We start from the raw sequence: 55,259 nt of genomic DNA on the forward strand, positions 1-55,259 counted from the left end.
GCTGCGCATTGCGCAGATCCTCTTCCGACAGGCCTTTGACGCCGGTGGTCACGGTGGTGCCGGAACTGCCTGTCTTGAACAGATTGACCGCCGACAGGAACCCGCCTCCCGCACTCCCCGCCTTGGTGGCGCCGCCGGTACGGACATTCAGCATCTTGACCCAACCCTGCTGTCCGCCCGATTTCACCTGCATCCAGGCGCCCTGCCGCAGCACGATCTCCAGCGGCGCCTGGCTGGCCAGATCGGCCACCTTTGCCGCATCGATAAACGGCTTCTGCTTCAGTTCCGCCGCCCGCATCAGGGTGCCGGTTTCGGCGGCATGGGCCGCCGTGGCGAACAGCAGCAACAACAGTGCTGGTTTCCATGGTTTCATCGTTGTGACTCCCTTTATTATTCCCGGAGACTGGGCTCGAACAGGCGCACATCCTGCTCGCGGCCCTTGACGTGGTGCAAACCGCAATCGCGGTAGTCAAAGACCGGGCCGGCCGCCTGCATGGTGGACTCGGCCACCAACACGCGCGCCACGCCCTTGGTCTGCCCTTCGATCCGGCTGGCCAGATTCACCGTATCACCTATCGCAGTGTAGTCCAGCCGGTCTTGCGAACCGATAAAGCCGACAACCGCGAGCCCGCTATTGAGACCGATGCCGATCTCGAAGTCATGGCCGAGGTCCGTCAGCTCCGCCTTGAAGCGAACCAGCGCCTGCGACATCTCCATGGCGGCCAGAATCGCATGGCGGGCATGGTCGGGGTCATTCACCGGCGCGCCCCAGAAGGCCATGATGGCATCGCCGATAAATTTATCCAGCGTCCCCCCGTGGCGAAATATGATTTCGACCTGCGTGGAGAAATAACGATTCAGCAGCGAGACGATGGCTTCCGGCGAACGGGTCTCCGACAAGGTCGTAAAACCGCGAATATCGGAAAACAGTACGGTGATCTGTCGGCTTTCCGCATTCGCACCGGTGTCGATCTCACCACGGGCAAGCAGATCGCCCACCACCCTGGGATCGAGAAAACGTCCGAACATGCCGATAGCCTGCTCGCGCCGCTGCCGCTCCTGCAAATACGCCAGCAGCGCGCACAGCCAGTAGAAAAGCCAACCGAACAGCAAAGGCGTAAAGGCCGGCAGCCATACCCCGCGTCCCAGCTGCCACCAAGCCAGGCTGACCACCGCCAGATTCAGCCCCAGCAAGCCATAGGCGATCCGGGTAGGACTGATCCCGCGCGCGAATACATAGGCGATGCCCGCCAGCAACAAGACGGCGAAAGGCAGGGCGGCGGGCCGCGGCACCTCACGCAGCCAATCGCCCGCCCGCAGATTGTCGATGGCCGTGGCCAGGATATCGACGCCCGGGTAGGTACTCCCCAGGGAGGTCACCCGCAGATCCTGCAAACCTGGCGCCGCCGTTCCCACCACGACGATCTTGTCGCGGAATTCGTCAGCGGCACGCAGCGGCTTCTCCCGCTGGGCATCGGCATAGACATCGGCATAAGGCACGTGCCGCCAGGCGCTACGCCAGTTCAGCAGGATGCGGTCTCCCGCCGGTATCGGCCAGCCATTGTCCTTGGCCAGGCGGGCCGGCATGGAGGGGAAGCGCCAATGCTGGCGCTCACGGTATAGATAGTAGTGGCGGGCGACCCGGTCGCTATCTTCGGAGAAATTGATCAGCCCGCCGCGCATCGCTTCCGGATGGCCGTGCTGGGCCATGACCAGGGGCAGCAGAAGCGGGATATGGCTACGCGGGTCGGCACCAGGGGTAGGCTGCATACCCACCGCGGCGGGCATATCCGCCACGGCGGCGCCCAAGCCGCTATCGCTCAGCGCCATCGAGAGATAGACATTGGTCTGGGCGGCCACAGCATCGACAAAGGCCTGGTCGTGCTCGGGACGGAAAATATCGGGTTCGTTGAAATGGAAATCGAATACCACCGCCCGTGGCTGCTGCCGCGCCAGGTAGCCGACCAGCTCGCCATGTACCGAACGGGGCCAGGGCCAGCTGCCCGCCTGCCCGTTCATTTCCTCCAGCGAGCGCTGGTCGATATCGATCACCACCACCTCGCTGGACGGCGGCCTGCTCAGCGCATGCTGCCGCACCAGGATATCCATGCCGCGCTGGTCGACGATTTGCCCGGCGTCGAGCACGCCATAATCCAGCGACGCCAACAGGGCGAACACGGCGAACCAGTGCCACCAGGAAAAGCGGCGCAACAGCTTGCGAAGGACGGGCATCATGGGTGGGCGACGTCGAGCCAAGGACCGGGCCGAAGCTGGAACCGCCTGGATGGCGAGCCCAGGACCCTTGCTTGCGTTGTAGCAGCCGGGAACACCGGGCGCCAGCTCAGCCTGGACATGGGGTTCCCTGCCAAGCCAGCGGCCCCTAGCGGGGCGCGCCCATTATGGTATCGGCGGCGCGATGCTGCCGCAGCAGCTGGAGCATGATGGCATCGCGCTGGTCGGTTTCCGCCCGGGCGAATCGGCGGAAGCTTTCGCTCGGCAGCCGGCGATATTGGCGCCGGTCGCGGGCGGGATAGACCTGCCGCCAACGCACGAACACCAACCAGGACCAGAGGTCTTCCGCTACCGGCTCGCTGATCTTCATGATCAAGTCGCGATAGGCAATATAGTCGCCGATATTGGGGCGAGGCCCCGGCTCGGGCAGCTGGCGCTTGACCCGCTTGCCCAGCATGCCGCGCAGCTGGTCAACCCAGCGGCGCGTGCCTCGATGGCGATAATTAGGCGTGTGATACATAGGTGCCTTTCCGGGCGTACCGCCGTGCTGCTGATTTATTCATCCATGATGGCAGTGGTATAGACCTCTTGCACATCATCCAGGCTCTCCAGCGCATCGATCAGCTTCTGCATCTTCAACGCATCATCCCCCTCCAGCGGGGTTTCGGCCTGCGCCTTCATGGTCGCCTCGCCCATCTCGGCCTTGAAACCGGCGGCTTCCAGCGTTTCCTTGATGGTCACGAAGTCGTAGGGAGGGGTAATCACTTCGATCGAACCATCCTCGTTGCTCACCACATCGTCCGCGCCCGCTTCCAGCGCGGCTTCCATCAATGCGTCCTCATTGGTGCCGGGCGCGAAGATCAGATAGCCGCAATGCTTGAACTGGAAGGATACGCAGCCGTCGGTACCCATATTGCCGCCGTACTTGCTAAAGGCATGCCGTACATCAGCCACGGTGCGGGTCTTGTTGTCGGTCAGGCAATCCACCATCACCGCAGCGCCACCAATGCCATATCCTTCATAGCGGGTTTCCAGGTAATCCACCCCTTCCAGATTACCGGCGCCCCGATCGATAGCACGCTGGATATTATCCTTGGGCATATTGGCGCCAAGCGCCTTGTCCACGGCCAGGCGCAGGCGCGGATTGGTCGCCGGATCGGGATCGCCCATTTTAGCGGCAACGGTGATTTCCTTGATCAGACGGGTAAAAAGCTGCCCCCGCTTCGCGTCTTGACGACCCTTGCGGTGTTGAATATTTGCCCACTTGGAATGGCCTGCCATGATTTAAACCTCACGTATCAGGAAATACTGAATAAACCCGAAATGACGCCGGCGCGAAGATAGGCCGCTTTAGCGCGCATTGATGATTTTTTGCAGCAGTCCCTGGCAATTCATCGGAAGTCGACGATTTTAGCACAGCGTCCGCGCGGGCTGATTTGCCGCAATTCAAACGCTCTTCTACACTGCAACTCCCCTTATCCTTACACCGGAGTTCGCCATGAAACATCTTACGCTTCTCGCCTTCGCGCTTTGCACCCTCGGAATGGCGCATGCGGCCGACGAGCCCAACAAGCAGCAGAGCAAGATGGGTCAGTGCAACAAGGATGCCGGCGACAAGAAAGGCGACGAGCGCAAAAAATTCATGAGCGAATGCCTGAAGACCAAGGTGGTCACCCAGCAAAGCAAAATGAAAACCTGCAACCAGGAAGCCACCGGCAAGAAGGGCGACGAGCGCAAGAAATTCATGAGCGAATGCTTGAAAAAGCCGGCCGAGGCAGCGGAAAAGACTTCCTGAGCCGCCCTCTTCACGAATCAGCGTGAGCCGCCGCGCGGATGATGCGCGGCATGCAGGCTGGCCAGCCTCGCCTTGGCGACATGGGTATAGATTTGCGTGGTGGTGATATCGGCGTGGCCCAGCAGCAATTGCACCACCCGCAAATCGGCGCCGTGATTGACCAGATGGGTGGCGAAGGCATGGCGCAAGACATGCGGGCTCAAGCGGGAAGCAGGGATATCCGCGCCGAGGGCATGCTGTTTGACGATGTACCAAAAGCCTTGCCGGGTCATCGGCTCGCCGTGGGCATTGAGGAAGGCGATGGGATGGGCTCGCCCGCCAAGCAACTCGGGCCTGGCCTGCGCCAGATAGAGGCGAAACGCCTGCTGTGCCGGCTGGCCCATGGGAACCAGGCGGGTCTTGTTGCCCTTGCCCTGCTCGATCCGGATCGAACCCTCATTCAAGTTCACGGCGGCCAAGGACAGCGCCACCAATTCGGACACCCGTAGGCCGCTCGCATACATCAACTCCAGCATGGCACGGTCGCGCACGCCTAGCGGCGTATCCGGCCTGGGCGCCGCCAGGATGGCCTCCACTTCGCGCTCGGACAGCGTCTTGGGCAGCGGTCGCGTCAGTCGCGGCCCTTCCAGCTCGGCGGTCGGATCCAATGCCAGCTGTTCCAGCTCCAGCCAATAGCGGTAATAGCGACGTAAAGCCGACAGCAAGCGCGCGCGCGAAGCGGGATTCTTACCTCTCGCCATCGTCGCCAGCTTGCGCTTGTCCGGCTCGGACAGGGATTTGCAGGCCTCATGGTTGGCCGCCATGGTGGCAAGAAAATCCCGCAAGTGCTCAGCTGTCGCGGTGAAGCTGTCCCGCTCGCACGCCGCCAGCCAGCCCGCCCATTGCAACAGGTCACGCCGGTAATTGCTGGCAGTATGTTGGGACCAGCCGTCGGACAGCCAGGTAGCATCCAGAAACGTATCGATACGCCCCAGATCCGCGGGAGAAGGGTGAGACATCATCGCTCCAGCCGAACATGAAAAAACGCGAGCATCTTGCGATACTCGCGTTTTCCAGGACAAGCGCTAAACCGCTTACTTCGCGGCAGCCACGACCTTGCGGGCCGGCAGCTTTTCCTTGATACGTGCGGACTTGCCCGAACGATCGCGCAGATAGTAAAGCTTGGCACGGCGAACATCGCCGCGACGCTTCACTTCGATAGCGGCAACCAGTGGCGAGTAAGTCTGGAAGGTACGCTCGACGCCTTCGCCCGAAGAAATCTTGCGGACGATAAAGGCGCTGTTCAGACCGCGGTTACGCTTGGCGATAACGACGCCTTCGTAAGCCTGCAGACGTTCGCGGGTGCCTTCCTTGACCTTCACTTGCACGATGACGGTGTCACCGGGAGCGAAATCGGGGATGGTCTTGCCCAGACGGGCGATTTCTTCTTGTTCCAGGATCTGGATCAGATTCATTTGCACTACTCCGTGTGCGAAGCTTGTTCCTTCTCATCGCGGCCAGCCCGATATTCGGCCTGGAACTCGCGGAGAAGCCGAGCTTCCTCTTTTGTCAGCTGGCGCTTTTCCAGCAGCTCGGGCCGACGCAACCACGTCCGCCCCAGCGACTGCTTCAATCGCCAGCACCTGATCGCCGCATGGTTGCCGGACAGCAAAACCGCCGGTACGTCCATGCCACGATATACCTCGGGACGGGTGTAATGCGGGCAATCGAGCAACCCGTCCACAAAACTGTCTTCCTGTGCCGAGGCGATGTCATTCAACACGCCCGGCAATTGCCGCACCAAGGAATCGATCAACACCATGGCCGGCAACTCGCCGCCCGAAAGCACGTAATCGCCGATGGAGATTTCTTCATCCACCTGTCGCGCGATCACCCGCTCGTCGACCCCTTCGTACCGGCCCGCCAGTACGATCAGGCCAGGCTCGGCCAATAGGCGCATCACCACCTCGTGCTGCAGCGGCGCGCCCTGCGGCGACATATAGACCAAGCGCGGCCGCGCCACGCCGGCAGCCATCTGCGCTGCCCTGGCTGCCTCGATGGCCGATTCCAGCGGCTCCGGCAACATCACCATGCCGGGACCGCCGCCATAGGGGCGGTCGTCCACGCGGCGATAGTTACCGGTGCTGTAGTCGCGCGGATTCCAGCAGTGCAGATCAAAAATGGCTTGATCGCGTGCCCGCTGGGTTACGCCATGTTGCGCGATAGCGTCGAACATGGCGGGAAAAATCGTGATGACGTCGAACCGCACGTCAGTAGTCCAGGCCCCAATCGACCTTGATCACCCGGGCCGTTTGATCGATATCGAGCACAACCGGCCCGATAAACGGAATCAAACGCTCGGTCTTGCCATCCTTCACCACCAGCACATCGTTCGCGCCGGTACTGAGGAGTTCATCCACCGCGCCCAGCGACTCTCCCTGCAGATTGACCACCGCCAGGCCGATCAGATCGGCCCAGTAGTATTCACCTTCTTCCGCCGGAGGCATCTCGGAGCGAGGCACAGCGACCGTCATACCCTTGAGTGCAAAGGCAATATCACGATCAGCCACACCCGTCAGCTTGGCCGACAGGCTTTTAGGTTGGCTATTGCCCTCTTCAACCTGGTAGGCGCGCCAATTACCGTCGCGGCCCAACCACCAGGTCTTGTAGTCGAACAGGCTATCGGCGTACTGGGTGTCGGCAACAACCTTGACCCAGCCACGTATGCCGAAGGCGCCCGCGACAAATCCCATCGGCACCAGGTCGGCCGGTACACCGGCCTGCGGCGCAACGATGGGTTGCTGGCTTAGCGGCGTCATAGCAGCGCTAGCGACTTTCGGCACTTAAGCCGGCAGACGCTTGACGAGTTTCTTGACGCTGTCGGCCATTTGGGCGCCATTGGCGATCCAGTGGTTCAGACGGTCGGCGGCGATGCGCGTACCTTCTTCACCTTCCTTGGCGCCTGGGTTATGGAAGCCGAGACGTTCGATAAAGCGGCCGTCGCGGCGGCAGCGCTTGTCGGCCACGACCACATTGAAGAACGGACGATCCTTGGCGCCACCACGGGCAAGACGAATCACAACCATTGTTTGTTCCTAAATCGGTTAGGCGGAAAAAGGCGCGGATTTTACATCCGACACCATGAAACTAGCAAGAACATCTTGCAACTCAAGGCATTACATGCCGGGCAGCATGCCCTTCATGCCCTTCATCAGCTTGAACATATTCTTGCCGGAAAACTGCTTCATCATCTTTTGCATGTCTTCGAACTGCTTCAGCAGCCGATTGACTTCCTGCACGCTGACGCCGGAACCCACGGCGATCCGGCGCTTGCGGCTGGCCTTGAGCAATTCGGGCTTGCGGCGCTCCTGCGGCGTCATGGCATTGATGATGCCCTCCACCCTGCGCATCGCCTTGTCGGCATCCGGCCCCTGCATGGCCTGGCTCATCTGGCCCATGCCGGGCAACTTGTCGATCAGGCCGGCCATGCCGCCCATCTTCTTCATCTGCTGAATCTGCGACTTGAAGTCTTCCAGATCGAAACCCTTGCCGGTCTTCATCTTCTTGGCGAGCTTCTCGGCCTCTTCCACATCGACGTTCTGCTGCACCTGCTCGATCAAGCTCAGTACGTCGCCCATACCGAGAATGCGCGAAGCCATCCGCTCGGGATGGAAGGGCTCCAGGCCACCGACCTTTTCGCCCACGCCGACAAATTTGATCGGTTTGCCGGTGACATGGCGCACCGACAGCGCGGCGCCACCGCGCGAATCGCCGTCCAGCTTGGTCAGGATAATGCCGGTCAGCGGCAAGGCCTCGCCAAACGCCTTGGCGGTATTGACCGCGTCCTGGCCCTGCATGGCATCCACCACGAACAGGGTTTCGACCGGATTGAGCGCCGCATGCAGCTGCTTGATCTCGGCCATCATCGCTTCATCGATGGCCAAACGGCCGGCGGTATCGACAATCAGCACATCGAAGAAATGGCGCTTGGCATGGTCGAGCGCCGCCCGCGCGATATCGATAGGCAGCTGCCCCGGATCGGACGGGAACCATTCCGCCCCCACCTGCCCGGCCAGCAATTTGAGCTGTTCGATGGCAGCCGGCCGATAAACGTCGGCCGACACCACCAGCACCTTCTTCTTTGATTCATCCTTGAGTTTCTTGGCCAGCTTGCCGGTGGTGGTGGTCTTGCCGGCCCCCTGCAGGCCGGCCATCAGCACGATGGCCGGCGGCACCGCCGCCAGGTTGAGCGCGTCGTTATGCTCGCCCATCAGCTTCTTCAGCTCGTCGTGTACCACGCCGATAACCGCCTGGCCGGGGGTCAGGCTACCCATCACCTCATGGCCCAGCGCGCGCTCCTTTACCTGCGCCACGAAGGTCTTCACCACCGGCAGCGCCACGTCCGCCTCCAGCAATGCCATGCGGACCTCGCGCATGGCGTCCGAGATATTGTCCTCGCTGAGCCGCGCGTGACCGCGCAGGTTTTTCACAACAGATGACAGGCGGCTTTGCAGGTTGTCGAACATAGGAGCAATTCTCAATAGGCGCCGGGCGGCGCTCTGTTAAACTCGAACACGTAAGTTTACCTGACTTGCTCACGCTTCTATCAAGCCTTCATGCCTATACTTCATCCGCATTTCGCCACATTGATCTGGCTCGGCTATGTCGCACTGGCTGCCTGGGCCTGGTACAACCACCGCAACCCCGCCAACAGCGGCCGGCCCTATCGCCACACCCCGGCGCACTGGCTGCTGGGTGGGTTGCTGCTTATCCACGCTCCCTTGGCATTTTTCCCGCTGGCCAGCACCCTGCCGCATTTTGGCGCCCGCGAAGCCTTGGCGCTGCTGACCTGGGTTGCCGTGCTGATTTTTTGGGTGGCGGCCTGGCCCATCCGGCTGGACGGCTTGCAAACCATCCTGCTGCCGGTCGCGGCCTTCTCCCTGGGCATCGGCCTGCTGGTTCCCGCCGGCCACGCCACGCCCTGGCTGATCTCGCCACTGATGCAGGCGCATTTCGCCATCGCCATGCTGGCCTACGGCTTCCTGGCGGTTGCCGCCGGCCTTGCCGTACTGATGCGCCTGGCCGACCACGAACTGCACCACCCCTCGCGCGGCCTGCTGCACCAGCTCCCGCCCCTGCTCGCGCTGGAGCGTTTATTGTTTTCCACCCTCAGCCTGGGCTTCACCCTGCTTACCGCCACCCTGGCGACGGGGGCCATATTCGCCGAGGAGCTGTTCGGCCACTCGCTGATCCTCAATCACAAGATCGTCTTTTCCTTGGCTGCCTGGACGGTTTTCGGCGCCCTGCTGTGGGGACGCCAAACACGCGGCTGGCGCGGCCGCATCGCGGTGAACTGGACCCTGGCCGGCTTTACCTTGCTCTTGCTAGCCTATATTGGCAGCCGCTTCGTCCTGGACGCAGTACTACACCGTTAAGAAGGTGAAGCAAAAAGACAGCACGGGGAGGGGTTTGCGCACGACCGATTCAAATAGTCAGTGCAACTTCCCCTCGTTCAATAATCCCCACCGCCCCCGCATCACCAAGTCCGAATATAGCCACGCCTCGCAACATTCTGAAAACCGCGTGCGCATCGCTTTTTATCGCTTTCCATCGCCGAATCGCTTCGCAAAAACGGCGTACCCGGCCGCGTGCCATTTGCACGGTAAAGGATTTGTAAGCCTTATATCCAGCATTGCAACATAAGGATTTACTGTCATCCACATCGTTTTTCGGCTATAAAAACCAGGCGGAATAAGGCTTTCTCGCTTTACAGACGAACTTGACAAAGGCATTATTTGTGCCAGCCTCCATAAACGGCGTAGTTCGCGCCAGGAATGCTCCGAACGGGTATTCATACTGAACGTGGCCCGACACCCGGCATAGCCAGGTGCAAGCAAGATGATGAATAAACAACGTATTCTTCATCCATGCCCGTTTGGTACTTGTTCGGAATTTCAGCCTTAAATCAGCAAGGACGCATGACACATGGCGCAAGCCCCTTCCCCACTCTCCGGCATCGCCCGCGCGCTCGTCCAGCAAGGCCGCCTGCAAGAGGCCGATGCGGAAGCGATTCAGATTCAGGCGCAAAACGGCAATAACCATTTCGTACAGGCCCTGGTAGCCAGTAAAAAATTATCGGCCCTGGAAGTTGCGGAGTTCGCTTCCAACACGTTTGGCTATCCCATGCTGGACCTGGCGCAAATGGACGCCGCCTATATTCCCTCCGGCGTACTCGATGTCAAGCTGATGCAGAGCCGACGTATCGCGCCGCTCTACAAACGCGGCACCAAGCTATTCGTCGCCATTTCCGACCCGACCTTCCTGCAGGCATTGGAAGATGCCAAGTTCCAGACCGGCACCGTGATCGAGCCGGTGGTAGTGGAGGATCAAAAACTCGGCCAGTTGATCGAGAAGCTGGTGGAAGCGACCGGCTCCAACCTTAAAGACATGGTGGTCGATCAGGAAGACCTCAATCTGGCGGGCGGCGAAGAAGCCGCGGCGGAACCCGACGTCGGCTCGGCCGAGGTGGATGACGCACCGGTCGTGAAATACATCCAGAAGATCCTGCTGGACGCCATCAACGGCGGCGCCTCCGACATCCATTTCGAACCCTACGAGAAGTTCTACCGCATCCGCTACCGGATCGACGGGGTGCTGCGCGAAATCGCCACACCGCCGCTGGCCATCAAGGACAAGATGTCCTCGCGGATCAAGGTGATCTCCAAGCTCGACATCTCGGAAAAGCGCGTCCCGCAGGATGGCCGCATGCGGTTGGTACTGTCCAAGACGCGGGCGATCGACTTCCGGGTGTCCACGCTGCCCACCCTGTTCGGCGAGAAGATTTGTATGCGTATCCTGGACCCCAGCTCCGCCACGCTGGGGATCGATGCGCTGGGTTACGAGCCGGACCAGAAGGCCGCCTTGCTGGAGGCCGTGCACCGCCCCTACGGCATGGTGCTGGTGACCGGCCCGACCGGTTCGGGCAAGACCGTTTCGCTATATACCTGCCTCAATATCCTGAATGAGCCGGGTATCAATATTTCCACGGCGGAAGACCCGGCCGAAATCAACCTGCCGGGGATCAACCAGGTCAACGTGAACGACAAGGCCGGCCTGACCTTTGCCGCCGCCTTGAAGTCGTTCCTGCGCCAGGATCCGGACATCATCATGGTGGGTGAAATCCGCGACCTGGAAACGGCCGACATCTCCATCAAGGCCGCCCAAACCGGCCACATGGTGTTCTCCACCCTGCATACCAATGACGCCCCGGCGACCTTGTCGCGGATGTTGAATATGGGTATCGCGCCATTCAATATCGCTTCTTCGGTCATCCTGATTACCGGCCAACGGCTGGCGCGCAAGCTATGCACCGCCTGCAAGAAGCCGCTGGACATCCCGCCCGAAGCCTTGCTGAGCGCGGGCTTTTCCGAAGAAGACCTCGATGGCAGCTGGCAACCTTATGGCCCGGTGGGCTGCGATATCTGCAAAGGCACCGGCTACAAGGGACGAGTTGGCATCTATCAGGTCATGCCGATTTCGGAAGAAATGCAGCGCATCATCATGGCGCAAGGAAATTCCATCGACATTGCCGACCAGGCCAAGCGCGAAGGTGTTCGCGACCTGCGCCAGTCGGGCCTGTTGAAGGTCAAACAAGGCATGACCTCGCTGACGGAAGTCGAAGCGGTAACCAACGAATAAGGCCCACGGGTCAAGGAGCAATGGCATGGCGGTGGACAAAAAATCCCAGGTAAAGGAACAGACGTTTTCCTGGGAAGGCAAGGACAGGACCGGCAAGACGCTCAAGGGCGAAATGCGCGCCGTGGGCGATGCGGTGGTGCGCTCCAATTTGCGCCGGCAAGGCATAACCGTCTTCAAGATCAAGAAACAGTCGCGCTCGCGCGGCAAGAAGATCACGGAAAAGGACATCACCTTCTTCACCCGCCAGATGGCCGTGATGATGAAGTCGGGCGTCCCCCTGCTGCAGGCATTCGACATCGTCGCCAAAGGCCACGCCAACCCCAGCGTCTCCCGCCTCTTGTACGATATCAAGAACGATGTGGAAACCGGCTCCAGCTTGACGCAGGCATTCCGCAAGCACCCGCTGTATTTCGACCAGCTGTTCTGCAATCTGGTACAGGCCGGTGAGCAGGCCGGTATTCTGGATGCCCTGCTCGACCGCTTGGCAACCTATAAGGAAAAGATCCTGGCCATCAAGGGCAAGATCAAATCCGCGCTGTTCTATCCGACGGCGATTGTCGTGGCGGCCTTTATCGTGATCTCCGTGATCATGATTTTCGTGATTCCCGCCTTCAAGGACCTGTTCTCCGGTTTCGGCGCGGATCTACCCGGCCCGACCCAATTCGTGATCGACGTATCCGAAATCTTCCTGGGTTACTGGTGGGCCATTTTCGGCGCCATCGGTGGCGGGATATACGGCATCCTGGAACTGAAGAAGCGTTCGATTCCCTTCCAGCACCTGATCGACCGAACCCTGCTGAGGCTACCCATCCTGGGTGAAATCATGCGCAAGGCCACGATCGCGCGCTGGACCCGTACCATGTCCACCATGTTCGCCGCCGGCGTACCGCTGGTGGAGGCATTGGATTCGGTGGGCGGCGCCGCCGGCAACATCATCTATTCCGACGCCACCAAGCGGATTCAAAATGAAGTCAGCACCGGTACCAGCTTGACCGTGGCCATGCAGAACACCGAGGTATTTCCCTCCATGGTGCTGCAGATGGTCGCCATCGGCGAAGAATCCGGCGCGCTGGATGCCATGCTGGGCAAGATCGCCGACTTTTTCGAACAGGAAGTGGATGAGGCGGTCGAGGCACTGACCAGCCTGATGGAACCGCTGATCATGATGGTGCTCGGCCCTATCATCGGCGGCATCATCATCGCCATGTACCTGCCGATCTTCAAGATGGGTGCAGCGGTCGGTGGCTGATTCCATGTCGCTTTTGGAGGCCTTGGCTGCTTTTCCGGCGTTGTTTATCCTTGCGTCCTTGATGTTTGGCTTGCTGGTCGGCAGTTTTCTCAATGTCGCTATCCATCGCCTACCCAAGATGATGGAAACGGAATTCCGGCACGAATGCGCCATCATCGATCTGCCGATCGAGACGGAGCCGCCGGCGCGGCCCGTCTACAACCTGGTCAAGCCGCGCTCGGCCTGTCCAGGCTGCGGACGGCAGATCGCCGGCTACGACAATATCCCGGTACTGTCCTGGCTTGTTCTGCGCGGCCGCTGCCGGCATTGCAAGACAGCCATTTCGGTCCGCTACCCCGTCGTCGAATTGGCTACCGGCCTGATTTCCGCCGGCCTGGCCTGGCATTTCGGCTGGGGCCCCGCCGCCTTCGGCGCCATCGTGTTCAGCTGGGTCCTGATGGCGCTGTTCTGGATCGATGTCGATACCTACCTGCTGCCGGACAGCCTGACGTTACCCTTGCTATGGCTGGGTTTGCTAATCAACCTGGATGCCACCTTCGTCCCCTTGAGCCATGCCGTGGTTGGCGCCGCCGCCGGCTACCTCTGCCTCTGGCTGGTATATTGGCTATTCAAGCTGACCACCGGCAAGGAAGGCATGGGGTATGGCGACTTTAAACTACTGGCGGCCATCGGCGCATGGCTGGGCTGGCAAGCCCTGCCCATCGTCATCCTGCTGTCCTCGCTCGTCGGCGCGGTGATCGGCATCGCCCTGCATTTGCTGGCCAACCGTGGTTGGAGCAAGCCGCTGCCTTTCGGCCCCTATCTGGCCATGGCCGGGCTGATCGCCCTGATCTGGGGGCCGGCACTGAACCAGCTGATCTGGGCCGGCGCGCTCTAGGCAGCGCTCATACGGCCTCCCTTGCCGGGAGGCCGCTTGTTCCCCCAAGTGGCAATTCGAATTTCTTATCCATGCATATCATTGGACTTACCGGCGGAATCGGATCAGGCAAAAGCACCGTGGCCGACCTGTTTCAAACGCTAGGCGTGCCGCTGGTCGATACCGATCAAATCGCCCATCAGATCAGCCAGCCCGGACAAGCCGGCGCGCTGGCGGTAGGCGAGCTATTCGGCGATGGCTTCCTCACCCCCGCCGGGGCCATCGATCGCCCCAAATTGCGCACCAAGGTGTTCGGGCAGGCCGCCGCGCTAAAACAACTTGAAGCCGCCTTGCACCCCTTGATCCAGCAGGAAGCCATGCGGCAACTGGCCGCCTTGCCGCAAGACCAGCCCTACTGCTTGCTGGCCGTTCCCCTGCTGTTGGAAACCGGAAGCTATCGGCACGTCATCGATCGAACACTTGTCGTGGATTGTCCCGAGGACGTGCAGATCAGCCGCGTGATGCGGCGCAGCCAACTGAGCGAAGCTGAAATCCGGGCCATCATGGCCAAACAAGTTACGCGAGAACAAAGACTTAGCCAGGCCGACGACATCGTCCTGAACGCGGGCGATTTGCCGCAACTCACGGATACAGTTAAGGAATTACATAGGAAATATCTGCAAGCATATGAATAAGAACAAATTTCGTCTTATTTAATTTGTCAAAACAAAGCTTATCTTGCACAATTGGCCGCTAATACAGCGCAAGCAGCCTCGGCCAAAGTGATTAGCTACGAATTCCCTGTTAACGAACGCATCCGCACGCTCCTGCGACTTGAGGATTTGTACGATCGCGCCGCCTTCTTTGCCGGTCGCGACCATGCATTGGAGCACCACGTTGCTCTGTTATGCCTGTTCGAGATCATGGAGGTGGCCGGTCGCGCCGACTTGAAATCCGACCTGCTACAGGAACTGGAACGACAACGGCAGTCGCTGGAAGCACTACGCGACAATCCTCAGATTTCGGAAGAAGCACTCGATATGGTCCTGGCCGATATCGAGCATACGCACGGCCGTCTGCTGGAGCCGACCGGCAAGTTCGCCCAGCACCTGCGCGAAAACGAGTGGTTGATGGCGATCAAGCAGCGTTCCGGCATTCCCGGCGGCGTGTGCGAATTCGACCTGCCCTCCTACCACTACTGGCAGCAACGGCCGGCCGAAGAGCGCCGGCACGAACTCAATGGCTGGCTGGCGCCCATGCTGTCCATCAAGGACGGCATCGATATCGTGCTGCGCATCCTGCGCAATAGTGCGAAGGTCGTGCCACTGACCGCCAAGGCGGGTGCCTTTCAGCAGATGTCGGGCGGCAAGCTGGTGCAGCTGCTCAAGCTGTCCGTCTCCGCCGAACTTCCCTACGTCCCCGAACTTTCAGCCAACAAGTACGCTATCAATATCCGCTTCGTCACGCCTGCGGTCGGTTCCGACCGGCCAAAGCAATGCGAACATGATGTCGATTTCGTGCTGGCCTTCTGCAATCTCTGATGACTACCGCCACACCTCGTAAAGTGCCCTGCCCCACTTGCGGCACGCTGCTAGCATGGTCAATCGACAATGCCTGGCGCCCCTTTTGTTCCGAACGCTGCAAACTGATGGACCTGGGTCAGTGGGCCAACGAGCAGTATCGTGTTGCTGGCGAACCCTTGCCCGATCCGGATGAACCGGTGAATTAAGCGCTGTAAAAAATCCTTCATCCGGCGGTCACCCTGTCGTCATCGCAGCTCTCTAATTTTGCTTCCTGATTCATCACCCAGGAGGCAAGCCCATGCTGCAACTCGACAGCCAGCCGGCACGCGGCAGACACCGCAAACTTTCCGTTTCCCTGGCAACGACCAAGGAGACCATCCGCGCCGCCCAGGCCCTGCGCTACAAGGTATTCGCCGAGGAACTGGGCGCCCGCCTGAGCACCCGCGAACCTGGCCTGGATATCGACCTATACGATGCCTGGTGCGATCACCTGGTAGTGCGCGACGACGCCAGCAATGAGGTGGTGGGCACCTACCGCATCCTGCCCCCCTCGCAAGCACTGCGCCTGGGTAGCTACTACTCCGAGTCCGAGTTCGATTTGACGCGGCTGCAACACCTGCGTGCGGGCATGGTGGAGCTGGGCCGCTCCTGCGTACACGCCGATTACCGCAATGGCGCAACCATCGCACTGCTGTGGGCAGGCTTGGCGGAGTATATGCAGCGCAATCGCTGCGATTACCTGGTCGGCTGCGCCAGCATCAGCATGGCCGACGGTGGCCATATGGCAGCCAGCATCTATCGGGAGCTGCAGCAGAAATCGATGTCGCCGGTCGAGTGGCGCGTCTTCCCCCGCTGTCCGCTGCCACTGGATGCGCTGGACGGTAAGCAGATCGTTGACATCCCGCCCCTGCTGAAGGGCTATCTGCGCCTCGGTGCCTACGTATGCGGCGACCCGGCCTGGGATCCCGATTTCAATACCGCCGATGTGCTGGTGCTGCTGCCCCTAAGCCGCATGAATCAACGCTACGCCCGCCACTTTATGCACGCGGAAGCATGAAGGCCCGGGTAAACGCCTTGCCGCCACCCTTCCGGAGGCAGTCGGCTTGACGTTTTCCGATGCAGGTTTCGCAGACAAGTCGTCACCGGAAAAGTTAAACTGGCGGCTTGTCGCTATGAAAACATCCCGCCTTATTCAAGCGTGGCGCTTTGCCCGCCTTACCCTGCATCTGCTCACCGGACTGTTGGAAGCTACCGTGTTCTTCCCCCGGCGTAATGCCATGGGCCGCGCCCGCGCGATCGTGCGCTGGTCCAGCCGCCTGTGCCGCATTCTCGGCGTGGAAGTCCGTGTCCACGGTAGTCCGCCCGGCCTTATGCCGCACAATACGATCTTGGTGGCCAACCATATTTCCTGGCTCGATATTTTCGTTATGAACAGTTCGACGCCTTCGCGCTTTGTCGCCAAAGCCGAGGTGCGCGACTGGCCGGTGGCCGGATGGATTGCCCATCGCACCGGGACCCTGTTCGTTACCCGCGAACGCCGCCATGACACGGTTCGGGTAAACCGCCTGATCAGCGCCGCCCTGACTGGCGGCGATTGCATCGCGGTCTTTCCCGAGGGGAGCACCACCGAGGGCGACGATGTCGCCAATTTCAACGCTTCCCTGTTGCAACCCGCCATCGAAGCCGCCGCGCAGGTAATACCCGTCGCGCTATGTTATTACGACCGGGATGGACACCGCAGCAAGGCGGCCGCCTATGTGGGCGAAATGAGTCTGTTGGAATCGCTATTGCTGCTGGTGGCGGAACCCGGCCTGACAGCCGAGCTGAGCTATTGCCCCAGCCTGGCGGCAGGCGAATGGAACCGCCGCGAACTGGCCACCCAGGCGCACTTGCACATCCGCGAGGTGGTGCGTCGCCGCGAGCTTATTGCCAATCATCCGTCCTTGCTTGACGAGAGGGCTCCTGAAATATCCGGCCATCCTCCAGCCTGATGGCGGTCAGGCTGCCGCCCCAGACGCAGCCGGTATCCAGCGCAACCACATCGTCTCGTACCAACAAGCCCAATGCGGACCAGTGACCGCAAACAATGGTGTTGTCGCGACTCGCCCGCTCGCTCGCATCGAACCAGGGCCGCAAGGCATCCGGCGCCTGGGCCGGCTCGCCTTTGAATTCCATGGCAAGCCCACCGTCTTCATCCACCATGCGCATGCGCGTGCAGGCATTGACGACCAAGCGTAGCCTGTCCCACCCCGCCAAATCGTCCTGCCAATGGCTGGGTACATTGCCGTACATATGCTGCAGAAAGAGCCGATAGCTATCGCCGGAAAGCTGCAACTCAACCTCGCCGGATAGCGAGCGGGCCTGCGCAACCGTCCAGGCCGGCAGCAGACCGGCGTGGACAAACACATGCCGGCCCTCCTGCCGCACCAAGGGCTGCTCGCGCAACCAGCCCATCAACAATGGCGCATCAGGGGCTTCCAGTACGGCTGCGAGGGTATCCTTGCCCTTGGTCTTGGCCAGGCCCTCGTGGACCGCCAGCAAGTGCAGATCATGGTTACCCAGGACCACCCGGGCACAGTGGCGGTTCGTATACAGCCAGCGCAACACCGATAGCGAGTCCGGGCCGCGATTGACCAGATCCCCCACCAGATAGAGCCGGTCCGAAGTCGGCCGGAATGCCACGCGGTGCAGCAAGGCCATGAATTCCTGGTAACACCCCTGCACATCACCGATCGCGTAGCTTGCCATATACTTGATTTTCCATTGAAGCCGCATCGATTATAACCGCAGCCTGGCGACCTTAGCCTTCTGCCGCTAGACTGAAAGCGGGAGATTCGCATGATCGAACAAGCACTTGCAAGCATCGATGCCTGGATACGCCTGTTCGAGGCAAGCGCCCTCCCCATCCTCGCGCATACCCGTAATGCGCTGCGACAGTTGGGCGAAAAAGGGGACGATGCCACCGTCCACGACTTGGCCGCCATCGTACGGCACGATACCTTGTTGGCCTTACAAGTCTTGCGTTATTTACAGCAGCATCGTTCGGCCCACCAACTCACCGATGTCACCACCGTGGATCGCGCCATTCTGATGATTGGGGTGAACCCCTTGTTGCGCGCTTTTACCGACGCCGAGACAGTGGAGAATCTATTGCATGGGCAACCGCATGCGCTCGACACGGTCAGGGCAGTATTGCAGCGCGCCTACCATGCCGCCGTTTGCGCCGACACCTGGGGCGGCTTTCGTCATGATATCGACAGCAGTGAAGTAATGACTGCCGCGCTGCTGCGGGACAGCGCCGAGGTGCTGGTAGCCAGCTTTGCGCCCAAGCTGATGCTGCGGATTCGCGCCATGCAACAGCGCGACCACCGCTTGCGCAGTTCGCTGGTGCAAAAGACGGTGCTGGGATTTCCGCTTATCGAACTGCAAATGGCCTTGATCGATGCCTGGAAGTTGCCACCTATCCTGAAAATGCTGATGGATGAACGTCACGCCGAACATCCACGGGTACGCACCGTCGCAACCGCTGTCGCCTATGCGAGGCACTCCGCCTCCGGTTGGGACAATACGGCGCTACCGGACGACTACCAGTCCGTCGCGGCACTGATTGGGCTTGGCTTCGAAAAGGCGACCCATATCAGCCACGAGGCTACCAAAAAAGCCCAGAAAGATTGGCAATGGTATGGCGCCCATCCGCCCGCTCCGCCTCCGGAGCAGGTATTACCCAGCGGTAATGCGAGCGATGCCTGAATACAAAAAGGCCAACCCTGGGGTTGGCCTTTTTGCTAGCTGAACCCGCTTTACGCGGCTTCAACCACTTCAGCGGTCTCTGGACGATCAACCAGTTCGACCAACGCCATCGGCGCATTATCGCCCTGGCGGAAACCGTACTTGAGGATACGCAGATAGCCGCCGTTACGACTCTTGTAGCGTGGGCCGAGAACGTCGAACAGCTTGAGGGTCAGCTCGCGGTCGCGGGTGCGATCGAAAGCCAGACGCAGGTTGGCGACCGAACGCTCCTGCTTGCCCAAGGTGATCAAAGGCTCAGCTACGCGACGCAATTCCTTGGCCTTAGGCAATGTGGTCTTGATGACCTCATGCTTCAGTAGTGCGTTGGCCAGGTTGCGCAGCATCGCGAGACGATGGCTCGTCGTGCGATTGAGTTTGCGATTACTTTGACGATGACGCATGGTTTTTATCCCTTGTCTTTCCAGCCTGGATTAAGGCTTTTCCAGGCCGACCGGCGGCCAGTTTTCCAGCTTCATCCCGAGCGTCAGACCCTTGGAGGCAAGCACTTCCTTGATTTCGTTCAAAGACTTGCGGCCCAGGTTCGGGGTCTTCAACAGTTCGGTTTCAGTGCGCTGGATCAGGTCACCGATGTAATAAATGTTTTCAGCCTTGAGGCAATTTGCCGAACGTACGGTCAGCTCAAGATCGTCAACCGGGCGGAGCAGAATTGGATCGACCTGCGGAGCGCGAGGCGCCTCAGGTTCGACTTCCGTACTCTGCAGATCAGCAAAGACAGCCAATTGCTCGACCAAGACGCGAGCGGCGAAACGCACCGCTTCTTCCGGCTCGATTGCGCCGTTAGTCTCGATTTCCATAACGAGCTTGTCGAGGTCGGTGCGCTGCTCGACGCGAGCGCTCTCGACCGCGTAGCTGACACGGCGAATTGGGCTGAACGAAGCATCCAGCAGGATGGAACCGATATTACGGCCCTCTTCCTTGTCCAGACGCACCACCGCGGGTTGGTACCCACGGCCTTTTTCGACCTTGATCTCCATGGCAAGCTTGCCGCCCGCGGAGAGATTGGCGATCACATGGTCAGGATTGACGATTTCGACGTCGTGAGGGACTTCGATATCGCTGGCCTTGACTACGCCTTCGCCATCTTTCTTCAGGGTCAACAATGCTTCGCCACGACCATGCAGCTTCAACACCACGCCCTTGAGGTTCAGAAGGATATCGACGACATCCTCCTGAACACCGTCAAGCGCGGAGTACTCGTGCAGCACGCCCTCGATCTTTACCTCGGTAGGAGCGTAACCAGGCATGGACGACAGCAGGATACGGCGCAATGCATTGCCGAGCGTATGACCGTAGCCACGCTCGAATGGCTCCATCACGACACGCGCCTGGGTAGGCGACGATGCCTGCACATCAATATTGCGTGGTTTCAGCAAGTCATTCGCATTGCTCATAAACAATCAATCCCTTTATCGAAACGAGCGGCTATCCGCATCAAAACGGCTCTATTACTTCGAGTAGAACTCGACGACGAGCTGCTCGTTGATGTCGCTGGACAGGTCGCTGCGTTCTGGAGCGCTCTTGTAGACGCCTTCCATCTTCTTGCCATCGACACTGACCCAACCCGGGAAACCGATTTGCTCAGCAAGCGCGAGCGCTTCCATGATACGAACCTGCTTCTTGGATTTATCACGCACACACACCACATCACCGGCCTTGACCTGGTAAGACGCGATATTGACCACTACGCCATTGACGGTGATCGACTTGTGGCTGACCAGCTGCCGAGCTTCGGAGCGGGTAGAGCCAAAGCCCATGCGATACACGACGTTATCGAGACGCGCTTCAAGGATCTTCAGCAGGTTTTCACCCGTGGAGCCCTTACGGCGGGATGCCTCTTCAAAGTAACGGCGGAATTGACGCTCAAGAACGCCGTAAATACGGCGGATCTTTTGCTTTTCACGCAGTTGTACACCAAAGCCGGAAAGACGGGGCTGTTTGGCACCGTGTTGACCAGGCTTACTATCCAGCTTGCACTTGCTATCCAAAGCGCGACGAGCGCTCTTCAGAAATAGATCAGTGCCTTCGCGGCGCGAAAGTTTACATTTCGGTCCGATATAACGTGCCATCTCGGGTCTCCGGAATTAAATACGACGTTTTTTCGGCGGACGACAGCCGTTGTGCGGTACGGGGGTAACGTCGGAAATGCTGGTAATCTTGAAGCCCAGCGCATTCAACGCACGCACAGCGGAATCGCGGCCGGGGCCGGGTCCCTTGATACGCACTTCGAGGTTCTTTACACCGTATTCTTGGGCAACTTTACCAGCATGCTCCGCAGCTACCTGAGCCGCGAACGGTGTACTCTTCCGAGAGCCTTTAAACCCAGCACCGCCCGAGGTAGCCCAAGAAAGTGCATTCCCTTGACGATCGGTGATGGTTACGATCGTATTGTTGAACGAAGCGTGAACATGCACGATCCCTTCAGATACGACCTTTTTGACTTTCTTCCGTACACGCACTGTGTTTGCTTTAGCCATTGCTATTCCTTAAGTGCTTACTTCTTCCCAGCTATCGACTTACGCGGGCCCTTACGGGTACGCGCGTTCGTCCTAGTGCGCTGACCACGCGCGGGCAAGCCCTTGCGATGGCGCAGACCGCGATAACACCCTAGGTCCATCAGACGCTTAATGCTCATAGTGATCTCACGGCGCAGGTCGCCCTCTACCGTGAACTTGCCGACTTCTTCGCGCAGTTTGTCCATCTCCGCATCCGTCAGGTCCTTGATCTTACGATCGGCAGGAACAGCGGAGATAGCGCAGATAGCCTTGGCGCGAGTCTGTCCGATTCCGTAAATGGCCTGAAGGCCAATGACGGTATGCTGATGATTGGGAATGTTTACCCCAGCAATACGGGCCATGATTCTCGTTACCCCAAAATTTAAAAGTTGCGGATTCTAGCACCAAGACTAGCCGACGACAACTGTCGCGCAGCTTAACCCTGACGTTGCTTGTGCCGTGGATCAGTACAGATCACGCGCACAACACGATTGCGACGAATGACCTTACAGTTACGGCAGATTTTCTTGACCGAAGCTTGAACTCGCATCGCTCTATCCTTTTCAATAAAAGACGCGCCATTTCGAATAGAAAAAATCTAAGCGTTACAACGCCGATCTTCTACATGACTCGTACGGGTTACCTATCGTTAGCCGCAAGCCTGTTGTTTAGCCAGCCTTGAAGTTCGCCTTCTTCAGCAAACTCTCGTACTGGTGGGACAACAAGTAAGACTGAACTTGCGCCATGAAATCCATCGTCACCACTACCACGATCAGGAGAGACGTACCGCCAAAGTAGAAGGGAAGCTTCGACTGCAGCAACAAGAATTCCGGAATCAGACAGACGGTGGTGATATAGACCGCACCGATCAGGGTCAAGCGCAAAATTACTCGCTCGATGTACTTCGCGGTTTGATCACCCGGACGAATTCCCGGAATGAAGGCACCGCTCTTCTTCAGATTGTCTGCCGTTTCCTTGGGATTGAACACCAAGGCGGTATAGAAGTAACAGAAGAAGATAATCGCAGCCGCGTACAGCAGCACATACAGTGGTTGGCCTGGATGCAGCATGTCACCCACCCGTTTGAGCCACGAGAACGAACCCCAATTCCCGCTCATCGAAAAAAGCGTCGCGGGAAAAAGAATGATGCTCGAAGCAAAAATCGGCGGAATCACACCAGCCATGTTCAATTTAAGCGGCAAATGCGTACTCTGGCCTTGCATGACCCGGTTACCAACCTGGCGCTTGGCGTAGTTCACCAAGACCTTACGCTGACCGCGTTCCACAAATACCACACCGGCAATAAGCAATATCGCGCCCGCACCCAGAAGCAAGACAGCCCAGGCAGACAGGTTGCCCTGACTGGTCAGTTCCAGCACCTGCCCGATCGACGAGGGAATGCCAGCCGCGATACCCGAAAAAATCAGGATCGAGATGCCATTGCCCAGACCACGCTCGGTAATCTGCTCGCCCAGCCACATCAGGAACATCGTGCCTGTAACGAGGGAGATCATCGCGGTCGTGTAAAACTCATACACGTTCGCGCCTGGAATCAACAAATTCTGGGAGACAACCCAGCTCGCCGCGGAAAAACTCTGCACCGTTGCAATCGCAACCGTGAGATAGCGGGTGTACTGAGTGATCTTACGCCGTCCGGCCTCCCCTTCCTTCTTCATCTCCTTCAACTGCGGCACGACTTCCGAGCCCAGCTGCAAGATGATGGAAGCGGAGATGTAGGGCATGATCCCTATTGAAAAAATCGTCGCACGCGACAAGGCCCCACCAGAGAACATGTTGAACATGTTCAAAAGCCCGGCCCCGCTCTTCGACATGTCGAAGAGCTTGGCCAAGGCTACCGGATCAATACCGGGGATGGGGATATGCGCGCCAATGCGATAAACGATCAGGGCTCCGATCAGGAACCAAATTCGCTTTTTCAGATCCGCAAACTTGCTCGCGGTACTGGCCATCGCAGGATTTGCCACGTATATCGCCTTATCTCAAGCTTTATTCAGTGATGCTGCCGCCAGCAGCTTCCAATGCGGCACGGGCACCGGCAGTCGCCAGTACGCCACGCAGCTTGACAGCCTTCTCGACAGTGCCGGCCAGGATCAGCTTGGCAGCCCGAGCGCCGTGAGGCACCAGGCCGGCTTGCTTCAACACCAGCAAATCGACATCATCAACCGGCAAACGGCTCAGATCACCCGTGCGCACTTGAGCGGTCAGGCCCTTGGTCAGGGACTTGAAGCCACGCTTCGGCAGGCGACGTTGCAAAGGCATTTGACCGCCTTCGAAACCCACCTTGTGGAAACCACCGGAACGGGACTTCTGACCCTTGTGGCCACGGCCACAAGTTTTGCCAAGGCCTGAACCGATGCCACGGCCAACGCGCTTGTAAGCGTGCTTAGCGCCCTCAGCGGGCTTGATCGTATTCAGTTCCATTTAGCTCTCGCTTTTCAGCAGGTAGCTGATCTTGTTGATCATGCCGCGGTTTTCCGGGGTGTCGATAACCTCAACCGATTGGTTGATTTTCTTCAGACCCAGACCACGAGCACACGCCTTGTGTGCTTCGAGACGGCCAATCAAGCTCTTGACGAGCGTTACTTTAATCATGCGAGCATTAGCCATTGGACTCGGCTCCCACGATATCCTCGATAGCCTTGCCACGCTTCGCAGCGATTTCAGCCGGGCTACGCAGCTTGGACAATGCATCCAAGGTAGCGCGAACGAGGTTGTAAGGATTGGTCGAACCGTGGCACTTGGCCGAAATATTGGTTACGCCCATCACTTCGAATACCGCACGCATCGGGCCGCCAGCCTTGATACCGGCACCGTCGGCAGCGGGCTGCATAAACACGGTGGTAGCACCGTGCTTACCCATCACAGCATGCTGTACGGTACCGTTCTTCAGGCTGATCTTCACCAGCTTGCGACGGGCTTCTTCCATTGCTTTCTGTACGGCTACGGGCACTTCCTTGGACTTGCCCTTACCCATACCGATACGACCATCACCGTCACCGACCACGGTCAGTGCGGCGAAACCCATGATCCGGCCACCTTTCACCACCTTGGTGACGCGGTTGACGCTGATCATCTTTTCCCGCAGGCCATCGCCGCGGTCTTCGATCTCAGACTTCGCCATGTTTGACTCCTTAGAATTCGAGGCCGGCTTCGCGCGCCGCGTCGGCCAGCGCTTTCACGCGACCGTGGTAATGAAAGCCCGAGCGGTCGAAGGCGACGGCGGTAACGCCGGCAGCCTTGGCCTTTTCGGCGATGCGCTTACCAACAGCAGCTGCCGCGGTCGTGTTGCCACCGTTGCTGACTTCCTTGCGGAAATCAACTTCCAGCGACGACGCACTGGCCAGCACCTTGCCACCGGTCTCATCGATGACCTGGGCGTAGATATGGCTGTTGGTGCGATGAACCGACAGGCGCACCACTTTCAAGCCAGCGATACGGGCACGGGTTTTGCGGGCCCTGCGCAGACGTGTTTCGTTCTTGTCCATGATTTCAGCCTCGATTACTTCTTCTTGGTTTCTTTCAGGGTCACCGTTTCGTCGCTATAGCGAACACCCTTGCCCTTGTAAGGCTCTGGCGGACGATAAGCGCGAATTTCAGCGGCGACCTGACCAACCTGCTGCTTGTCTACGCCCTTCAGCAGAATTTCGGTCTGCGATGGGGTTTCAACTTTGACACCAGCCGGCATCTTGTGGGCAACAGGGTGCGAGAAACCAAGGGTCAGGTTGAGCAGCTCGCCTTGGGCTTGGGCACGATAGCCCACGCCGACCAGCAGAAGCTTGCGCTCAAAACCTTTGGAAACGCCGGTCACAATGTTGTTGAGCAGGGCGCGCATGGTGCCGGACATAGCCCGGGAATGCTTGCTCTCGTCAACAGCCTTGAAAACCAGGGCATTGTTCTCGACCTTGATCTCGACAGCAGCGTCCAGAGGACGGGAAGCCGAGCCCAGCGGGCCCTTCACTACAATCGCGCCTGCGGCGATGCTGACTTCGACACCAGCCGGCAGGACGATAGGGTTTTTAGCTACACGGGACATTACTCAGCTCCTTACGCCACGTAGCACAAGAGCTCGCCACCGATACCTTGGGCGCGTGCTTTGCGATCAGTCATCACACCCATGGAGGTGGAGACAATGGCGATACCGAGGCCGTTCATGACCTTGGGAATGTCGTCCACACCCTTGTAAATACGCAAACCTGGCTTGGAGACACGATCAATGCGCTCAATAACCGGACGACCCGCGTAGTACTTGAGCTCGATATCGAGCTGGGGCTTCTTTTCATCGCCGCTAACAGCGAAGTTTTCGATATAACCTTCATCCTTGAGCACGGTAGCAATGGCTACTTTCAGCTTGGAGGAAGGCATCGTTACCGACGGCTTGTCCGCACGCTGAGCGTTACGGATGCGGGTCAGCATATCGGCGATGGGATCATGCATACTCATTCGTGATCTCCTTACCAGCTGGCCTTGACGACGCCTGGGATTTCGCCACGCATGGCAATCTCACGCAACTTGTTACGGCCGAGGCCGAACTTACGGAACACGCCACGCGGACGACCGGTGATAGCACAACGGTTGCGCAGGCGAGTCGGATTAGCATTACGCGGCAAAGCCTGCAACTTCAGGCGGGCAGCGAAACGCTCTTCGTCGCTCAGGTTCTGGTCATTGATGATTGCCAGCAACTGCTCGCGCTTTGGGGAAAATTTCTCCACCAGCTTCTCGCGCTTTTTTTGACGGTTGATCAAAGCAAGTTTAGCCATGGCAAACCTCAGTTCTTAAACGGAAACTTGAACGCGGCGAGCAGCGCACGGGCTTCTTCGTCGGTCTTCGCGGTCGTCGTGATGGTGATATTCATACCACGCAGCGCGTCGATCTTGTCGTATTCGATTTCCGGGAAAATGATCTGTTCCTTGACGCCCATGTTGTAGTTACCACGGCCATCGAAAGACTTACCAGACACACCACGGAAGTCGCGGATACGTGGCATGGCCACGGTCACCAGACGATCCAGGAATTCGAACATCCGCTCGCGGCGCAGGGTAACCTTGCAGCCGACGGGGTAGTTGTCACGAATCTTGAAACCGGCGATCGACTTCTTCGACAGGGTCACAACGGGCTTTTGGCCGGCGATCTTGGTCAGGTCGCCAACGGCGTGTTCCATGACCTTCTTATCGGCCACAGCTTCGCCTACACCCATGTTGATGGTGATCTTTTCGATGCGCGGCACTTCCATGATCGACTTGTAGCCGAACTTTTCAGTAAGCTGCGGAACGACTGTTTCTTTGTAGAATTCTTGCAAACGAGCCATATTCTTTAGCCCCCAACCACTTCGCCGTTCGACTTGAACACGCGAACTTTTTTGCCATCGTCCAGCACCTTGAAGCCAACGCGGTCGGCCTTTTGGGTTGCCTTGTTGAAGATGGCGACGTTAGAAACCTGAATTGGCATCGTCTTATCAACAATACCGCCCACAACACCGCGAACCGGATTAGGCTTCTGGTGCTTCTTGACGACATTGATGCCTTCAACGACGACCTTGTCGTCGATCAGGACGCGCAAAACGGTGCCGCGCTTACCTTTGTCTTTACCGGTGATGACGACGACTTCGTCGCCTTTACGAATCTTGTTCATGCGCGACCCCTTACAGCACTTCTGGCGCGAGTGAGACGATCTTCATGAAGCGCTCGGTGCGCAGTTCACGCGTCACCGGTCCGAAGATACGGGTGCCGATCGGCTCAAGCTTGTTGTTGAGGAGCACGGCGGCATTGCCATCAAACTTGATGAGCTGGCCATCCGAACGACGAACACCCTTTGCGGTGCGAACAACGACGGCGTTATAAACGTCGCCCTTCTTCACACGGCCACGCGGTGCGGCGTCCTTGATGGTCACCTTGATGACATCACCTACCGAAGCGTAACGACGCTTAGAGCCACCCAGCACCTTGATGCACATTACAGAACGCGCACCGGTGTTATCGGCAACATCCAGCATGGATTGCATTTGAATCATGTAAACAAACTCCAACTTAACCCGTCAACGTCCGCCGGAAAATTTCCGGCAGTACCGCGGCGAACCACGGCACAACGGCCAGTTTTGGACCCCGTAAGGGAGACAATTCCTAAGCCATCGGCAGCAGGACGCCACTTTTGACGAAGGATAAACAGCAGGGCATTCTACAAGTCGTAGAATGCCCTGGCAAGCTATTTACGCAAAAAGTGATTAAAAATCACAATCAAACGTTGCGTGCCTTCTCGATGAGTGCCGTCACGATCCAGGACTTGGTCTTGGAAAGCGGACGGGTTTCTTCGATCGTCACCATGTCGCCTTCGCCGTAGGCGTTGGTTTCATCGTGAGCGTGGTACTTCTTGGACAAGCGAATGATCTTGCCGTAGAGCGGGTGCTTCACTTTACGCTCGACCAGCACGGTCACGGTCTTGTCCATCTTGTCGCTGACCACACGGCCAGTCAGCGAACGTTTCAGTTTGGTCTCGGTCATTTACGCCACCTTCTGAGCCAGGATGGTGCGAACGCGCGCGATATCGCGGCGAACGCGCTTCAGTTCGCTGGTCTTGGCAAGCTGCTGGGTAGCCAGCTGCATGCGCAGGCCGAACTGGGCCTTCAGGAGCGAGGTAAGCTCAACTTTGAGCTCATCGACCGATTTGTTACGCAATTCAGTCGTTTTCATCTCACTGCCCCACATTTCGGGTTACGAAAGTCGTCGCGATCGGCAGCTTGGCGGCAGCCAGACGGAAGGCTTCGCGGGCGAGAGTCTCGTCCACGCCGTCCATCTCGTACAGCACCTTACCTGGCTGAATCTCGGCAACGTAGTATTCCGGATTACCTTTACCATTACCCATCCGGACTTCGGCGGGCTTGGAAGAAATCGGCTTGTCCGGGAATACACGGATCCACACGCGGCCGCCACGCTTGATATGACGAGTCATGGCGCGACGGGCGGCTTCGATCTGGCGAGCAGTCAAACGGCCACGGCCGATGGCCTTCAGACCCCACTCACCGAAGCTGACCTTGTTACCGCGAGTAGCGACGCCGGTGTTGCGGCCCTTCTGCTGTTTGCGGTACTTAAGTCTAGTTGGCTGCAGCATTTCGAGGCCCCTTTCGCGGCTTGCGTTCGGCTTGTTCCGGCTGGACGACTACTTGCTCGCCGGCCTTGACCTCGCCCTTATAGACCCACACCTTGATGCCGATGATCCCGTAGGTCGTCTTGGCTTCCGAAGTGGCGTAATCGATATCGGCACGCAGGGTATGCAAAGGCACGCGGCCTTCACGGTACCACTCGGTACGGGCGATTTCGATACCATTGAGACGGCCCGACGACATGATCTTGATGCCTTGGGCACCCAGACGCATGGCGTTTTGCATGGCACGCTTCATGGCGCGACGGAACATCACGCGCTTTTCCAGCTGCGAGGCGATCGAATCGGCAATCACTTGCGCATCGGTTTCCGGCTTGCGGATTTCTTCGATGTTGATGTGAACCGGCACGCCCATCAGCTTGACCAGGTCGCGCTTGAGCAATTCGATATCTTCGCCCTTCTTGCCAATCACGACGCCTGGACGGGCGCTATGAATGGTGATGCGGGCGTTCTTGGCGGGACGCTCGATAACGACGCGACCAACCGAGGCGTTTGCCAGCTTCTTCTTCAGAAACTCGCGCACCTTGATATCTTCGGCGAGCATGGCTGGGAAGTTTTTGCTATTCGCATACCACTTCGAAGCCCAGTTCTTATTTACGGCAAGACGGAAACCCGTCGGATGAATTTTCTGACCCATATCGTTCTCACTCGCCCACGGTCAAGGTGATGTGGCAGGTCTGCTTCTCGATGCGGTTTCCGCGACCCTTTGCACGGGCGGAAAAACGCTTGAGACTCGGGCCCTTGTCCACATAAATGGTCGCCACCTTGAGCGCGTCGATATCGACGCCGTCATTGTGCTCGGCGTTGGCAACCGCAGACAACAACAACTTCTTGATGATGACCGCGCCCTTTTTCGGGCTGAAGGTCAGGATATTAAGCGCCTGCTCAACCGGCTTGCCACGCACCAGGTCAGCAACCAGGCGCGCTTTTTGAGCCGAAAGACGAGCGCCAGTCAAAATAGCGGAGGTTTGCATAATCTCTGTTACCTCTTGGCTTTTTTGTCGGCGGCATGACCCTTGAACGTACGGGTCAGCGAGAATTCGCCTAGCTTATGACCAACCATGTTCTCGTTGATGTACACGGGAATATGTTGTTTACCGTTGTGCACCGCGATGGTCAGACCGACAAAGTCGGGCAGCACGGTAGAACGACGGGACCAGGTCTTTACCGGGCGCTTGTCGTGGGTCGCGCGCACTGCTTCGATCTTCTTGAGCAGATGGGCGTCGACGAACGGGCCTTTTTTAACGGAACGAGACATGTCTAATTACCCCTTATTCGAATACCGGCGGCGCACAATCATGTTGTCAGTGCGCTTGTTGCTACGGGTACGGTAACCCTTAGCCGGGGTACCCCATGGGCTAACAGGCACGCGACCTTCACCAGTACGACCTTCACCACCACCGTGCGGGTGATCGATCGGGTTCATCGCCGTACCGCGAACGGTCGGACGAATACCGCGCCAGCGATTCGCGCCTGCCTTACCGATCTTGCGCAGGTTGTGCTCTTCGTTACCGACTTCACCGATGGTGGCGCGGCAATCGACGTGCACCTTGCGGATTTCACCGGAACGCAGACGCAACTGGGCGTAGGCGCCTTCACGAGCCAGCAGCTGCACCGAAGCACCGGCCGAACGCGCGATTTGCGCACCCTTGCCAGGCTGCATCTCGATGCAATGGATGGTGCTACCAACCGGAATATTGCGCAGCGGCAGGGTGTTACCGACCTTGATCGGCGCTTCCGAACCACTGATCACTTGTGCACCGGCCTTCAAACCGCGCGGGGCAATGATGTAGCGGCGCTCGCCATCGGCGTAGCACAACAGGGCAATGTGCGCGGTGCGGTTCGGATCGTATTCCAGACGCTCGACGGTGGCGGCAATGCCATCCTTGTTGCGACGGAAGTCGACCAAACGGTAGTGTTGCTTATGACCGCCGCCTTGATGGCGAACGGTGATCACACCACGGTTGTTACGACCGGCTTTCTTGCTTTGACTTTCCACCAGCGCAGCGTGCGGACGGCCCTTGTGCAGCTCGGGGCTTACGACCTTGACTACCGCACGGCGACCCGGGGAAGTGGGTTTTACTTTTACCAGCATCGTCGTTCTCCTTACGGTGCGGCCTGCAGGTCAATTTCTTGACCTGGCTTAAGGGCAACATAGGCCTTCTTCCAGCCCTTGCGCCAGCCTGTGCTACGACCGAAACGCTTTTGCTTCGGCTTCACATTGCTGACCTGGACGGATTCGACCTGCACTTTGAACAGCAGCTCAACCGCAGCCTTGATTTCCGGCTTGGTTGCATCGCTGGCGACACGGAAAACGACTTGCTCGTTCTTCTCGGCAACCATGGTGCTCTTTTCAGAGATCACGGGAGCGAGCAGAACCTGCAGCAAACGATCTTCATTTAGCTGAGTCATGCCAGGATCTCCTCGATTTGCTTGAGCGCCTCGCGAGTCACCAGGATCTTCTTGAAGCGAACCAGGCTAACCGGGTCGGCCTGCGAAGGCTCGAGAACGAGCACGTTCGGCAGATTGCGCGAAGCCAGATAGAGGTTTTCGTCAAGGTTGTCGGTGACGATCAGCGTACGCTCGTTCAGACCCATGGCAGCCAGCTTGGCGGCGAACGCCTTGGTCTTTGGGGTTTCCGCCACGAAGGCATCCACCACCACCAGACGATCTTCACGCACCAGCTGCGACAGGATAGTCGCCACGCCAGCACGGTACATCTTACGATTCACCTTCTGGGTGAAGTTCTCGTCCGGGGAGCTTGGGAAAATCTTACCGCCGCCACGCCACAATGGGCTGGACGCCATACCGGCACGAGCACGGCCCGTACCTTTTTGACGCCACGGCTTGCGGGTGGACTTGGCCACATCGCTACGGCCCTTTTGGGCACGGTTGCCGCTACGGGCATTCGCGAGGTAGGCGGTAACAACTTGATGGACCAGTGCTTCGTTGTAATCGCGACCGAACAGAGCGTCGGAAGCGCTTACATTGGCAGCAGCCTGACCATTGGTATCTATAACTTTCAGTTCCATCATGCACCTGCCTTCACGCTGGGACGCACGACGACATCATTGCCCTTGGAGCCAGGAACAGCACCCTTGACGAGCAACAAGCCGCGCTCGGCATCAACACGAACCACTTCCAGATTCTGGACGGTACGCTTGACGTTACCCAGTTGACCGGCCATGCGCTTACCCGGGAATACACGGCCCGGATCTTGCGCCATACCGATGGAACCAGGTGCGTTATGCGACCGCGAGTTACCGTGGGAAGCACGTTGCGAACTGAAATTGTGACGCTTGATCGCACCGGAAAAACCCTTACCTTGCGAGGTACCGGTCACATCGACCAGTTGACCCACGGCGAAGATTTCAACGGAGATCTGGCTGCCAGGTTGCAGCTTGGCCAGTTCTTCGGCCGACAGGAGGAATTCTCCCAGGCCGCGACCTGCTTCTACGCCTGCTTTTGCGAAGTGCCCAGCTTCAGCCTTATTGACACGGCTGGCACGACGTTCACCGAAGGCAACTTGCACTGCGGCATAGCCATCGGTTTCAGGAGTCTTAATTTGCGTGACGCGATTGGCCGACAGATCCAGCACGGTCACCGGGATGGAAGCACCATCCTCGACGAACACGCGGGTCATACCGACCTTGCGCCCGATAAGTCCTAAGCTCATCGTTCTTTCCTTTCGAAGGGCCGGCTACGATTGGCCGGCGATCTAACAAGCCGCTGATTGCTGTCGTATTGCACCGAACGAAACCTCGGCACAAAAGCAATCGCGGGCCCGCCTTTTACAGCGAGCCCGCGATAATATCGCAACGTCTTGAGTTAATGCAAGAAATTATTGCAGCTTGATCTCAACGTCCACGCCAGCCGGCAGATCCAGCTTCATCAGCGCATCAACCGTCTTGTCGGTTGGGTCGACAATATCCATCAGACGCAGGTGAGTACGGATCTCGAGCTGGTCGCGCGAGGTCTTGTTCACGTGCGGGGAACGCAGCACATCGAAACGCTCGATCTTGGTCGGCAGCGGGACCGGGCCCTTGACCACTGCGCCGGTACGCTTGGCGGTGTCGACGATTTCCTGGGCGGAACGGTCGATCAGTGCGTAGTCATAAGCTTTGAGACGGATACGGATCTTTTGATTTGCCATGATTTTTCCTAAAGAGCGGGGCGGCCATGTGGCCGCCAGGACACTGTGAAAGAGCGAGGGCGGGCCTGAACGGCCCGCCTGCTTCGCATTACTCGATGATCTTGGCTACAACGCCGGCGCCAACGGTACGGCCGCCTTCGCGGATCGCGAAGCGCAGGCCTTGTTCCATGGCGATCGGAGCGATCAGCGCAACAACCACTTCCACATTGTCACCTGGCATCACCATTTCGGTGCCGGCCGGCAGTTCCATCGCACCGGTCACGTCGGTGGTGCGGAAGTAGAACTGTGGACGGTAGCCGTTGAAGAATGGCGTGTGACGGCCACCTTCGTCCTTGGACAGCACATACACGCTGCCTTCGAACTTGGTGTGCGGCTTGATCGAGCCCGGCTTCGCCAGAACTTGACCGCGCTGCACATCTTCACGCTTGGTGCCGCGCAGCAGCGCGCCGATGTTGTCGCCGGCCTGACCTTGGTCCAGCAGCTTGCGGAACATTTCAACGCCGGTACAAGTCGTCTTTACCGTCGGTACGATACCGATGATTTCGATTTCTTCGCCAACCTTCACAATGCCGCGCTCGACGCGACCGGTCACCACGGTGCCACGACCCGAGATCGAGAACACGTCTTCCACCGGCATCAGGAAAGCACCGTCAATGGCACGTTCCGGAGTAGGAATGTAGGTGTCCAGCGCTTCGGCCAGACGGAGAATGGCGGGTTCGCCGATTTCCGACTGGTCGCCTTCCAGTGCCTTCAGGGCCGAACCCTTGATGATAGGCAGGTCGTCACCGGGGAAATCGTACTTGCTCAGCAGCTCGCGCACTTCCATTTCAACCAGCTCGAGCAGCTCGGCATCGTCGACCATGTCGGCCTTGTTCATGAACACGATGATGTAAGGCACGCCAACCTGGCGGGCCAACAGGATGTGTTCACGGGTCTGCGGCATGGGACCGTCAGCCGACGACACCACCAGGATCGCGCCGTCCATCTGCGCGGCGCCGGTGATCATGTTCTTCACATAGTCAGCGTGGCCTGGGCAATCGACGTGGGCGTAGTGGCGGTTTTCGGTTTCGTATTCAACGTGAGCGGTGTTGATCGTGATACCGCGGGCCTTTTCTTCAGGCGCGCTGTCGATCTGGTCGTAGCCCTTGGCTTCGCCGCCGAACTTCTTCGACAGAATCGTGGTGATTGCAGCGGTCAGCGTGGTCTTGCCATGGTCAACGTGACCAATCGTGCCGACGTTTACGTGCGGCTTGGTCCGCTCGAACTTTTCCTTAGCCATTTCTCAATCCTTAATCTGAATTAGGTAGGGAACTGCCGGGCACCGGGCCCGGCAGCACCTTGTTTACTTCTTGTTGATGATCGCCTCAGCCACATTGCGCGGGGCTTCCGAGTAGTGCTTGAACTCCATCGAGTAGGTGGCACGACCTTGCGACATGGAGCGCAGGGTGGTCGAGTAACCAAACATCTCGGACAGAGGCACTTCGGCCTTGATCATCTTGCCGCCGGCAGGATTGTCATCCATGCCTTGCAGCATGCCGCGACGGGACGAGATATCGCCCATGATGTCGCCCATGTAGTCTTCCGGCGTTTCGATTTCAACCGCCATCATCGGCTCAAGAATCACCGGGCCGGCGCGACGCATGGCTTCCTTGAATGCCAGCGAGCCGGCCAATTCGAAGGCGATTTGCGACGAGTCGACATCGTGATACGAACCGAAGGTCAAGCGGACCTTGACGTCCACCACCGGGAAGCCGGCCAGCACGCCTGCCTTCAGCGTGTTCTGGATACCCTTGTCCACCGACGGGATGAATTCGCGGGGGATGGTACCGCCCTTGATTTCGTCGATGAACTGGTAACCCTTGCCTTCGCCCGACGGCTCGACGGTGATCACGCAATGGCCGTACTGACCCTTACCACCCGACTGCTTGGCATGCTTGCCTTCGATGTCTTCGGCAACCTTGGTGATGGTTTCACGGTAGGCCACTTGCGGCGCGCCGACGTTGGCTTCAACGCCGAACTCGCGCTTCATGCGGTCAACCAGAATTTCCAGGTGCAGCTCGCCCATGCCGGACATGATGGTCTGGCCGGTTTCTTCGTCGGTACGCACGCGGAACGACGGGTCTTCCTTGGCCAGGCGGTTCAGGGCAACGCCCATCTTTTCCTGGTCGGCCTTGGTCTTCGGCTCGACGGCGACGTGAATCACCGGCTCGGGGAATACCATGCGCTCAAGCGTGATGATGTGGTCGGGCGAACACAGGGTTTCACCGGTGGTCACATCCTTCAGGCCGATACCGGCGGCGATGTCGCCAGCGCGCACTTCATCGATTTCCTGACGGTCGTTGGCGTGCATCTGCACGATACGGCCCATGCGTTCCTTGCGGGCCTTGACCGAGTTGTACACAGCATCGCCGGACTGCACGACACCGGAGTACACGCGGAAGAAGGTCAGCTGACCGACGTATGGATCGCTCATCAGCTTGAATGCCAGCGCCGAGAACGGTGCGTCATCCGAAGCGATACGGGTTTCCGGCTGGTCGCGATCGTTGATACCCGCCACCGGCAACACGTCAACCGGCGAAGGCAGCAGTTCGATCACGGCGTCCAGCATGCGTTGTACGCCCTTGTTCTTGAAGGCGGTACCGCACAGCATCGGCTGGATTTCGCAAGCCAGGGTACGCGTACGCAGGCCGAACACGATCTCTTCTTCCGAGAGTTCGCCTTCTTCCAGGTACTTGTTCATCAGCTCTTCGGAAGCCTCGGCTGCCGCTTCGACCATCTTCTCGCGCCATTCGGCGGCGAGCTCGACCAGATCGGCCGGAATTTCGACGTAGTCGAACTTCATGCCCTGGGTCGCGTCATCCCACAGGATCGCGCGGTTCTTCAGCAGATCGACCACACCGGTGAAGCCATCTTCGGCGCCGATAGGAATGGTGATCGGGATCGGGTTCGCACGCAGACGGGTGCGCATCTGTTCGACCACGCGGAAGAAGTTGGCGCCTTGACGGTCCATCTTGTTCACGAAGGCCAGACGCGGCACCTTGTACTTATTGGCTTGACGCCAAACGGTTTCCGACTGCGGCTGAACACCACCCACGGCGCAGTAGACCATGCACGCACCGTCCAGCACGCGCATCGAACGCTCCACCTCAATGGTGAAATCGACGTGGCCCGGGGTATCAATAATATTGATACGGTGTTCCGGGAAGTTGTTGCCCATACCCTTCCAGAACGTGGTGGTGGCAGCAGAGGTAATGGTAATACCACGCTCCTGCTCCTGCTCCATCCAGTCCATGGTGGCGGCGCCGTCGTGAACTTCACCAATCTTGTGGTTCACACCGGTGTAGAAAAGAATACGCTCAGTCGTCGTGGTTTTACCCGCGTCGATGTGCGCGCTAATACCGATGTTCCGGTAGCGTTCAATGGGTGTCTTGCGTGCCACAGCCAATACCTTTGCTTAAAAGGGTGAATTAGAAGCGATAATGGGCGAAGGCCTTATTGGCTTCGGCCATACGGTGAACTTCGTCACGCTTCTTCATCGCGCCGCCACGGCCTTCGGCCGCATCCAGCAATTCGCCAGCCAAACGCTGACCCATCGACTTTTCACCACGCTTGCGGGCGGCTTCGCGCAGCCAACGCATGGCCAAGGCCATCCGACGGGTCTGACGCACTTCAACCGGCACCTGGTAGTTTGCACCACCGACGCGACGGCTCTTCACTTCGACGACTGGCTTCACATTGCCGAGGGCTTGGGAGAACACCTCGAGGGGGGCTTTGCCAGTCTTCTTTTCGACGATTTCAAGCGCGCCGTAAACGATGCGTTCGGCAACCGACTTCTTGCCGTCCTGCATCACGACGTTCATGAACTTGGACAATTCTTCGCTACCGAACTTTGGATCCGGCAATACTTCGCGTTTCGGTACTTCTCTACGACGTGGCATATTTCAACCTCAGTTGTATTCAGTTGAGCGCAACGACTGCGCTCGCGACCACCCAAAGGGGCTGATCACTTACTCGACGACGCCCACATGGGCAGTTCGCCGCCGTCGCGCCATCTTGCTGCGCGACATCGTCCGGTCATCAGACCTTGGGACGCTTGGTACCGTACTTGGAGCGCGACTGCTTACGACCCTTGACACCAGCGGTATCCAGCGAGCCACGCACGGTGTGGTAACGCACACCTGGCAAGTCTTTTACACGACCGCCGCGGATCAGCACGACCGAGTGTTCCTGCAGATTGTGGCCTTCACCGCCGATGTACGAAATCACTTCGAAACCGTTGGTCAGGCGCACCTTGGCTACCTTACGAAGGGCCGAGTTAGGCTTCTTCGGAGTAGTGGTGTAAACGCGCGTGCAAACACCGCGTTTCTGCGGGCAAGCTTCGAGCGCAGGAACCTTGCTCTTGGCCGTTTCCGCCACACGTCCCTTACGGACGAGCTGGTTGATGGTTGGCATTATCTGTTTCCCAAAAGTAAAAAATGGCGCGCTTTGCGCGTACGGCACAAAGGGCAGCCCCCACAAAAGAGCGCGGATTATAGATAAATCAAACGCTTAATGTCAACAAACCCTCCGACCGCCCATCGCCGCGGGGGCGATGGGCCGACAGAAGGGCTATCGACGTCTCAAAACACCGGCCGCCGAAGCGACCGGCTTGCTACTAATCAGACCTGTTCCTGTGCGGCTTCGGACTCGGCCATCGTCAATTCGCTGGGCCGGGACTCGCCCGAACGCAGACGGCGACGATTGTTGTGGTAGGCCAGACCGGTACCGCCAGGGATCAGGCGACCCACGATCACGTTTTCCTTCAGACCGCGCAACTCGTCCCGCTTGCCCATGATCGCGGCTTCGGTCAGCACGCGCGTGGTTTCCTGGAACGATGCCGCCGAAATGAACGAGTCGGTGGACAAGGATGCCTTGGTAATACCCAGCAGGATGTTGTCGAACTGTGCCGGCTGCTTGTTTTCGGCAACCAGCTTGTCGTTCGCTTCCAGTACTTCGGCGCGCTCGACCTGCTCACCCATGATGAAGTCGGAATCGCCGGCATCGGAGATAACCACGCGACGCAGCATCTGGCGAACGATCACCTCGATGTGCTTGTCGTTGATCTTCACACCCTGCAGACGATACACCTCCTGCACTTCTTCGGTGATATAGCGGGCCAGCGTTTCGATACCTTGCAGGCGCAGGATATCGTGCGGATCGGCCGGGCCGTCGACGATGGTTTCGCCGCGGTTCACTACCTGGCCGTCGTGGACCAGCACATGCTTGTCCTTCGGAATCAGGTATTCGTGCGGTGTACCGTCCAGATCGGTAATGATCAGGCGCTGCTTGCCCTTGGTGTCCTTACCGAACGACGAGGTACCGGTCACTTCGGCCAACATGCCGGCATCCTTCGGCGAACGGGCTTCGAACAGCTCGGCCACGCGCGGCAGACCACCGGTAATGTCGCGGGTCTTGACCGATTCCTGCGGAATACGGGCCAACACTTCACCGACGCCGACCTGCTGGCCATCCTTCACGGTAATGATGGCGCCAACCTGGAAGGTGATGTTCACGGCGGCATCGGAGCCGGCCAGCTTCACTTCCACGCCATGCTCGTCCAGCAGCTTGACCTGCGGGCGAACCGTCTTGAGGGCACCAGCCTTGCGCTTCGGATCGATCACGACCAGGGTGGACAGACCGGTTACTTCGTCGATCTGCTTGGCCACGGTCGAACCTTCTTCGACGTTTTCGAAGCGTACCAGACCGGCATATTCCGTCACGATAGGACGGGTATGCGGATCCCAGGTGGCCAAGACCGTACCGGCCTTGATGTTCTGGGCATCGGTCACCAACAGGGTGGCGCCGTAAGGCACCTTGTGGCGTTCGCGCTCACGGCCGTTGTCGTCGAATACCACGACTTCGCCCGAACGGGTGATAACGATCTGCTCGCCCTTGGTGTTGGTGACGTAGCGCATGGTACCGGCGAAACCGACCTTACCATTCGACTTGGTCTCCACCTGGCTGGCCGAAGCGGCTCGCGAGGCAGCACCACCGATGTGGAAGGTACGCATGGTCAGCTGGGTACCCGGCTCACCGATCGACTGCGCGGCGATCACGCCGACTGCTTCGCCGACATTGACGCGCTGGCCACGGCCCAGGTCGCGGCCGTAGCAAAGTGCACACAGGCCGTAACGGGTTTCACAGGTCAGCGGCGTACGGACCTTGACTTCATCGATGCTCAGCGCTTCGATGTGATCGACGATATCTTCGGTCAGCAGTACACCGGCTTCGTAGACGGTTTCCTGGGTGGCCGGGTCGATCACGTCGGCGGCAGGCACACGGCCCAGGATACGGTCGCGCAAGGCTTCGATCACGTCGCCGCCCTGTACCACGGCCTTCATGACTACGCCGTTCTTGGTGCCGCAATCGTCCTCGATCACCACCAGATCCTGCGTCACGTCAACCAGACGACGCGTCAGGTAACCCGAGTTGGCGGTCTTCAACGCCGTGTCGGCCAGACCCTTACGGGCGCCGTGCGTCGAGATGAAGTACTGCAGAACCGTCAGGCCTTCGCGGAAGTTGGTGGTAATCGGCGTTTCGATAATCGAACCGTCCGGCTTGGCCATCAGGCCCCGCATACCGGCCAACTGGCGAATCTGCGCCACCGAACCCCGGGCGCCGGAGTCGGCCATCATATAGATGGAGTTGAACGACTCCTGGTCGACTTCATTGCCCTCGCGGTCAATGGTCTTTTCCTTACCCAGGTGGGCCATCATGGTCTTGGCAACCTGGTCGCCACAGCGACCCCAGATGTCCACGACCTTGTTGTAGCGTTCGCCCTGGGTCACCAGACCGGAGGTGTACTGCGCTTCGATTTCCTTCACTTCGCGCTCGGCATCGGCCAGCAACGTCGCTTTTTCGGCGGGCACCAGCATGTCGTCCACACAGATGGACAGGCCGGCACGGGTCGAATAGGTGAAACCGGTGTACATCAGGCGGTCGGCCAGGATGACGGTTTCGCGCAGACCCACGCGGCGGAACGACACGTTGATCAGCTTGGAAATTTCCTTCTTCTTCAGTGCCTTGTTCAGCACTTCGAAAGGCAGGCCCTTCGGCAGGATTTCCGACAGGATGGCGCGGCCGACGGTGGTCTCGCGACGCACCAGCTTGGCATGCCATTCGCCATTCTCGTCCTTGCTCCAATCCTTCAGGCGTACCGAGATCTTGGCGCTCAATTCGGCTTGACGGGTTTCGTAAGCACGGATCAGCTCTTCCAGATCGGCGAAGCGCAGGCCCTCGCCCACCGCATTGATACGTTCGCGGGTCATGTAGTACAGACCCAGCACGATATCCTGCGACGGCACGATGATAGGCTCGCCGTGCGCCGGCGAAAGCACGTTGTTGGAGGCCAGCATCAGCGTGCGGGCTTCCATCTGCGCTTCCAGCGACAGCGGCACGTGGACGGCCATCTGGTCACCGTCGAAGTCGGCGTTGAAGGCGGTACAGACCAACGGGTGCAGCTGGATGGCCTTGCCTTCGATCAGCACCGGCTCGAAAGCCTGGATACCGAGTCTGTGCAGGGTCGGTGCGCGGTTCAGCAGGACCGGATGTTCGCGGATCACGTCTTCCAGGATGTCCCAGACTTCCGGCACTTCCTGTTCGACCAGCTTCTTGGCCGCCTTGATGGTGGTAGCCAGGCCCAGCACTTCCAGCTTGTGGAAGATAAAGGGCTTGAACAGTTCCAGCGCCATCTTCTTGGGCAGGCCGCACTGATGCAGCTTGAGGGTCGGGCCCACCACGATGACCGAACGGCCCGAGTAGTCGACGCGCTTACCCAGCAAGTTCTGACGGAAACGACCGCCCTTACCCTTGATCATGTCGGCCAGCGACTTCAGCGGACGCTTGTTGGCGCCGGTCATGGCCTTGCCGCGACGACCGTTGTCCAGCAGCGAATCGACGGCTTCCTGCAGCATGCGCTTTTCGTTGCGCACGATGATTTCAGGCGCCTTCAGCTCCAGCAGCCGCTTCAGACGGTTGTTACGGTTGATTACGCGGCGATACAGATCATTCAGGTCGGACGTGGCGAAACGGCCGCCGTCGAGCGGTACCAGCGGACGCAATTCCGGCGGCAGCACCGGCAGCACTTCCATGATCATCCATTCCGGACGGATGCCGGACTTCTGGAACGCTTCCAACACCTTCAGGCGCTTGGCGATCTTCTTGATCTTCGCTTCCGAGCCGGTGTTCTGCAGATCGTGGCGCAGCTTTTCCATTTCGCTATGGGTATCGAGCGTGCGCAGCAGTTCGCGCACCGCTTCGGCACCCATCAGCGCGACGAATTCGTCGCCGTATTCTTCCACCTTGGCCAGGTAGTCGTCTTCGCTCAGCAATTGACCGCGGTTGAGCGGCGTCATGCCCGGCTCGATCACGATAAAGCCTTCGAAGTACAGTACCCGTTCGATATCGCGCAGGGTGATGTCCAACACCATGCCCAGACGCGACGGCAGCGACTTCAGGAACCAGATATGCGCGACCGGCGAAGCCAGTTCGATATGGCCCATGCGCTCGCGGCGCACCTTGCTCAAGGTGACTTCAACGCCGCACTTTTCGCAGATCACGCCACGGTGCTTGAGGCGCTTGTACTTACCGCACAGACACTCGTAGTCCTTTACCGGTCCGAAGATGCGGGCGCAGAACAGGCCATCGCGCTCCGGCTTGAAGGTGCGGTAATTGATGGTTTCAGGCTTCTTGACTTCACCGTACGACCAGGAACGGATCTTGTCGGGCGACGCCAGTCCGATACGTATCGCATCGAATTCTTCTTCCTGCGTCACCTGCTTGAACAAGTCGAGCAAAGCTTTCATGTTTCTATCCTCGTTTCACGAGTGAGGCCCTGCCAAGCGTAGCGCCAATCGCGCCACGCCTTGTTTGGCGCGAACGGGGTGCGGCCTCACCGCCTCACCCCGCGCGCCGTCTGGCTTAGAAGCGTTCCAGGTCGATATCGATACCCAGCGAACGGATTTCCTTCACCAGCACATTGAAGGATTCCGGCATGCCGGCGTCGATCTTGTGGTCGCCCTTGACGATGTTTTCGTAGACCTTGGTCCGACCGTTCACATCGTCCGACTTCACCGTCAGCATTTCCTGCAGCGTATACGCGGCGCCGTAAGCTTCCAGCGCCCACACTTCCATTTCCCCGAAGCGCTGGCCACCGAACTGCGCCTTACCACCCAGCGGCTGCTGGGTAACCAGGGAGTAAGGACCGGTCGAACGTGCGTGCATCTTGTCGTCGACCAGGTGATGCAGCTTCAGCACGTGCATGTAACCCACGGTCACGCGCCGCTCGAAAGCTTCGCCGGTGCGGCCGTCATACAGGCGCAACTGGGTACGGGAGTCATTGAAGCCGAGCCGCTTGGTGTGCTCGGAATCGGCCGGGTAGGCCAGTTCCAGCATCGCCATCAGATCTTCTTCCTTGGCGCCGTCGAACACCGGCGTGGCGAACGGCACGCCATCGCGCAGATTGTCGGCCAGGGCCAGGATCTCGTCGTCGCTCAGCTCATCTAGCGCTTCCGGCTTGCCACGTGTGTTGTAGACCTCTTCGAGGAATTTGCGCATTTCCGCGGCACGCGTGGCGGTCTTGGCGCCTTCTTCGTTCAGCATGCGATCGATGCGATGGCCCAGACCCTTGGCAGCCCAACCCAGGTGGACTTCCAGAATCTGACCCACGTTCATCCGCGAAGGCACGCCCAGCGGGTTCAGCACGATATCGACCGGCGTACCGTCCGCCATGTGCGGCAGATCCTCGATCGGCAGAATCTTGGAAACCACACCCTTGTTACCGTGACGGCCGGCCATCTTGTCGCCTGGCTGCAGGCGACGCTTCACCGCAACGTAGACCTTGACCATCTTCTGCACGCCCGGCGGCAATTCATCGCCCTGGGTCAGCTTGCGCTTCTTGTCTTCGAAACGCAGGTCGAACTCGGCGCGTTTCTGCGCCAGGTTTTCCTTCATCAGTTCCAGCTGCTTGGCGACATCTTCGTCGGCCAGGCGGATATCGAACCAATCGTGACGGGTCAGATCGGCCAGGTACTCGCGGGTCAGCTCGGTGCCCTTGGCGATACGCTTCGGACCGCCGTTGACCTTCTTGCCGATCAGCAGACGCTCCAGACGCTCGAAAGCGTCGTTGTCCACGATACGCAACTGGTCGTTCAGGTCCAGGCGGAAACGCTTGAGTTCATCGTCGATGATGGACTGGGCGCGCTTGTCGCGGTCGATACCTTCGCGGGTGAACACCTGCACGTCGATGACGGTACCGCTCATGCCCGACGGCACGCGCAGCGAGGTGTCCTTCACGTCGGAAGCCTTCTCGCCGAAGATGGCGCGCAGCAGCTTCTCTTCCGGCGTCAGCTGGGTTTCGCCCTTGGGCGTGACCTTACCGACCAGTACGTCGCCGGCTTCGACTTCCGCGCCGATATAAACGATACCGGCATCGTCCAGACGGCCCAGCATACGCTCGGACAGATTGGAGATGTCGCGGGTGATTTCTTCAGGTCCCAGCTTGGTATCACGGGCAACCACGCTCAATTCCTCGATATGGATCGAGGTGTAGCGATCATCCGCCACCACGCGCTCCGAGATCAGGATCGAGTCTTCGTAGTTGAAACCGTTCCATGGCATGAACGCCACCAGCAGGTTCTGGCCCAAAGCCAATTCACCCAGGTCGGTGGAGGCGCCGTCGGCGATCACGTCGTTGCCGACGATCACATCGCCCACGCGGACGATGGGACGCTGGTTGATATTGGTGTTCTGGTTCGAACGGGTGTACTTGGTCAGGTTGTAGATGTCCACACCGACTTCGCCGGCGCTGGTTTCATCGTCGTTGACGCGGATCACCACGCGGTTGGCATCGACGTAATCGACGCGGCCGCCACGCAGGGCCTTGACCGCGGTACCCGAGTCCATGGCACACGTACGTTCGATACCGGTACCGACCAAAGGCTTCTGTGCACGCACGCAAGGCACGGCCTGGCGTTGCATGTTGGCGCCCATCAAGGCTCGGTTGGCGTCATCGTGCTCCAGGAACGGAATCAGGCAAGCCGCAACCGATACGATCTGGTTAGGCGCCACGTCCATGAACTGCACGCGCTCCGGCCGGGCCACGATGGTTTCGCCACGTTCGCGGCAGGTAACCAATTCGTCCATCAGCTGGTTGCTGTCGCTCAGCTTGGCGTTGGCCTGGGCAATAACGTACTTGCCTTCCTCGATCGCCGACAGGTATTCGATCTCGTCGGTCACCTGCTGGTCGACCACCTTGCGATAAGGCGTTTCCAGGAAGCCGTACTCATTGGTACGGGCGTAGATGGCCAGCGAGTTGATCAGGCCGATGTTCGGGCCTTCCGGCGTTTCGATCGGACAGACGCGACCATAGTGGGTCGGGTGCACGTCACGGACTTCGAAGCCGGCACGTTCACGGGTCAGACCGCCTGGTCCCAGTGCCGATACACGGCGCTTGTGTGTGATTTCCGACAGCGGATTGGTTTGGTCCATGAACTGCGACAGCTGCGAGGAACCAAAGAATTCCTTGATCGCGGCGCTGACCGGCTTGGCATTGATCAGGTCGTGCGGCATCAGGTTCTCGCTCTCGGCTTGCGAGAGACGTTCCTTGACGGCGCGCTCAACCCGCACCAGGCCAGCGCGGAATTGGTTCTCGGCCAATTCGCCGACCGAACGGATGCGACGATTACCCAGGTGATCGATATCGTCGATTTCGCCGCGGCCATTGCGCAGCTCAAGCAGGATACCAATGACCGACACGATATCGTCGGCATTGAGCACGCCGGCGCCGGTGGTGCCCTGCGGACCCACGCGCTCGGCAAAGCGGCGCTGCCAACCCGGGGTCTTTTCGTCCATGCGGTCAGGGTAGGCCCGACGGTTGAACTTCATACGGCCCACGGCCGACAGATCGTAGCGATCTTCCGAGAAGAACAGCCCGTTGAACAGTGCTTCGACCGAGTCTTCGGTCGGCGGCTCGCCAGGACGCATCATGCGATAGATGGCAACGCGCGCGGCCTGACGGTCGGCGGTTTCATCCAGGCGCAAGGTGTTGGAGATATAGGCGCCTTGATCCAGGTCGTTGACGAACAGCAGCTTCAGCGAAGTCACCTTCGCCAGTTCGAACTTGATCAGCGACTCTTCGGTGATCTCGTCATTGGCACGGGCCACGATCTCGCCGGTATCCGGGTTGACCACGTTGGCGCCCAGCACGCGACCGACCAGCGAGTCGGTCGGCACTTCCAGTTCCTTGACGCCGGCGGCTTGCAGATCACGGATATGCTTGGCGGTGATGCGCTTTTCCTTCTGCACCAGTACCGCACCGTTGCTGCCCAGGATGTCGAACTTGGCGACTTCGCCCTTCAGGCGTTCCGGCACCAACTCGATATAGACGCCGTCCTTGGACAGGCGAACCGTATCGAACTCATAGCATTCGGCCAACATCTGTTCGTTGGTGTAACCGAGCGCGCGCATCATGATCGTTACCGGCATCTTGCGACGGCGGTCGATACGGAAATACAGCAGGTCCTTGGCGTCGAACTCGAAGTCCAGCCAGGAGCCGCGGTAAGGAATGATACGGGCGGAGAACAGCAGCTTGCCGGAGGAGTGGGTCTTGCCCTTGTCGTGCTCGAAGAACACGCCTGGCGAACGGTGCAGCTGCGACACGATGACACGCTCGGTGCCATTGATCACGAACGAACCGTTGCTGGTCATGAGCGGAATTTCGCCCATGTAGACTTCTTGTTCCTTGGCTTCCTTCACCACGGGCTTGGACGATTCGCGATCGAAAATCGTCAGGCGTACGCGCGCGCGCAAAGGTGCGGCGAAGGTGATGCCGCGTTGCTGGCACTCCACAACATCGAACGGAGGCTCGCCCAGCTGATAGCTGACAAAGTCCAGCTTGGCGTAGCCGTTATGGCTGGAGATCGGAAAAATCGAGGAGAATGCAGCTTGCAGCCCGCTAGTGGTACGCTGCTCCACAGACACACCCAGTTGGAGAAACTCCGTGTAGGAGTCGATTTGGGTGGCGAGTAGATAAGGAACGTCCAAAACGTTCGCCCGCTTCGCAAAACTTTTACGAATGCGTTTCTTCTCAGTGAACGAGTAACTCATAGAGTCTCCGGTCGAGTTGGGGCGCTAAAACCAAACCACAAGGCCCGATGTAAGCAGGCTTTCCGGTTTGGCAACGCGGTTGACAATGATTTATCACAAGCACAAACAGGCTGGCGACCTGAGTCGCCAGCCTGCCGTTTCTCCCTAGGGAGACTTACTTGATCTCAGCGGTAGCACCAGCTTCGACAAGCTTCTTGACCATTGCGTCAGCATCAGCCTTGGAAACGCCTTCCTTGACCGACTTAGGAGCGCCGTCAACCAGATCCTTGGCTTCCTTCAGGCCCAGGCCCGTCAGTTCGCGCACAACCTTGATCACGCCAACCTTTTGCGCGCCGGCGCCGGTCAGGATCACGTCGAATTCGGTCTTTTCTTCAACAGCGGCAGCAGCGGTGGCAGGGCCAGCAACAGCAACAGCGGCAGCGGAAACGCCGAACTTCTCTTCGAATGCCTTCACCAGGTCATTCAGTTCCAGAACGGTCAAGCCAGCAACGGCTTCGAGGATGTCTTCTTTGGTCAGAGCCATGTTCAATTACTCCTGAATACAGATAAGTCGTTAATTCGTGAAAAGTGTAGCGGCAATTAAGCTGCGTCGGCTTCGGCAACTGCCTCGGCCGGGGCGGACGCGCCACCTTGCTTCTTTTCCGCCAGCGCGGCGAGGCCACGGGCGAAGCCGGCAAGCGGGGCTTGCATAACGTAGAGCAGCTTGGACAGCAGTTCTTCGCGGCTTGGAATAGAAGCGAGCTGGATTACTTCCGCAGCGTTCATTGTCTTGCCGTCGTACGAACCAGCCTTGACCACGATCTTGTCGTTGGTCTTGGCAAAGTCCGCGAGCACCTTGGCGGCGGAAACTGGATCGGCAGAAATGCCGTATACCAGCGGACCGACCATATGCTTGGACAGATCGGCAAATGGGGTGCCCTCAACAGCGCGGCTGGCCAGCGTGTTCTTCAACACGCGCAGGTACACGCCCTTGCTGCGAGCATCGGCACGCAACTTGGTCATGGCACTGACTTGGATGCCACGATATTCGGCCACCACAATGGCTTGAGCCTTCGCCACTTCGGCGGAGATTTCAGCCACTACAGCCTTTTTATCGTCGAGATTGAGACTCAAGGTCTACCCTCCTGGAAAATCCACCAGTTGCCTGGCAGAACCTAAAGAAATGGCAACCAATCATCAGGAGAACTAGCCGACTCCACTACGGAACCAGGGAATTCCTGCTCTTGGGTACACCATCTGCGTAGGGTGGGTCGACGCGAGCAATTGCTTGCTCCGTATCGATTGCCGATTAAGGCCATGGCACAAGTACCCCGGCCCCCTACGGTCTTTGATAACCCGCCCGCCACTTGCGCGGCTTGCGGCCCAAAGTCCGTTTTGATCGCGGCATCAGCCGCGACCCATTTCAATCATCCGACCGCGGCAAGCCGCGATCCAATGCAATACTTAAGCGGCCAACACCGTAGCGGCATCGATACGCACGCCAGGGCCCATCGTGCTCGAAAGCGCGATCTTCTTGAAGTACACACCCTTGGACGAAGCTGGCTTGGCTTTTTGCAAAGCGTCGATCAGCGCGGTCAGGTTGGTCTTCAGATCGGCGGCGTCAAAGCTGGCGCGGCCAAGCGTGGTGTGGATGATGCCGTTCTTGTCGGTACGGTACTGAACCTGACCGGCCTTGGCGTTGCGAACCGCTTCGCCAGGGTTGGCGCTGACGGTGCCGACCTTCGGGTTAGGCATCAGGCCGCGCGGGCCGAGGATGGTACCCAGCTGACCGACGATACGCATGGCGTCCGGCGTGGCGATCACCACGTCGAAGTCCATCATGCCGCCCTTGATCTGTTCGGCCAGATCTTCGAAGCCGACGATATCGGCGCCGGCGGCCTTGGCGGCTTCGGCGTTGGCACCTTGTGCGAACACGGCAACGCGAACGGTCTTGCCGGTACCCTTAGGCAACACGACGGAACCGCGAACGACCTGGTCCGACTTACGTGCATCAACACCCAGGTTGATGGCAACGTCGATCGACTCGCCGAACTTGGCGGTCGCGCCGTCCTTGACCAGCACCAGGGCTTCGTCGATGGAGTAGAACTTGTTGCGGTCGATCTTAGCCTTCAGAGCTGCGACGCGCTTGGAAACCTTAGCCATTTACACACCCTCCACATTCAGGCCCATCGAGCGCGCGGAACCGGCGATAGTGCGCACGGCGGCGTCCATATCGGCAGCCGTCAGATCGGGCGATTTGGTCTTGGCAATTTCTTCAAGTTGAGCACGGGTGATCGTGCCTACCTTGTCGCTATGCGGCTTAGGGCTACCCTTTTGAATACCAACAGCCTTTTTGATCAGGATGGTGGCCGGAGGGGTCTTCATCACGAAGGTGAAGGACTTGTCCGCAAAAGCGGTAATCACCACCGGAATCGGCAGACCTGGCTCTACGCCTTGGGTCTGGGCGTTGAACGCCTTACAGAATTCCATGATGTTCAGGCCGCGTTGACCCAGTGCAGGGCCGATGGGTGGCGAAGGATTTGCCTTGCCAGCCGGCACTTGCAGCTTGATATAGCCAATAATTTTCTTAGCCATGGTGTGCTCCTAAGATTGGGTAGTTGACGCGGATAACTCCGCTCCCCAGTTGCTGAGCCCGGCTTGCGCCGGGCACTTGTCGGTACGAAAAGTTAAATCTTCTCGACCTGAGAAAAATCCACTTCGACAGGTGTCGCCCGGCCGAAGATCAACACGGACACCTTGAGCTTGCTCTTGTCGTAGTTGACATCTTCGACGGTCGCGTTGAAGTCCATGAAAGGACCTTCCGTGACGCGGAGAACCTGTCCAACGTCGAACAGCACCTTCGGCTTGGGCTTTTCGACGCCTTCCTGCATCTGCTGCATGATGGACTCGACTTCCTTCACCGAAATCGGTGTAGGACGCATGCCGGTCCCGCCGATGAAGCCGGTGACCTTGGAGGTGTTCTTCACCAAGTGCCAGGTTTCATCGGTCATTTCCATCTCGACCAAGACATAACCGGGAAAGAATTTCCGCTCGGTCAGCGCCTTGGTGCCATTGCGAATTTCCATGACCTCTTCGACCGGAACCAGGATCTGGCCGAACAAGTGCTGCATTTCGGAGCGCTCGATGCGCTCCTTGAGCGCCTTCATGACGCTCTTTTCAAATCCCGAGTACGCGTGTACCACATACCAACGCATCGCTGCCATCTAGCAATCTCCGGACGACAAATCAGACGCGCTTCAACAGCACGTCATAGAACAACCAGGCCAGGCCGGAATCGACGGCCCACATGAATATCGCCAGCGTAAAGGCAAACAGAAACACTACGCCGGTTACCTGCCAGGTCTCTTTCCGAGTCGGCCAGACAACCTTCTCGGCCTCTTTGATGGAATCGCGGGCGTAATCAACGAATTCACGTCCCGGCGCCGAGAACCAGATGACCGTCGCGGCCAGCAATACACCCGCTACCACGGCGACCACGCGCAACGCCTGCTGATCCAGCGGCAGCAGGTAGAAGCCGGCGACACCCGCCGCTACCAGCAGGAACGCCCCAACCAGCTTCAATTTGTCCACATTTTCCATGCGTCGGCTCATTGCCCAAAAAATAAAGACAGCCGCTTTCCGGCTGGAAAACGGCTTTCTTAGTTATTTAAATACCCACCACTTCGGAAGAAGTGGCAGGCGAGGAGGGTCTCGAACCCCCAACCCCCGGTTTTGGAGACCGGTGCTCTGCCAATTGAGCTACTCGCCTGCAAGTCCACCGACCCGGCCACTGCCGAATCGGCGGCTAAAACACTTTACTCGATGATCTTGGCTACAACGCCGGCGCCAACGGTACGGCCGCCTTCGCGGATCGCGAAGCGCAGGCCTTGTTCCATGGCGATCGGAGCGATCAGCGCAACAACCACTTCCACATTGTCACCTGGCATCACCATTTCGGTGCCGGCCGGCAGTTCCATCGCACCGGTCACGTCGGTGGTGCGGAAGTAGAACTGTGGACGGTAGCCGTTGAAGAATGGCGTGTGACGGCCACCTTCGTCCTTGGACAGCACATACACGCTGCCTTCGAACTTGGTGTGCGGCTTGATCGAGCCCGGCTTCGCCAGAACTTGACCGCGCTGCACATCTTCACGCTTGGTGCCGCGCAGCAGCGCGCCGATGTTGTCGCCGGCCTGACCTTGGTCCAGCAGCTTGCGGAACATTTCAACGCCGGTACAAGTCGTCTTTACCGTCGGTACGATACCGATGATTTCGATTTCTTCGCCAACCTTCACAATGCCGCGCTCGACGCGACCGGTCACCACGGTGCCACGACCCGAGATCGAGAACACGTCTTCCACCGGCATCAGGAAAGCACCGTCAATGGCACGTTCCGGAGTAGGAATGTAGGTGTCCAGCGCTTCGGCCAGACGGAGAATGGCGGGTTCGCCGATTTCCGACTGGTCGCCTTCCAGTGCCTTCAGGGCCGAACCCTTGATGATAGGCAGGTCGTCACCGGGGAAATCGTACTTGCTCAGCAGCTCGCGCACTTCCATTTCAACCAGCTCGAGCAGCTCGGCATCGTCGACCATGTCGGCCTTGTTCATGAACACGATGATGTAAGGCACGCCAACCTGGCGGGCCAACAGGATGTGTTCACGGGTCTGCGGCATGGGACCGTCAGCCGACGACACCACCAGGATCGCGCCGTCCATCTGCGCGGCGCCGGTGATCATGTTCTTCACATAGTCAGCGTGGCCTGGGCAATCGACGTGGGCGTAGTGGCGGTTTTCGGTTTCGTATTCAACGTGAGCGGTGTTGATCGTGATACCGCGGGCCTTTTCTTCAGGCGCGCTGTCGATCTGGTCGTAGCCCTTGGCTTCGCCGCCGAACTTCTTCGACAGAATCGTGGTGATTGCAGCGGTCAGCGTAGTCTTGCCATGGTCGACGTGACCAATCGTACCGACGTTTACGTGCGGCTTGGTCCGCTCGAATTTCTCTTTTGCCATTTTGGAGTCCTTGATTGCGGATAGAAACGTATCAAGCGATGGTGCCCATGGGCAGATTCGAACTGCCGACCTCTCCCTTACCAAGGGAGTGCTCTACCCCTGAGCTACATGGGCATTCACAAAACAGATGGAGCGGGTGAAGGGAATCGAACCCTCGTCGTAAGCTTGGAAGGCTTCTGCTCTACCATTGAGCTACACCCGCACGACAAGACTTCAAACCTACTTGCCACGCGGAGCACTTCAAACCGCGACGCTACCTACTTCTTGTTCTGGTGGAGGGGGAAGGATTCGAACCTTCGAAGGCGAACCGTCAGATTTACAGTCTGATCCCTTTGACCGCTCGGGAACCCCTCCTGAATGAGGGGCGCATTATGCGTAACGACCCGCCACATGTAAAGCCCCTTTTGCATTTTTCTTGCAGATATTTTTGGAATCCGGGTACAGGTATTGCTTAAACCATTGGTATGAAACGGATAATTAAATGTTCGGTTCCGCCCAGGCAATGCGGTGGCGCGCTGCTGGTCATCGTTTTCCTGCTCCTCGCCATGGCCTTCGGCATGCTGCTTGCCACCCTGCCAAAAGCAAAAAATCATGACAATTTCGCCACAAGCCAGCTGAATGAGGCGAAATGGGGCCTGCTCAACCTGGCTTTCGGCCGCCAGGATGACCCGGACCGGCACGCGCCGCCCGGCTTGCTACCGTTTCCGGACAGGCGCAAGGACGGCAATTACGACGGCTTCAGCGACTGCCCCGCCAGCGGCACTGCCTTGACCCACCGGAACCGCCTCGGCCTTTTACCGCGCTTTGGCGAGGACGACGGCCTGGTCGATAAGCCGGGCAACCCACATGGCGATCGCGGTCGCGGCATGGACATCTGCCTGCGCCACGAGGCCAGGGGCGCCGATATCGCCCCTCTCGATCCGTCGAACGCCCCTATCTGGTATGCCGTCTCGGCCAATGTCGTATTCGATACCCTGAACTGGGACTATCCGACCCTGACGATCAGCAGTGTGTTGTCGGACACGCCCGCCTACCCCTGGCTGACCATATGCGGCCCCGGCGGCGCGGTAATCAGCACCAAGGCAGTGATGGTCTTGCTGGCCCCGGCCGCGCCGGTGGGCCGGCAAGACCGCTCCGCCGCGACGCCGGGCGCCGCCGCCTTCCTGGACGCCACCCGCCTGGGCGGCAACGGCATCTGCGGAGGCATTCAATCCAATAGCGACGCGCCCAATAGCACTTCGGCGGCATGGACCTTCGTACAAGCACCGGCCGCAACCGACTTCAACGACCGCCTTGTCTATATCGAAACGGCCCGGTACAGCGATCTGCTGGCCGCCCGCGTCGGCGACGCGACCCGCCGCTGGTTGGACGCCTTCCATACCGCCTTCGGCCAGTTTCCCGACGCCGCCGACGGCAGCGCTAGCGATTCCGCCTGCCTGGCCGGCCTGCACGCCGGTCGCATCCCCCTGACGGAAGGCAACTGCACGGCGTTGGCCGGCCGCCCTTTGCCGGCAGCGCCGGCCTGGATGGGAACGCATGGCGACAATTCGGGCTGGTATCGCCAGATCGGCTACCGCAAGTACGACAACGATCACGCCAGCATCCACTTCGAGGGCTGCGAGATCGTCCATGAACTGAGCTGGGAAGGCGCCTCGTCCCACCTCGCCAAGACGCACGCAGCGCACTGCCGGACAGGATGACCATGCCTGGGCGCATTCGACGGAACGGTTTTACCCTGGTCGAGATGGCCGTCGCACTATTGGTTCTAGGCCTGATCATGGGCGCCGTGCTCGCCATCCTGCCCGGACAGCTGCAACAGCAACGCGCCAGGGACACCGCGCATACGCTGGAAGCCGCCAACGAAGCGATCATCGGCTATGCGCTTGGCACCCCGCCAGCCGGACGCCCCTACCTGCCCTGCCCCGATAGCGATGGCGATGGATTGGAAGACCGCGCACCGGGGGGCGGCTGTCTGCGCACCAGCGGATTCCTGCCCTGGGCAACGCTGGGCCTGGGCCGGCAGGATGCCTGGGGGCATCACCTTCACTACCGGGTGCTGGCCGGCTACGCCGACCCGGCAAGCGGCATCGGCCTCGCCTTGCCGGCCTCGACGCATCTAAAGGTCTGCACCACCCCGGATTGCCGTGGCGCCGGGCCGGAATATCTCCATGCCATCCATGTGCCGGCGCTTATCGTATCGGGCGGAGAAAACGGTTATGGCACCACCGACGCCAACGGTGTTGCCCATGCGGCGCCGCCGCCGGCCAATGTGCATGAGCGGGCCAACCTCGATGGCGATACCGATTACGTCTGGCACGAGCCCCGCTCCGCCGGCAATCCGGGCGGGGAATTCGACGACATGGTGAACTGGATCTCGCCCGGCTTGCTGCGAAACCGCTTGCTCGCCGCCGGCCGGCTACCTTGAGCTGTCGCCCTGGCGATTTTCCAGGACAAAGCGCACCGCTCCCGTCGCGTTCTCTTCCAGTACCAGGCGATAGCCGCGCTCCAGCGCCAGGCGGCTGGCATGCAGGATACCGATTCCCATGCCATGCGCCGATGGCAGCGGCGCCCGGCCCAAGCGCGGGACCAAGGCAGCTGCGATGGCACTGCCGTCGTCCGCCACCTCGAATCGTATCCCCTTGTCGGATAGGCGGCAGGCGGCCCGAATTTGTAATCCATCCTCCTGCAGGCGTTTTTGCATGGCGTTTTGCAGCAGATTGTCGGCCACGCAATCGAACAGTACGGCATCCACTTCCGCGCCCCCGGCCGGCCCCGCCGCGAAAGCGATATGGCATGCGGCATAGCGATCCGCCAGACGCCGCCACCATTCTTCCACCGGCATCGCCTGCACCGATTGCAGGGCGCCGCCGCGGGTCAGCTTGGCCAGCGCCTGCTCCAGCCGCCGGGCCAACTCGGGTAGCTGGCTGGCATACAGCCCCATCAAACGATCCGTTTCACGCGTGCTGGCGGCAGCTGCGACCAGGCCAGCCAAGCCTTGCAGGATATTCTTGATGTCATGGGTCAAACGGGCGCCCGATTCATGCACGGCGGCCAGATAGGCCTGCTCGGCCTGGCGGGACGCTTGCACCTTGGCCAGATAGAGATGCGCCAACAGGCGCGCCGCCAATTCCAGCTGGACCCGCTGCGCGGCGGTGGTGGCGCGGCGGGTAAAGAAGGCGATACGCAGATCCCCCACCCGTATACCCGACTCATGGTCATTGCGCTTTCCCAGCGATTGCCGTTCGCCGCCGCAAAGCCATTCGATACCGACCACGCCAGGCAGGTCCAGCAGGTCTTCCACCGCCCCCCGTAAAAACCGGCCCGGCTCGGACTCCGCCACATAGCGGGCATCCAGGCCGGCCGACCAGCGCTCGAAATGGCTGCCGTCCTCCAGCAGATGGGTAATGGCCAGCGAGCCGATGCCGCCCAGGCCCAAATGGGGGTTCCATAGCCAGATCATCGCCGCCAGCGTGGCGCCGCTGGCGACCAGGGTGACCGCGATCGCATGTAGATAAGGGATGAGTGCAATCCTGGACAAAGCGACCGCACCCACGCCGACCAGCAGGGTCAGCAGCAGGAAGACCAGGCCATACAGCACACTGCGCGAGGACCGCTTATCTTCTCCGTTTTTCCCCAGGGGCAGCAAAGCAGCCAACAAGGAGCCGACAATCACGACGGGCAGCAGTTTCTCGCGCGCCATGCCATCGATGCCGGCCGCTTGCGGCACCACCAGCAGCCAGACGATCAGCTGCAGCAAGATGGCCAGGATCAGATGAAACCACCTGGTCGCCAAATCCGCCGCACCGGCCGCCCTCCCGCCGAGTACGCCCGCCACCAGTGTCGCCCACAGCAGCAGCAACGGCTCTCCCGCCAGCCAGAACAACAGCGCCGCCGCCACCAGCAACTGCACGACGGTGAAGAAGCCAATCGCCCTACCCTGGGGGTAGACCGGCTGCCAGATTTGCAGGACGGCCAACTCCGCCAATAGATACATACCCATGGCGGGGGTGTCGGCCAGCGTCCAGGCCGACCAGAAGATCAGCCACACCAGCAGCAGGGGCAGCCCGCGCGCGCGCAGTTGCGAGTTCAGTAGCCGATCGGCCAGACGGGTCATCACGTTCGCGCTCGCTCCTGTCGGGATGGCGACACCAGGCGTCCGATACTCGACACT

Annotated in this window: 66 protein-coding genes and 4 tRNA genes (1 of these 70 cut by a window edge); 13 read left to right on the top strand and 57 right to left on the bottom strand. The window is 59.3% G+C overall.

The window, feature by feature from the left end; translation table 11 throughout:
* The 4 genes from FNU76_RS08160 to FNU76_RS08175 form a co-directional block, all read right to left on the bottom strand.
* Positions 1-373 carry the 5' portion of an SH3 domain-containing protein gene (locus tag FNU76_RS08160; protein ID WP_144277736.1) on the bottom strand. The gene continues 149 nt to the left of window position 1, outside the view, so 373 of the gene's 522 nt are visible here — the first part of the coding sequence; it begins with the start codon at positions 371-373; the stop codon falls past the left edge of the window.
* A gap of 17 nt (positions 374-390) precedes the next feature.
* Positions 391-2,235: a CHASE2 domain-containing protein gene (locus FNU76_RS08165; protein ID WP_144277737.1), complete on the bottom strand. Its 1,845-nt coding sequence runs from the start codon at positions 2,233-2,235 to the stop codon at positions 391-393.
* Positions 2,236-2,380: 145 nt separating this feature from the next.
* Complete coding sequence (locus FNU76_RS08170) at positions 2,381-2,752, bottom strand: hypothetical protein (protein ID WP_144277738.1); 372 nt, start codon at positions 2,750-2,752, stop codon at positions 2,381-2,383.
* A gap of 35 nt (positions 2,753-2,787) precedes the next feature.
* Positions 2,788-3,513 (bottom strand): YebC/PmpR family DNA-binding transcriptional regulator, encoded by a 726-nt coding sequence (locus FNU76_RS08175; protein ID WP_144277739.1) that lies wholly within the window; start codon positions 3,511-3,513, stop codon positions 2,788-2,790.
* A gap of 217 nt (positions 3,514-3,730) precedes the next feature.
* Here FNU76_RS08175 and FNU76_RS08180 point away from each other — a divergent pair, with 217 nt between their 5' ends.
* Complete coding sequence (locus FNU76_RS08180; protein ID WP_144277740.1) at positions 3,731-4,027, top strand: PsiF family protein; 297 nt, start codon at positions 3,731-3,733, stop codon at positions 4,025-4,027.
* Between the two features lie 17 nt (positions 4,028-4,044).
* Here the strand turns inward: FNU76_RS08180 and FNU76_RS08185 are convergent, their stop codons facing one another.
* The 6 genes from FNU76_RS08185 to ffh all read right to left on the bottom strand — a co-directional run bounded on the left by FNU76_RS08185 (position 4,045) and on the right by ffh (position 8,532).
* Entirely contained in the window at positions 4,045-5,025 is a 981-nt protein-coding gene (locus FNU76_RS08185) for a site-specific tyrosine recombinase XerD (protein WP_223879266.1), read from the bottom strand.
* A 75-nt stretch (positions 5,026-5,100) separates the two neighbouring features.
* Entirely contained in the window at positions 5,101-5,481 is a 381-nt protein-coding gene (rplS, locus tag FNU76_RS08190) for a 50S ribosomal protein L19 (protein WP_144277742.1), read from the bottom strand.
* Positions 5,482-5,486: 5 nt separating this feature from the next.
* On the bottom strand, positions 5,487-6,275 hold the full coding sequence (gene trmD, locus FNU76_RS08195) for a tRNA (guanosine(37)-N1)-methyltransferase TrmD (RefSeq protein WP_144277743.1): 789 nt from the start codon (positions 6,273-6,275) through the stop codon (positions 5,487-5,489).
* Position 6,276: 1 nt separating this feature from the next.
* Complete coding sequence (gene rimM / locus FNU76_RS08200) at positions 6,277-6,825, bottom strand: ribosome maturation factor RimM (protein ID WP_144277744.1); 549 nt, start codon at positions 6,823-6,825, stop codon at positions 6,277-6,279.
* Positions 6,826-6,849: 24 nt separating this feature from the next.
* A complete protein-coding gene (gene rpsP, locus FNU76_RS08205; RefSeq protein ID WP_144277745.1) occupies positions 6,850-7,092 on the bottom strand; it encodes a 30S ribosomal protein S16 in 243 nt (80 codons plus the stop codon).
* 90 nt (positions 7,093-7,182) lie between these two features.
* Complete coding sequence (ffh, locus tag FNU76_RS08210; RefSeq protein ID WP_144277746.1) at positions 7,183-8,532, bottom strand: signal recognition particle protein; 1,350 nt, start codon at positions 8,530-8,532, stop codon at positions 7,183-7,185.
* 90 nt (positions 8,533-8,622) lie between these two features.
* On the opposite strand from ffh, the gene FNU76_RS08215 reads away from it, so the two are divergent.
* From FNU76_RS08215 to FNU76_RS08255, 9 genes are all read left to right on the top strand, one after another.
* Positions 8,623-9,441 carry a cytochrome C assembly family protein gene (locus tag FNU76_RS08215; protein ID WP_144277747.1) on the top strand — a complete coding sequence of 273 codons (819 nt, stop codon included), beginning with the start codon at positions 8,623-8,625 and terminating at the stop codon, positions 9,439-9,441.
* 550 nt (positions 9,442-9,991) lie between these two features.
* Positions 9,992-11,704, top strand: a complete 1,713-nt coding sequence (gene pilB, locus FNU76_RS08220) for a type IV-A pilus assembly ATPase PilB (RefSeq protein ID WP_144277748.1) — start codon at positions 9,992-9,994, stop codon at positions 11,702-11,704.
* Positions 11,705-11,729: 25 nt separating this feature from the next.
* Positions 11,730-12,953 (top strand): type II secretion system F family protein, encoded by a 1,224-nt coding sequence (locus tag FNU76_RS08225; protein WP_144277749.1) that lies wholly within the window; start codon positions 11,730-11,732, stop codon positions 12,951-12,953.
* A 4-nt stretch (positions 12,954-12,957) separates the two neighbouring features.
* Positions 12,958-13,830, top strand: a complete 873-nt coding sequence (locus FNU76_RS08230) for a prepilin peptidase (protein ID WP_144277750.1) — start codon at positions 12,958-12,960, stop codon at positions 13,828-13,830.
* 71 nt (positions 13,831-13,901) lie between these two features.
* Entirely contained in the window at positions 13,902-14,504 is a 603-nt protein-coding gene (gene coaE, locus FNU76_RS08235) for a dephospho-CoA kinase (protein WP_144277751.1), read from the top strand.
* An 87-nt stretch (positions 14,505-14,591) separates the two neighbouring features.
* Positions 14,592-15,350: a cell division protein ZapD gene (zapD, locus tag FNU76_RS08240; protein WP_144277752.1), complete on the top strand. Its 759-nt coding sequence runs from the start codon at positions 14,592-14,594 to the stop codon at positions 15,348-15,350.
* Entirely contained in the window at positions 15,350-15,538 is a 189-nt protein-coding gene (locus FNU76_RS08245) for a DNA gyrase inhibitor YacG (RefSeq protein WP_144277753.1), read from the top strand. The genes zapD and FNU76_RS08245 overlap by 1 nt, the downstream gene beginning before the upstream one ends.
* A gap of 92 nt (positions 15,539-15,630) precedes the next feature.
* On the top strand, positions 15,631-16,389 hold the full coding sequence (locus FNU76_RS08250; RefSeq protein WP_144277754.1) for a GNAT family N-acetyltransferase: 759 nt from the start codon (positions 15,631-15,633) through the stop codon (positions 16,387-16,389).
* A gap of 115 nt (positions 16,390-16,504) precedes the next feature.
* Positions 16,505-17,323 (top strand): lysophospholipid acyltransferase family protein, encoded by an 819-nt coding sequence (locus tag FNU76_RS08255; protein ID WP_144277755.1) that lies wholly within the window; start codon positions 16,505-16,507, stop codon positions 17,321-17,323.
* Here the strand turns inward: FNU76_RS08255 and FNU76_RS08260 are convergent.
* Positions 17,256-18,080, bottom strand: a complete 825-nt coding sequence (locus FNU76_RS08260) for a symmetrical bis(5'-nucleosyl)-tetraphosphatase (protein ID WP_144277756.1) — start codon at positions 18,078-18,080, stop codon at positions 17,256-17,258. The two genes, FNU76_RS08255 and FNU76_RS08260, sit on opposite strands and share 68 nt — an antisense overlap.
* 90 nt (positions 18,081-18,170) lie before the next feature.
* Here FNU76_RS08260 and FNU76_RS08265 point away from each other — a divergent pair, with 90 nt between their 5' ends.
* Entirely contained in the window at positions 18,171-19,082 is a 912-nt protein-coding gene (locus tag FNU76_RS08265) for an HDOD domain-containing protein (RefSeq protein ID WP_144277757.1), read from the top strand.
* 50 nt (positions 19,083-19,132) lie between these two features.
* Here the strand turns inward: FNU76_RS08265 and rplQ are convergent, their stop codons facing one another.
* The 45 genes from rplQ to FNU76_RS08490 all read right to left on the bottom strand — a co-directional run bounded on the left by rplQ (position 19,133) and on the right by FNU76_RS08490 (position 51,442).
* The gene (gene rplQ / locus FNU76_RS08270; protein WP_144277758.1) at positions 19,133-19,522 is read right to left on the bottom strand and encodes a 50S ribosomal protein L17; all 390 of its coding nucleotides are present in this window, start codon (positions 19,520-19,522) and stop codon (positions 19,133-19,135) included.
* A gap of 30 nt (positions 19,523-19,552) precedes the next feature.
* A complete protein-coding gene (locus FNU76_RS08275) occupies positions 19,553-20,533 on the bottom strand; it encodes a DNA-directed RNA polymerase subunit alpha (protein ID WP_144277759.1) in 981 nt (326 codons plus the stop codon).
* A 54-nt stretch (positions 20,534-20,587) separates the two neighbouring features.
* Entirely contained in the window at positions 20,588-21,208 is a 621-nt protein-coding gene (rpsD, locus tag FNU76_RS08280) for a 30S ribosomal protein S4 (protein ID WP_144277760.1), read from the bottom strand.
* Positions 21,209-21,223: 15 nt separating this feature from the next.
* On the bottom strand, positions 21,224-21,616 hold the full coding sequence (gene rpsK / locus FNU76_RS08285) for a 30S ribosomal protein S11 (protein ID WP_072428309.1): 393 nt from the start codon (positions 21,614-21,616) through the stop codon (positions 21,224-21,226).
* A 17-nt stretch (positions 21,617-21,633) separates the two neighbouring features.
* Complete coding sequence (gene rpsM / locus FNU76_RS08290) at positions 21,634-21,996, bottom strand: 30S ribosomal protein S13 (protein WP_144277761.1); 363 nt, start codon at positions 21,994-21,996, stop codon at positions 21,634-21,636.
* A gap of 74 nt (positions 21,997-22,070) precedes the next feature.
* Positions 22,071-22,184 carry a 50S ribosomal protein L36 gene (gene rpmJ / locus FNU76_RS08295; protein ID WP_072428311.1) on the bottom strand — a complete coding sequence of 38 codons (114 nt, stop codon included), beginning with the start codon at positions 22,182-22,184 and terminating at the stop codon, positions 22,071-22,073.
* 118 nt (positions 22,185-22,302) lie between these two features.
* On the bottom strand, positions 22,303-23,619 hold the full coding sequence (secY, locus tag FNU76_RS08300; RefSeq protein WP_144277762.1) for a preprotein translocase subunit SecY: 1,317 nt from the start codon (positions 23,617-23,619) through the stop codon (positions 22,303-22,305).
* Positions 23,620-23,641: 22 nt separating this feature from the next.
* Positions 23,642-24,076, bottom strand: coding sequence for a 50S ribosomal protein L15 (rplO, locus tag FNU76_RS08305; protein ID WP_144277763.1), 435 nt, complete (start codon positions 24,074-24,076; stop codon positions 23,642-23,644).
* Entirely contained in the window at positions 24,077-24,262 is a 186-nt protein-coding gene (gene rpmD / locus FNU76_RS08310) for a 50S ribosomal protein L30 (protein ID WP_144277764.1), read from the bottom strand.
* Complete coding sequence (rpsE, locus tag FNU76_RS08315; RefSeq protein WP_144277765.1) at positions 24,255-24,776, bottom strand: 30S ribosomal protein S5; 522 nt, start codon at positions 24,774-24,776, stop codon at positions 24,255-24,257. The genes rpmD and rpsE overlap by 8 nt, the downstream gene beginning before the upstream one ends.
* A gap of 10 nt (positions 24,777-24,786) precedes the next feature.
* Complete coding sequence (gene rplR, locus FNU76_RS08320; protein ID WP_144277766.1) at positions 24,787-25,140, bottom strand: 50S ribosomal protein L18; 354 nt, start codon at positions 25,138-25,140, stop codon at positions 24,787-24,789.
* 14 nt (positions 25,141-25,154) lie between these two features.
* Complete coding sequence (gene rplF / locus FNU76_RS08325; protein ID WP_144277767.1) at positions 25,155-25,688, bottom strand: 50S ribosomal protein L6; 534 nt, start codon at positions 25,686-25,688, stop codon at positions 25,155-25,157.
* An 11-nt stretch (positions 25,689-25,699) separates the two neighbouring features.
* Positions 25,700-26,095, bottom strand: coding sequence for a 30S ribosomal protein S8 (gene rpsH, locus FNU76_RS08330; protein ID WP_144277768.1), 396 nt, complete (start codon positions 26,093-26,095; stop codon positions 25,700-25,702).
* A gap of 11 nt (positions 26,096-26,106) precedes the next feature.
* On the bottom strand, positions 26,107-26,412 hold the full coding sequence (gene rpsN, locus FNU76_RS08335) for a 30S ribosomal protein S14 (protein ID WP_144277769.1): 306 nt from the start codon (positions 26,410-26,412) through the stop codon (positions 26,107-26,109).
* A gap of 8 nt (positions 26,413-26,420) precedes the next feature.
* On the bottom strand, positions 26,421-26,960 hold the full coding sequence (rplE, locus tag FNU76_RS08340; protein ID WP_144277770.1) for a 50S ribosomal protein L5: 540 nt from the start codon (positions 26,958-26,960) through the stop codon (positions 26,421-26,423).
* 5 nt (positions 26,961-26,965) lie between these two features.
* Positions 26,966-27,283, bottom strand: coding sequence for a 50S ribosomal protein L24 (gene rplX / locus FNU76_RS08345; RefSeq protein WP_144277771.1), 318 nt, complete (start codon positions 27,281-27,283; stop codon positions 26,966-26,968).
* Between the two features lie 10 nt (positions 27,284-27,293).
* Positions 27,294-27,662: a 50S ribosomal protein L14 gene (rplN, locus tag FNU76_RS08350; RefSeq protein ID WP_144277772.1), complete on the bottom strand. Its 369-nt coding sequence runs from the start codon at positions 27,660-27,662 to the stop codon at positions 27,294-27,296.
* A 223-nt stretch (positions 27,663-27,885) separates the two neighbouring features.
* Positions 27,886-28,149, bottom strand: coding sequence for a 30S ribosomal protein S17 (rpsQ, locus tag FNU76_RS08355; RefSeq protein WP_144277773.1), 264 nt, complete (start codon positions 28,147-28,149; stop codon positions 27,886-27,888).
* Positions 28,150-28,338: a 50S ribosomal protein L29 gene (gene rpmC, locus FNU76_RS08360; protein WP_144277774.1), complete on the bottom strand. Its 189-nt coding sequence runs from the start codon at positions 28,336-28,338 to the stop codon at positions 28,150-28,152.
* Position 28,339: 1 nt separating this feature from the next.
* Positions 28,340-28,756 (bottom strand): 50S ribosomal protein L16, encoded by a 417-nt coding sequence (gene rplP, locus FNU76_RS08365; RefSeq protein ID WP_144277775.1) that lies wholly within the window; start codon positions 28,754-28,756, stop codon positions 28,340-28,342.
* Complete coding sequence (gene rpsC, locus FNU76_RS08370) at positions 28,740-29,444, bottom strand: 30S ribosomal protein S3 (protein WP_144277776.1); 705 nt, start codon at positions 29,442-29,444, stop codon at positions 28,740-28,742. Before rpsC ends, rplP begins: the two co-directional genes overlap by 17 nt.
* 7 nt (positions 29,445-29,451) lie before the next feature.
* Positions 29,452-29,781: a 50S ribosomal protein L22 gene (gene rplV, locus FNU76_RS08375; protein WP_144277777.1), complete on the bottom strand. Its 330-nt coding sequence runs from the start codon at positions 29,779-29,781 to the stop codon at positions 29,452-29,454.
* Between the two features lie 8 nt (positions 29,782-29,789).
* On the bottom strand, positions 29,790-30,065 hold the full coding sequence (rpsS, locus tag FNU76_RS08380; protein WP_144277778.1) for a 30S ribosomal protein S19: 276 nt from the start codon (positions 30,063-30,065) through the stop codon (positions 29,790-29,792).
* Positions 30,066-30,071: 6 nt separating this feature from the next.
* A complete protein-coding gene (gene rplB / locus FNU76_RS08385; RefSeq protein ID WP_144277779.1) occupies positions 30,072-30,902 on the bottom strand; it encodes a 50S ribosomal protein L2 in 831 nt (276 codons plus the stop codon).
* 11 nt (positions 30,903-30,913) lie between these two features.
* The gene (gene rplW, locus FNU76_RS08390; protein ID WP_144277780.1) at positions 30,914-31,219 is read right to left on the bottom strand and encodes a 50S ribosomal protein L23; all 306 of its coding nucleotides are present in this window, start codon (positions 31,217-31,219) and stop codon (positions 30,914-30,916) included.
* A complete protein-coding gene (gene rplD / locus FNU76_RS08395; RefSeq protein ID WP_144280612.1) occupies positions 31,216-31,839 on the bottom strand; it encodes a 50S ribosomal protein L4 in 624 nt (207 codons plus the stop codon). The genes rplW and rplD overlap by 4 nt, the downstream gene beginning before the upstream one ends.
* Positions 31,839-32,483, bottom strand: a complete 645-nt coding sequence (gene rplC / locus FNU76_RS08400) for a 50S ribosomal protein L3 (protein ID WP_144277781.1) — start codon at positions 32,481-32,483, stop codon at positions 31,839-31,841. The genes rplD and rplC overlap by 1 nt, the downstream gene beginning before the upstream one ends.
* Positions 32,484-32,648: 165 nt before the next feature.
* Complete coding sequence (rpsJ, locus tag FNU76_RS08405) at positions 32,649-32,960, bottom strand: 30S ribosomal protein S10 (RefSeq protein ID WP_072428332.1); 312 nt, start codon at positions 32,958-32,960, stop codon at positions 32,649-32,651.
* Positions 32,961-33,048: 88 nt separating this feature from the next.
* Positions 33,049-34,239, bottom strand: coding sequence for an elongation factor Tu (gene tuf / locus FNU76_RS08410; RefSeq protein WP_144277782.1), 1,191 nt, complete (start codon positions 34,237-34,239; stop codon positions 33,049-33,051).
* A 63-nt stretch (positions 34,240-34,302) separates the two neighbouring features.
* The gene (fusA, locus tag FNU76_RS08415; protein ID WP_144277783.1) at positions 34,303-36,399 is read right to left on the bottom strand and encodes an elongation factor G; all 2,097 of its coding nucleotides are present in this window, start codon (positions 36,397-36,399) and stop codon (positions 34,303-34,305) included.
* 28 nt (positions 36,400-36,427) lie between these two features.
* Complete coding sequence (gene rpsG, locus FNU76_RS08420; protein WP_028446290.1) at positions 36,428-36,898, bottom strand: 30S ribosomal protein S7; 471 nt, start codon at positions 36,896-36,898, stop codon at positions 36,428-36,430.
* 139 nt (positions 36,899-37,037) lie between these two features.
* The gene (rpsL, locus tag FNU76_RS08425; RefSeq protein ID WP_144277784.1) at positions 37,038-37,412 is read right to left on the bottom strand and encodes a 30S ribosomal protein S12; all 375 of its coding nucleotides are present in this window, start codon (positions 37,410-37,412) and stop codon (positions 37,038-37,040) included.
* A 206-nt stretch (positions 37,413-37,618) separates the two neighbouring features.
* Entirely contained in the window at positions 37,619-41,803 is a 4,185-nt protein-coding gene (gene rpoC, locus FNU76_RS08430) for a DNA-directed RNA polymerase subunit beta' (RefSeq protein WP_144277785.1), read from the bottom strand.
* Positions 41,804-41,918: 115 nt separating this feature from the next.
* Complete coding sequence (rpoB, locus tag FNU76_RS08435; protein WP_144277786.1) at positions 41,919-46,103, bottom strand: DNA-directed RNA polymerase subunit beta; 4,185 nt, start codon at positions 46,101-46,103, stop codon at positions 41,919-41,921.
* Between the two features lie 154 nt (positions 46,104-46,257).
* Complete coding sequence (rplL, locus tag FNU76_RS08440; protein ID WP_144277787.1) at positions 46,258-46,626, bottom strand: 50S ribosomal protein L7/L12; 369 nt, start codon at positions 46,624-46,626, stop codon at positions 46,258-46,260.
* Positions 46,627-46,682: 56 nt separating this feature from the next.
* The gene (gene rplJ / locus FNU76_RS08445) at positions 46,683-47,216 is read right to left on the bottom strand and encodes a 50S ribosomal protein L10 (protein ID WP_144277788.1); all 534 of its coding nucleotides are present in this window, start codon (positions 47,214-47,216) and stop codon (positions 46,683-46,685) included.
* A 330-nt stretch (positions 47,217-47,546) separates the two neighbouring features.
* Positions 47,547-48,245, bottom strand: a complete 699-nt coding sequence (gene rplA / locus FNU76_RS08450; RefSeq protein WP_144277789.1) for a 50S ribosomal protein L1 — start codon at positions 48,243-48,245, stop codon at positions 47,547-47,549.
* Positions 48,246-48,677: a 50S ribosomal protein L11 gene (gene rplK, locus FNU76_RS08455; RefSeq protein WP_144277790.1), complete on the bottom strand. Its 432-nt coding sequence runs from the start codon at positions 48,675-48,677 to the stop codon at positions 48,246-48,248.
* Between the two features lie 92 nt (positions 48,678-48,769).
* Positions 48,770-49,297: a transcription termination/antitermination protein NusG gene (gene nusG / locus FNU76_RS08460; RefSeq protein ID WP_144280613.1), complete on the bottom strand. Its 528-nt coding sequence runs from the start codon at positions 49,295-49,297 to the stop codon at positions 48,770-48,772.
* Between the two features lie 31 nt (positions 49,298-49,328).
* Entirely contained in the window at positions 49,329-49,682 is a 354-nt protein-coding gene (secE, locus tag FNU76_RS08465) for a preprotein translocase subunit SecE (RefSeq protein WP_144277791.1), read from the bottom strand.
* Between the two features lie 93 nt (positions 49,683-49,775).
* Positions 49,776-49,851, bottom strand: a tRNA-Trp gene (locus FNU76_RS08470).
* A 46-nt stretch (positions 49,852-49,897) separates the two neighbouring features.
* Positions 49,898-51,088: an elongation factor Tu gene (gene tuf, locus FNU76_RS08475; protein WP_144277782.1), complete on the bottom strand. Its 1,191-nt coding sequence runs from the start codon at positions 51,086-51,088 to the stop codon at positions 49,898-49,900.
* A 39-nt stretch (positions 51,089-51,127) separates the two neighbouring features.
* Positions 51,128-51,202: transfer RNA gene (locus FNU76_RS08480), tRNA-Thr, on the bottom strand.
* Between the two features lie 14 nt (positions 51,203-51,216).
* Positions 51,217-51,290, bottom strand: a tRNA-Gly gene (locus FNU76_RS08485).
* A 68-nt stretch (positions 51,291-51,358) separates the two neighbouring features.
* Positions 51,359-51,442: transfer RNA gene (locus tag FNU76_RS08490), tRNA-Tyr, on the bottom strand.
* Positions 51,443-51,552: 110 nt separating this feature from the next.
* On the opposite strand from FNU76_RS08490, the gene FNU76_RS08495 reads away from it, so the two are divergent.
* Both FNU76_RS08495 and FNU76_RS08500 read left to right on the top strand, forming a co-directional pair.
* Positions 51,553-52,788, top strand: a complete 1,236-nt coding sequence (locus FNU76_RS08495; RefSeq protein ID WP_144277792.1) for a hypothetical protein — start codon at positions 51,553-51,555, stop codon at positions 52,786-52,788.
* Between the two features lie 2 nt (positions 52,789-52,790).
* On the top strand, positions 52,791-53,513 hold the full coding sequence (locus FNU76_RS08500) for a type II secretion system protein (protein WP_179958401.1): 723 nt from the start codon (positions 52,791-52,793) through the stop codon (positions 53,511-53,513).
* On the opposite strand, the gene FNU76_RS08505 is transcribed toward FNU76_RS08500, so the two are convergent.
* The gene (locus FNU76_RS08505) at positions 53,505-55,205 is read right to left on the bottom strand and encodes a histidine kinase (protein WP_144277794.1); all 1,701 of its coding nucleotides are present in this window, start codon (positions 55,203-55,205) and stop codon (positions 53,505-53,507) included. The genes FNU76_RS08500 and FNU76_RS08505 overlap by 9 nt on opposite strands.
* Between the last annotated feature and the right edge of the window lie 54 nt (positions 55,206-55,259).

This window comes from Chitinimonas arctica (genome assembly GCF_007431345.1).
In the GTDB taxonomy this organism is placed as follows: Bacteria; Pseudomonadota; Gammaproteobacteria; order Burkholderiales; family Chitinimonadaceae; genus Chitinimonas; species Chitinimonas arctica.

Excerpts from the sequence above, each read along its gene's own strand:
- FNU76_RS08165 (WP_144277737.1), bottom strand. The coding sequence starts at position 2,235 with ATGATGCCCGTCCTTCGCAAGCTGTTGCGCCGCTTTTCCTGGTGGCAC.
- FNU76_RS08170 (WP_144277738.1), bottom strand. The coding sequence starts at position 2,752 with ATGTATCACACGCCTAATTATCGCCATCGAGGCACGCGCCGCTGGGTT.
- FNU76_RS08175 (WP_144277739.1), bottom strand. The coding sequence starts at position 3,513 with ATGGCAGGCCATTCCAAGTGGGCAAATATTCAACACCGCAAGGGTCGT.
- FNU76_RS08180 (WP_144277740.1), top strand. The coding sequence starts at position 3,731 with ATGAAACATCTTACGCTTCTCGCCTTCGCGCTTTGCACCCTCGGAATG.
- FNU76_RS08185 (WP_223879266.1), bottom strand. The coding sequence starts at position 5,025 with ATGTCTCACCCTTCTCCCGCGGATCTGGGGCGTATCGATACGTTTCTG.
- rplS (WP_144277742.1), bottom strand. The coding sequence starts at position 5,481 with ATGAATCTGATCCAGATCCTGGAACAAGAAGAAATCGCCCGTCTGGGC.
- rimM (WP_144277744.1), bottom strand. The coding sequence starts at position 6,825 with ATGACGCCGCTAAGCCAGCAACCCATCGTTGCGCCGCAGGCCGGTGTA.
- rpsP (WP_144277745.1), bottom strand. The coding sequence starts at position 7,092 with ATGGTTGTGATTCGTCTTGCCCGTGGTGGCGCCAAGGATCGTCCGTTC.
- ffh (WP_144277746.1), bottom strand. The coding sequence starts at position 8,532 with ATGTTCGACAACCTGCAAAGCCGCCTGTCATCTGTTGTGAAAAACCTG.
- FNU76_RS08215 (WP_144277747.1), top strand. The coding sequence starts at position 8,623 with ATGCCTATACTTCATCCGCATTTCGCCACATTGATCTGGCTCGGCTAT.
- pilB (WP_144277748.1), top strand. The coding sequence starts at position 9,992 with ATGGCGCAAGCCCCTTCCCCACTCTCCGGCATCGCCCGCGCGCTCGTC.
- FNU76_RS08225 (WP_144277749.1), top strand. The coding sequence starts at position 11,730 with ATGGCGGTGGACAAAAAATCCCAGGTAAAGGAACAGACGTTTTCCTGG.
- FNU76_RS08230 (WP_144277750.1), top strand. The coding sequence starts at position 12,958 with ATGTCGCTTTTGGAGGCCTTGGCTGCTTTTCCGGCGTTGTTTATCCTT.
- coaE (WP_144277751.1), top strand. The coding sequence starts at position 13,902 with ATGCATATCATTGGACTTACCGGCGGAATCGGATCAGGCAAAAGCACC.
- FNU76_RS08245 (WP_144277753.1), top strand. The coding sequence starts at position 15,350 with ATGACTACCGCCACACCTCGTAAAGTGCCCTGCCCCACTTGCGGCACG.
- FNU76_RS08250 (WP_144277754.1), top strand. The coding sequence starts at position 15,631 with ATGCTGCAACTCGACAGCCAGCCGGCACGCGGCAGACACCGCAAACTT.
- FNU76_RS08255 (WP_144277755.1), top strand. The coding sequence starts at position 16,505 with ATGAAAACATCCCGCCTTATTCAAGCGTGGCGCTTTGCCCGCCTTACC.
- FNU76_RS08260 (WP_144277756.1), bottom strand. The coding sequence starts at position 18,080 with ATGGCAAGCTACGCGATCGGTGATGTGCAGGGGTGTTACCAGGAATTC.
- FNU76_RS08265 (WP_144277757.1), top strand. The coding sequence starts at position 18,171 with ATGATCGAACAAGCACTTGCAAGCATCGATGCCTGGATACGCCTGTTC.
- rplQ (WP_144277758.1), bottom strand. The coding sequence starts at position 19,522 with ATGCGTCATCGTCAAAGTAATCGCAAACTCAATCGCACGACGAGCCAT.
- FNU76_RS08275 (WP_144277759.1), bottom strand. The coding sequence starts at position 20,533 with ATGAGCAATGCGAATGACTTGCTGAAACCACGCAATATTGATGTGCAG.
- rpsD (WP_144277760.1), bottom strand. The coding sequence starts at position 21,208 with ATGGCACGTTATATCGGACCGAAATGTAAACTTTCGCGCCGCGAAGGC.
- rpsK (WP_072428309.1), bottom strand. The coding sequence starts at position 21,616 with ATGGCTAAAGCAAACACAGTGCGTGTACGGAAGAAAGTCAAAAAGGTC.
- rpsM (WP_144277761.1), bottom strand. The coding sequence starts at position 21,996 with ATGGCCCGTATTGCTGGGGTAAACATTCCCAATCATCAGCATACCGTC.
- rpmJ (WP_072428311.1), bottom strand. The coding sequence starts at position 22,184 with ATGCGAGTTCAAGCTTCGGTCAAGAAAATCTGCCGTAACTGTAAGGTC.
- rplO (WP_144277763.1), bottom strand. The coding sequence starts at position 24,076 with ATGGAACTGAATACGATCAAGCCCGCTGAGGGCGCTAAGCACGCTTAC.
- rpmD (WP_144277764.1), bottom strand. The coding sequence starts at position 24,262 with ATGGCTAATGCTCGCATGATTAAAGTAACGCTCGTCAAGAGCTTGATT.
- rpsE (WP_144277765.1), bottom strand. The coding sequence starts at position 24,776 with ATGGCGAAGTCTGAGATCGAAGACCGCGGCGATGGCCTGCGGGAAAAG.
- rplR (WP_144277766.1), bottom strand. The coding sequence starts at position 25,140 with ATGGACAAGAACGAAACACGTCTGCGCAGGGCCCGCAAAACCCGTGCC.
- rplF (WP_144277767.1), bottom strand. The coding sequence starts at position 25,688 with ATGTCCCGTGTAGCTAAAAACCCTATCGTCCTGCCGGCTGGTGTCGAA.
- rpsH (WP_144277768.1), bottom strand. The coding sequence starts at position 26,095 with ATGAGTATGCATGATCCCATCGCCGATATGCTGACCCGCATCCGTAAC.
- rpsN (WP_144277769.1), bottom strand. The coding sequence starts at position 26,412 with ATGGCTAAACTTGCTTTGATCAACCGTCAAAAAAAGCGCGAGAAGCTG.
- rplE (WP_144277770.1), bottom strand. The coding sequence starts at position 26,960 with ATGGCTCGTTTGCAAGAATTCTACAAAGAAACAGTCGTTCCGCAGCTT.
- rplX (WP_144277771.1), bottom strand. The coding sequence starts at position 27,283 with ATGAACAAGATTCGTAAAGGCGACGAAGTCGTCGTCATCACCGGTAAA.
- rplN (WP_144277772.1), bottom strand. The coding sequence starts at position 27,662 with ATGATTCAAATGCAATCCATGCTGGATGTTGCCGATAACACCGGTGCG.
- rpsQ (WP_144277773.1), bottom strand. The coding sequence starts at position 28,149 with ATGACCGAGACCAAACTGAAACGTTCGCTGACTGGCCGTGTGGTCAGC.
- rpmC (WP_144277774.1), bottom strand. The coding sequence starts at position 28,338 with ATGAAAACGACTGAATTGCGTAACAAATCGGTCGATGAGCTCAAAGTT.
- rplP (WP_144277775.1), bottom strand. The coding sequence starts at position 28,756 with ATGCTGCAGCCAACTAGACTTAAGTACCGCAAACAGCAGAAGGGCCGC.
- rpsC (WP_144277776.1), bottom strand. The coding sequence starts at position 29,444 with ATGGGTCAGAAAATTCATCCGACGGGTTTCCGTCTTGCCGTAAATAAG.
- rplV (WP_144277777.1), bottom strand. The coding sequence starts at position 29,781 with ATGCAAACCTCCGCTATTTTGACTGGCGCTCGTCTTTCGGCTCAAAAA.
- rpsS (WP_144277778.1), bottom strand. The coding sequence starts at position 30,065 with ATGTCTCGTTCCGTTAAAAAAGGCCCGTTCGTCGACGCCCATCTGCTC.
- rplB (WP_144277779.1), bottom strand. The coding sequence starts at position 30,902 with ATGCTGGTAAAAGTAAAACCCACTTCCCCGGGTCGCCGTGCGGTAGTC.
- rplW (WP_144277780.1), bottom strand. The coding sequence starts at position 31,219 with ATGACTCAGCTAAATGAAGATCGTTTGCTGCAGGTTCTGCTCGCTCCC.
- rplD (WP_144280612.1), bottom strand. The coding sequence starts at position 31,839 with ATGGAACTGAAAGTTATAGATACCAATGGTCAGGCTGCTGCCAATGTA.
- rplC (WP_144277781.1), bottom strand. The coding sequence starts at position 32,483 with ATGAGCTTAGGACTTATCGGGCGCAAGGTCGGTATGACCCGCGTGTTC.
- rpsJ (WP_072428332.1), bottom strand. The coding sequence starts at position 32,960 with ATGGCAAATCAAAAGATCCGTATCCGTCTCAAAGCTTATGACTACGCA.
- tuf (WP_144277782.1), bottom strand. The coding sequence starts at position 34,239 with ATGGCTAAGGAAAAGTTCGAGCGGACCAAGCCGCACGTAAACGTCGGC.
- rpsG (WP_028446290.1), bottom strand. The coding sequence starts at position 36,898 with ATGCCACGTCGTAGAGAAGTACCGAAACGCGAAGTATTGCCGGATCCA.
- rpsL (WP_144277784.1), bottom strand. The coding sequence starts at position 37,412 with ATGCCAACCATCAACCAGCTCGTCCGTAAGGGACGTGTGGCGGAAACG.
- rpoC (WP_144277785.1), bottom strand. The coding sequence starts at position 41,803 with ATGAAAGCTTTGCTCGACTTGTTCAAGCAGGTGACGCAGGAAGAAGAA.
- rpoB (WP_144277786.1), bottom strand. The coding sequence starts at position 46,103 with ATGAGTTACTCGTTCACTGAGAAGAAACGCATTCGTAAAAGTTTTGCG.
- rplL (WP_144277787.1), bottom strand. The coding sequence starts at position 46,626 with ATGGCTCTGACCAAAGAAGACATCCTCGAAGCCGTTGCTGGCTTGACC.
- rplA (WP_144277789.1), bottom strand. The coding sequence starts at position 48,245 with ATGGCTAAGGTTTCCAAGCGCGTCGCAGCTCTGAAGGCTAAGATCGAC.
- rplK (WP_144277790.1), bottom strand. The coding sequence starts at position 48,677 with ATGGCTAAGAAAATTATTGGCTATATCAAGCTGCAAGTGCCGGCTGGC.
- nusG (WP_144280613.1), bottom strand. The coding sequence starts at position 49,297 with ATGCGTTGGTATGTGGTACACGCGTACTCGGGATTTGAAAAGAGCGTC.
- secE (WP_144277791.1), bottom strand. The coding sequence starts at position 49,682 with ATGGAAAATGTGGACAAATTGAAGCTGGTTGGGGCGTTCCTGCTGGTA.
- tuf (WP_144277782.1), bottom strand. The coding sequence starts at position 51,088 with ATGGCAAAAGAGAAATTCGAGCGGACCAAGCCGCACGTAAACGTCGGT.
- FNU76_RS08495 (WP_144277792.1), top strand. The coding sequence starts at position 51,553 with ATGAAACGGATAATTAAATGTTCGGTTCCGCCCAGGCAATGCGGTGGC.
- FNU76_RS08500 (WP_179958401.1), top strand. The coding sequence starts at position 52,791 with ATGCCTGGGCGCATTCGACGGAACGGTTTTACCCTGGTCGAGATGGCC.